The sequence below is a fragment of the Saccharothrix sp. 6-C genome, from assembly GCF_016695385.1.
GTDB classification, from domain to species: domain Bacteria; phylum Actinomycetota; class Actinomycetes; order Mycobacteriales; family Pseudonocardiaceae; genus Actinosynnema; species Actinosynnema texasense.
The window spans coordinates 7,168,004-7,223,387 of record NZ_CP064192.1; the positions used below are offsets into that span (position 1 = coordinate 7,168,004).

At 71.7% G+C, this 55,384-nt stretch carries 62 protein-coding genes and 1 pseudogene (1 of these 63 only partly in view); 20 read left to right on the top strand and 43 right to left on the bottom strand.

Translation table 11 applies throughout. The features are described 5' to 3' along the window. The 3 genes in view from IOD16_RS30540 to IOD16_RS30550 are tightly spaced (at most 46 nt apart) and all read right to left on the bottom strand, a layout consistent with a single transcriptional unit that may run on beyond the window. On the bottom strand, positions 1–238 hold the start of the coding sequence (locus IOD16_RS30540; RefSeq protein ID WP_123745796.1) for a response regulator. The gene continues 410 nt to the left of window position 1, outside the view; only the first 238 of its 648 coding nucleotides appear in the window; it begins with the start codon at positions 236–238; its stop codon lies beyond the left edge, outside the window. Between the two features lie 9 nt (positions 239–247). After that, the gene (locus IOD16_RS30545; RefSeq protein WP_201437144.1) at positions 248–1,828 is read right to left on the bottom strand and encodes a sensor histidine kinase; all 1,581 of its coding nucleotides are present in this window, start codon (positions 1,826–1,828) and stop codon (positions 248–250) included. 46 nt (positions 1,829–1,874) lie between these two features. Continuing rightward, complete coding sequence (locus IOD16_RS30550; protein ID WP_123745794.1) at positions 1,875–2,273, bottom strand: pyridoxamine 5'-phosphate oxidase family protein; 399 nt, start codon at positions 2,271–2,273, stop codon at positions 1,875–1,877. Between the two features lie 115 nt (positions 2,274–2,388). On the opposite strand from IOD16_RS30550, the gene IOD16_RS30555 reads away from it, so the two are divergent. After that, a complete protein-coding gene (locus IOD16_RS30555) occupies positions 2,389–3,261 on the top strand; it encodes an arylamine N-acetyltransferase family protein (RefSeq protein ID WP_201437146.1) in 873 nt (290 codons plus the stop codon). Here the strand turns inward: IOD16_RS30555 and IOD16_RS30560 are convergent. From IOD16_RS30560 to IOD16_RS30575, 4 genes are read right to left on the bottom strand one after another with little or no spacing between them, the layout of a single operon-like run. Beyond that, entirely contained in the window at positions 3,233–3,757 is a 525-nt protein-coding gene (locus IOD16_RS30560) for a hypothetical protein (RefSeq protein ID WP_201437148.1), read from the bottom strand. The two genes, IOD16_RS30555 and IOD16_RS30560, sit on opposite strands and share 29 nt — an antisense overlap. Continuing rightward, positions 3,754–4,338, bottom strand: coding sequence for a hypothetical protein (locus IOD16_RS30565; protein WP_201437150.1), 585 nt, complete (start codon positions 4,336–4,338; stop codon positions 3,754–3,756). Before IOD16_RS30565 ends, IOD16_RS30560 begins: the two co-directional genes overlap by 4 nt. Beyond that, the gene (meaB, locus tag IOD16_RS30570) at positions 4,335–5,300 is read right to left on the bottom strand and encodes a methylmalonyl Co-A mutase-associated GTPase MeaB (protein WP_123745790.1); all 966 of its coding nucleotides are present in this window, start codon (positions 5,298–5,300) and stop codon (positions 4,335–4,337) included. Before meaB ends, IOD16_RS30565 begins: the two co-directional genes overlap by 4 nt. A gap of 4 nt (positions 5,301–5,304) precedes the next feature. Beyond that, positions 5,305–6,492, bottom strand: a complete 1,188-nt coding sequence (locus tag IOD16_RS30575; protein WP_201437152.1) for an acetyl-CoA C-acetyltransferase — start codon at positions 6,490–6,492, stop codon at positions 5,305–5,307. 125 nt (positions 6,493–6,617) lie between these two features. Between IOD16_RS30575 and mce the strand changes: the two genes are divergently transcribed. Next, positions 6,618–7,061, top strand: a complete 444-nt coding sequence (gene mce, locus IOD16_RS30580; protein ID WP_201437154.1) for a methylmalonyl-CoA epimerase — start codon at positions 6,618–6,620, stop codon at positions 7,059–7,061. A 39-nt stretch (positions 7,062–7,100) separates the two neighbouring features. Here mce and IOD16_RS30585 read toward each other — a convergent pair whose 3' ends face one another. After that, positions 7,101–7,658, bottom strand: coding sequence for a TetR/AcrR family transcriptional regulator (locus tag IOD16_RS30585; RefSeq protein ID WP_123745787.1), 558 nt, complete (start codon positions 7,656–7,658; stop codon positions 7,101–7,103). Positions 7,659–7,726: 68 nt separating this feature from the next. Then, positions 7,727–8,089, bottom strand: a complete 363-nt coding sequence (locus IOD16_RS30590) for an SPW repeat protein (protein WP_123745786.1) — start codon at positions 8,087–8,089, stop codon at positions 7,727–7,729. 214 nt (positions 8,090–8,303) lie between these two features. Here IOD16_RS30590 and ccrA point away from each other — a divergent pair, with 214 nt between their 5' ends. Together ccrA and IOD16_RS30600 are read left to right on the top strand one after the other, a co-directional pair. Next, positions 8,304–9,617: a crotonyl-CoA carboxylase/reductase gene (gene ccrA, locus IOD16_RS30595; RefSeq protein ID WP_201437156.1), complete on the top strand. Its 1,314-nt coding sequence runs from the start codon at positions 8,304–8,306 to the stop codon at positions 9,615–9,617. 69 nt (positions 9,618–9,686) lie between these two features. Then, positions 9,687–10,949: a chromosome segregation protein gene (locus tag IOD16_RS30600; protein ID WP_201437158.1), complete on the top strand. Its 1,263-nt coding sequence runs from the start codon at positions 9,687–9,689 to the stop codon at positions 10,947–10,949. 145 nt (positions 10,950–11,094) lie between these two features. Here the strand turns inward: IOD16_RS30600 and IOD16_RS30605 are convergent, their stop codons facing one another. Next, entirely contained in the window at positions 11,095–11,805 is a 711-nt protein-coding gene (locus IOD16_RS30605) for an alpha/beta fold hydrolase (RefSeq protein ID WP_201437160.1), read from the bottom strand. A gap of 37 nt (positions 11,806–11,842) precedes the next feature. Between IOD16_RS30605 and IOD16_RS30610 the strand changes: the two genes are divergently transcribed. Then, positions 11,843–12,379, top strand: a complete 537-nt coding sequence (locus IOD16_RS30610; RefSeq protein WP_201437162.1) for a GNAT family N-acetyltransferase — start codon at positions 11,843–11,845, stop codon at positions 12,377–12,379. Here the strand turns inward: IOD16_RS30610 and IOD16_RS30615 are convergent. Then, positions 12,355–13,110, bottom strand: a complete 756-nt coding sequence (locus IOD16_RS30615) for an alpha/beta hydrolase (protein WP_236594481.1) — start codon at positions 13,108–13,110, stop codon at positions 12,355–12,357. The genes IOD16_RS30610 and IOD16_RS30615 overlap by 25 nt on opposite strands. Before the next feature lie 93 nt (positions 13,111–13,203). Further along, on the bottom strand, positions 13,204–13,497 hold the full coding sequence (locus IOD16_RS30620) for a hypothetical protein (protein WP_201437164.1): 294 nt from the start codon (positions 13,495–13,497) through the stop codon (positions 13,204–13,206). Positions 13,498–13,588: 91 nt separating this feature from the next. Between IOD16_RS30620 and IOD16_RS30625 the strand changes: the two genes are divergently transcribed. Both IOD16_RS30625 and IOD16_RS30630 read left to right on the top strand, forming a co-directional pair. Beyond that, positions 13,589–13,966 carry a hypothetical protein gene (locus IOD16_RS30625; RefSeq protein WP_123745780.1) on the top strand — a complete coding sequence of 126 codons (378 nt, stop codon included), beginning with the start codon at positions 13,589–13,591 and terminating at the stop codon, positions 13,964–13,966. 5 nt (positions 13,967–13,971) lie between these two features. Continuing rightward, positions 13,972–14,175, top strand: coding sequence for an FmdB family zinc ribbon protein (locus tag IOD16_RS30630; RefSeq protein ID WP_201437165.1), 204 nt, complete (start codon positions 13,972–13,974; stop codon positions 14,173–14,175). Positions 14,176–14,431: 256 nt separating this feature from the next. Here IOD16_RS30630 and IOD16_RS30635 read toward each other — a convergent pair whose 3' ends face one another. The 5 genes from IOD16_RS30635 to dhaK all read right to left on the bottom strand — a co-directional run bounded on the left by IOD16_RS30635 (position 14,432) and on the right by dhaK (position 19,282). Continuing rightward, a complete protein-coding gene (locus IOD16_RS30635; protein ID WP_123745779.1) occupies positions 14,432–15,013 on the bottom strand; it encodes a DUF3558 family protein in 582 nt (193 codons plus the stop codon). A 59-nt stretch (positions 15,014–15,072) separates the two neighbouring features. Next, entirely contained in the window at positions 15,073–16,851 is a 1,779-nt protein-coding gene (locus tag IOD16_RS30640; protein ID WP_201437167.1) for a 3-hydroxyacyl-CoA dehydrogenase family protein, read from the bottom strand. Positions 16,852–16,986: 135 nt separating this feature from the next. Then, complete coding sequence (gene dhaM, locus IOD16_RS30645; RefSeq protein ID WP_201437169.1) at positions 16,987–17,658, bottom strand: dihydroxyacetone kinase phosphoryl donor subunit DhaM; 672 nt, start codon at positions 17,656–17,658, stop codon at positions 16,987–16,989. Then, positions 17,655–18,281, bottom strand: a complete 627-nt coding sequence (gene dhaL, locus IOD16_RS30650; RefSeq protein ID WP_201437170.1) for a dihydroxyacetone kinase subunit DhaL — start codon at positions 18,279–18,281, stop codon at positions 17,655–17,657. The genes dhaM and dhaL overlap by 4 nt, the downstream gene beginning before the upstream one ends. Next, positions 18,281–19,282 carry a dihydroxyacetone kinase subunit DhaK gene (gene dhaK, locus IOD16_RS30655; protein WP_201437172.1) on the bottom strand — a complete coding sequence of 334 codons (1,002 nt, stop codon included), beginning with the start codon at positions 19,280–19,282 and terminating at the stop codon, positions 18,281–18,283. Before dhaK ends, dhaL begins: the two co-directional genes overlap by 1 nt. Before the next feature lie 131 nt (positions 19,283–19,413). On the opposite strand from dhaK, the gene IOD16_RS30660 reads away from it, so the two are divergent. Next, on the top strand, positions 19,414–20,418 hold the full coding sequence (locus tag IOD16_RS30660) for an ABC transporter substrate-binding protein (protein WP_201437174.1): 1,005 nt from the start codon (positions 19,414–19,416) through the stop codon (positions 20,416–20,418). Between the two features lie 305 nt (positions 20,419–20,723). On the opposite strand, the gene IOD16_RS30665 is transcribed toward IOD16_RS30660, so the two are convergent. The 5 genes from IOD16_RS30665 to IOD16_RS30685 all read right to left on the bottom strand — a co-directional run bounded on the left by IOD16_RS30665 (position 20,724) and on the right by IOD16_RS30685 (position 26,115). Further along, complete coding sequence (locus IOD16_RS30665) at positions 20,724–22,229, bottom strand: aldehyde dehydrogenase family protein (RefSeq protein WP_201437176.1); 1,506 nt, start codon at positions 22,227–22,229, stop codon at positions 20,724–20,726. 77 nt (positions 22,230–22,306) lie between these two features. Beyond that, positions 22,307–23,305, bottom strand: coding sequence for a DUF3558 family protein (locus IOD16_RS30670; RefSeq protein WP_201437178.1), 999 nt, complete (start codon positions 23,303–23,305; stop codon positions 22,307–22,309). Positions 23,306–23,610: 305 nt separating this feature from the next. Continuing rightward, on the bottom strand, positions 23,611–23,886 hold the full coding sequence (locus IOD16_RS30675; protein WP_123745771.1) for a hypothetical protein: 276 nt from the start codon (positions 23,884–23,886) through the stop codon (positions 23,611–23,613). 11 nt (positions 23,887–23,897) lie between these two features. Continuing rightward, entirely contained in the window at positions 23,898–25,583 is a 1,686-nt protein-coding gene (locus IOD16_RS30680) for a sodium:solute symporter family protein (protein WP_201437180.1), read from the bottom strand. A 163-nt stretch (positions 25,584–25,746) separates the two neighbouring features. Then, positions 25,747–26,115, bottom strand: a complete 369-nt coding sequence (locus tag IOD16_RS30685) for a hypothetical protein (RefSeq protein WP_201437182.1) — start codon at positions 26,113–26,115, stop codon at positions 25,747–25,749. A 386-nt stretch (positions 26,116–26,501) separates the two neighbouring features. On the opposite strand from IOD16_RS30685, the gene IOD16_RS30690 reads away from it, so the two are divergent. Next, positions 26,502–27,005 (top strand): RICIN domain-containing protein, encoded by a 504-nt coding sequence (locus IOD16_RS30690; protein WP_201437184.1) that lies wholly within the window; start codon positions 26,502–26,504, stop codon positions 27,003–27,005. A 61-nt stretch (positions 27,006–27,066) separates the two neighbouring features. Here IOD16_RS30690 and nucS read toward each other — a convergent pair whose 3' ends face one another. Continuing rightward, the gene (gene nucS / locus IOD16_RS30695; RefSeq protein WP_201437186.1) at positions 27,067–27,726 is read right to left on the bottom strand and encodes an endonuclease NucS; all 660 of its coding nucleotides are present in this window, start codon (positions 27,724–27,726) and stop codon (positions 27,067–27,069) included. A 297-nt stretch (positions 27,727–28,023) separates the two neighbouring features. Between nucS and IOD16_RS30700 the strand changes: the two genes are divergently transcribed. The 3 genes from IOD16_RS30700 to IOD16_RS30710 all read left to right on the top strand — a co-directional run bounded on the left by IOD16_RS30700 (position 28,024) and on the right by IOD16_RS30710 (position 29,520). Then, a complete protein-coding gene (locus IOD16_RS30700; RefSeq protein WP_201437188.1) occupies positions 28,024–28,560 on the top strand; it encodes an NUDIX domain-containing protein in 537 nt (178 codons plus the stop codon). Further along, the gene (locus IOD16_RS30705) at positions 28,557–29,087 is read left to right on the top strand and encodes a GNAT family N-acetyltransferase (RefSeq protein ID WP_236594482.1); all 531 of its coding nucleotides are present in this window, start codon (positions 28,557–28,559) and stop codon (positions 29,085–29,087) included. Before IOD16_RS30700 ends, IOD16_RS30705 begins: the two co-directional genes overlap by 4 nt. Before the next feature lie 73 nt (positions 29,088–29,160). Further along, positions 29,161–29,520, top strand: coding sequence for a DoxX family protein (locus IOD16_RS30710; RefSeq protein WP_201437190.1), 360 nt, complete (start codon positions 29,161–29,163; stop codon positions 29,518–29,520). 648 nt (positions 29,521–30,168) lie between these two features. Here the strand turns inward: IOD16_RS30710 and IOD16_RS30715 are convergent. Next, positions 30,169–30,942: an enoyl-CoA hydratase-related protein gene (locus IOD16_RS30715; RefSeq protein ID WP_123745765.1), complete on the bottom strand. Its 774-nt coding sequence runs from the start codon at positions 30,940–30,942 to the stop codon at positions 30,169–30,171. A 56-nt stretch (positions 30,943–30,998) separates the two neighbouring features. On the opposite strand from IOD16_RS30715, the gene IOD16_RS30720 reads away from it, so the two are divergent. Continuing rightward, entirely contained in the window at positions 30,999–31,820 is an 822-nt protein-coding gene (locus IOD16_RS30720; protein ID WP_201437192.1) for a hypothetical protein, read from the top strand. Positions 31,821–31,836: 16 nt separating this feature from the next. Here the strand turns inward: IOD16_RS30720 and IOD16_RS30725 are convergent, their stop codons facing one another. Continuing rightward, the gene (locus IOD16_RS30725; protein ID WP_123745763.1) at positions 31,837–32,784 is read right to left on the bottom strand and encodes a GlxA family transcriptional regulator; all 948 of its coding nucleotides are present in this window, start codon (positions 32,782–32,784) and stop codon (positions 31,837–31,839) included. Positions 32,785–32,856: 72 nt separating this feature from the next. On the opposite strand from IOD16_RS30725, the gene IOD16_RS30730 reads away from it, so the two are divergent. Next, the gene (locus IOD16_RS30730) at positions 32,857–33,408 is read left to right on the top strand and encodes a cysteine hydrolase family protein (RefSeq protein WP_201437194.1); all 552 of its coding nucleotides are present in this window, start codon (positions 32,857–32,859) and stop codon (positions 33,406–33,408) included. Positions 33,409–33,433: 25 nt separating this feature from the next. On the opposite strand, the gene IOD16_RS30735 is transcribed toward IOD16_RS30730, so the two are convergent. Next, positions 33,434–35,425, bottom strand: a complete 1,992-nt coding sequence (locus IOD16_RS30735) for a protein meaA (protein ID WP_201437196.1) — start codon at positions 35,423–35,425, stop codon at positions 33,434–33,436. A 136-nt stretch (positions 35,426–35,561) separates the two neighbouring features. Between IOD16_RS30735 and IOD16_RS30740 the strand changes: the two genes are divergently transcribed. Together IOD16_RS30740 and IOD16_RS30745 are read left to right on the top strand one after the other, a co-directional pair. Further along, positions 35,562–35,867, top strand: a complete 306-nt coding sequence (locus tag IOD16_RS30740) for a hypothetical protein (protein ID WP_201437198.1) — start codon at positions 35,562–35,564, stop codon at positions 35,865–35,867. A 154-nt stretch (positions 35,868–36,021) separates the two neighbouring features. Then, positions 36,022–37,074, top strand: a complete 1,053-nt coding sequence (locus IOD16_RS30745) for a sulfite oxidase (RefSeq protein WP_201437199.1) — start codon at positions 36,022–36,024, stop codon at positions 37,072–37,074. A gap of 60 nt (positions 37,075–37,134) precedes the next feature. Here the strand turns inward: IOD16_RS30745 and murA are convergent, their stop codons facing one another. Continuing rightward, positions 37,135–38,391, bottom strand: coding sequence for a UDP-N-acetylglucosamine 1-carboxyvinyltransferase (gene murA / locus IOD16_RS30750; RefSeq protein WP_123745759.1), 1,257 nt, complete (start codon positions 38,389–38,391; stop codon positions 37,135–37,137). Positions 38,392–38,485: 94 nt separating this feature from the next. Between murA and IOD16_RS30755 the strand changes: the two genes are divergently transcribed. Next, a complete protein-coding gene (locus IOD16_RS30755; protein ID WP_123745758.1) occupies positions 38,486–39,058 on the top strand; it encodes a cob(I)yrinic acid a,c-diamide adenosyltransferase in 573 nt (190 codons plus the stop codon). Between the two features lie 27 nt (positions 39,059–39,085). Here IOD16_RS30755 and IOD16_RS30760 read toward each other — a convergent pair. Next, positions 39,086–39,439 (bottom strand): annotated as a pseudogene (locus IOD16_RS30760) (winged helix-turn-helix transcriptional regulator). 90 nt (positions 39,440–39,529) lie between these two features. Between IOD16_RS30760 and IOD16_RS30765 the strand changes: the two are divergent. Then, the gene (locus IOD16_RS30765; protein WP_201437201.1) at positions 39,530–40,396 is read left to right on the top strand and encodes an NAD(P)-dependent oxidoreductase; all 867 of its coding nucleotides are present in this window, start codon (positions 39,530–39,532) and stop codon (positions 40,394–40,396) included. An 18-nt stretch (positions 40,397–40,414) separates the two neighbouring features. Here IOD16_RS30765 and IOD16_RS30770 read toward each other — a convergent pair whose 3' ends face one another. Further along, complete coding sequence (locus tag IOD16_RS30770) at positions 40,415–40,846, bottom strand: DUF2550 domain-containing protein (RefSeq protein ID WP_201437203.1); 432 nt, start codon at positions 40,844–40,846, stop codon at positions 40,415–40,417. A gap of 19 nt (positions 40,847–40,865) precedes the next feature. After that, positions 40,866–41,231: a F0F1 ATP synthase subunit epsilon gene (locus tag IOD16_RS30775; protein WP_201437205.1), complete on the bottom strand. Its 366-nt coding sequence runs from the start codon at positions 41,229–41,231 to the stop codon at positions 40,866–40,868. Between the two features lie 394 nt (positions 41,232–41,625). Between IOD16_RS30775 and IOD16_RS40700 the strand changes: the two genes are divergently transcribed. Beyond that, on the top strand, positions 41,626–42,372 hold the full coding sequence (locus IOD16_RS40700) for an IclR family transcriptional regulator (RefSeq protein ID WP_236594483.1): 747 nt from the start codon (positions 41,626–41,628) through the stop codon (positions 42,370–42,372). A 67-nt stretch (positions 42,373–42,439) separates the two neighbouring features. On the opposite strand, the gene atpD is transcribed toward IOD16_RS40700, so the two are convergent. From atpD to IOD16_RS30835, 11 genes are all read right to left on the bottom strand, one after another. Beyond that, entirely contained in the window at positions 42,440–43,876 is a 1,437-nt protein-coding gene (atpD, locus tag IOD16_RS30785) for a F0F1 ATP synthase subunit beta (protein WP_201437208.1), read from the bottom strand. Continuing rightward, positions 43,869–44,804, bottom strand: a complete 936-nt coding sequence (locus IOD16_RS30790) for a F0F1 ATP synthase subunit gamma (protein WP_123745753.1) — start codon at positions 44,802–44,804, stop codon at positions 43,869–43,871. The genes atpD and IOD16_RS30790 overlap by 8 nt, the downstream gene beginning before the upstream one ends. 7 nt (positions 44,805–44,811) lie before the next feature. Beyond that, on the bottom strand, positions 44,812–46,458 hold the full coding sequence (atpA, locus tag IOD16_RS30795) for a F0F1 ATP synthase subunit alpha (RefSeq protein ID WP_123745752.1): 1,647 nt from the start codon (positions 46,456–46,458) through the stop codon (positions 44,812–44,814). A 59-nt stretch (positions 46,459–46,517) separates the two neighbouring features. Continuing rightward, complete coding sequence (locus tag IOD16_RS30800) at positions 46,518–47,345, bottom strand: F0F1 ATP synthase subunit delta (protein ID WP_201437210.1); 828 nt, start codon at positions 47,343–47,345, stop codon at positions 46,518–46,520. Positions 47,346–47,355: 10 nt separating this feature from the next. Beyond that, the gene (locus tag IOD16_RS30805) at positions 47,356–47,904 is read right to left on the bottom strand and encodes a F0F1 ATP synthase subunit B (protein ID WP_123745750.1); all 549 of its coding nucleotides are present in this window, start codon (positions 47,902–47,904) and stop codon (positions 47,356–47,358) included. A gap of 31 nt (positions 47,905–47,935) precedes the next feature. Further along, positions 47,936–48,190, bottom strand: coding sequence for an ATP F0F1 synthase subunit C (locus IOD16_RS30810; protein ID WP_123745749.1), 255 nt, complete (start codon positions 48,188–48,190; stop codon positions 47,936–47,938). Between the two features lie 61 nt (positions 48,191–48,251). Further along, positions 48,252–49,031 (bottom strand): F0F1 ATP synthase subunit A, encoded by a 780-nt coding sequence (gene atpB / locus IOD16_RS30815; protein ID WP_201437212.1) that lies wholly within the window; start codon positions 49,029–49,031, stop codon positions 48,252–48,254. A 152-nt stretch (positions 49,032–49,183) separates the two neighbouring features. Further along, a complete protein-coding gene (locus tag IOD16_RS30820; RefSeq protein ID WP_123745747.1) occupies positions 49,184–49,642 on the bottom strand; it encodes an ATP synthase subunit I in 459 nt (152 codons plus the stop codon). 65 nt (positions 49,643–49,707) lie between these two features. Beyond that, positions 49,708–50,868 (bottom strand): glycosyltransferase family 4 protein, encoded by a 1,161-nt coding sequence (locus IOD16_RS30825; RefSeq protein WP_123745746.1) that lies wholly within the window; start codon positions 50,866–50,868, stop codon positions 49,708–49,710. A 110-nt stretch (positions 50,869–50,978) separates the two neighbouring features. Next, complete coding sequence (locus IOD16_RS30830; protein WP_201437214.1) at positions 50,979–51,629, bottom strand: L-threonylcarbamoyladenylate synthase; 651 nt, start codon at positions 51,627–51,629, stop codon at positions 50,979–50,981. A gap of 99 nt (positions 51,630–51,728) precedes the next feature. Further along, a complete protein-coding gene (locus IOD16_RS30835) occupies positions 51,729–52,376 on the bottom strand; it encodes a hypothetical protein (protein ID WP_201437216.1) in 648 nt (215 codons plus the stop codon). Between the two features lie 65 nt (positions 52,377–52,441). Here IOD16_RS30835 and IOD16_RS30840 point away from each other — a divergent pair, with 65 nt between their 5' ends. Next, positions 52,442–53,122, top strand: coding sequence for a hypothetical protein (locus tag IOD16_RS30840; protein ID WP_201437217.1), 681 nt, complete (start codon positions 52,442–52,444; stop codon positions 53,120–53,122). Here the strand turns inward: IOD16_RS30840 and prmC are convergent. Further along, positions 53,119–53,979, bottom strand: coding sequence for a peptide chain release factor N(5)-glutamine methyltransferase (gene prmC, locus IOD16_RS30845; protein ID WP_123745743.1), 861 nt, complete (start codon positions 53,977–53,979; stop codon positions 53,119–53,121). The two genes, IOD16_RS30840 and prmC, sit on opposite strands and share 4 nt — an antisense overlap. Before the next feature lie 18 nt (positions 53,980–53,997). After that, the gene (lpdA, locus tag IOD16_RS30850) at positions 53,998–55,383 is read right to left on the bottom strand and encodes a dihydrolipoyl dehydrogenase (protein ID WP_201437219.1); all 1,386 of its coding nucleotides are present in this window, start codon (positions 55,381–55,383) and stop codon (positions 53,998–54,000) included. Position 55,384: the final 1 nt, after the last annotated feature.

Here is a 55,384-nt window from a genome sequence, read left to right on the forward strand (position 1 = left end):
ACGCGGGCGGCGGCTGGACCGTCGAGCGGATCTCCCGGCACACGGTCACGCCGTCGCCGTCGGGCAGCCGCACGTCGATCACGGCCACGTCAGGCTGGTGGAACGCGGCGGCGGACACGGCGGCGGCGGCGCTCTCCGCCTCGCCGACCACCTCGATGTCCGACTCGACGGCCAGCAGCTGCTGCAACCCGCGTCGGACGATCTCGTGGTCGTCCACCAGTAGCACCGAGATGGACATGGGCCCTCCCTACACCGATACCAACGGCACGGACCACGTCAGCGTTACACCCCGGCCCTCGGCCGACTCGACCTCGCAGGAACCGTCCCACCTCGCCGCGCGCGCCGCCATGTTCACCAGACCGCCGGTGTGCCTGGCGCGGCCGGGCGGCAGGCCGCCGCCGTCGTCGCGCACGACCAGCTTCAGGTTCGTCCCCGCCCGGTCCACCACCACCTCGACCCGGACGTCCGTCGCCGACGCGTGCCGGGCGGCGTTGGCCAGCGCCTCGCGCAACGTGGCCAGCAGGTCCGGCCGCACGGGGTCGGGCACCACCGAGTCGAGCGGGCCGTCCATCGCCAGCGCGGGTTCGAAGCCGAGCAGCCGGGCCGACTCCTGCACCACCTTCATCAGCTGGGCGCGCAGGTCGGCCGCCCCGGCGGGCGGCTCCTGCAGCGAGAAGATGGTGCGCCGGATCTCCCGGATGGTCTGGTCGACCTCGGTGACGAAGTCCGCCAGCCGCTGCGCCACCATCGGCTGCTCCACCAGCCCGTTCATGCTCTGCAACCCGAGCCCGAGCCCGAACAGCCGCTGCACGACCAGGTCGTGCAGGTCGCGGGCGATCCGGTCGCGGTCCTCCAGCACGGCCAGCCGTCGGCCCGCGCCGGTCGCCCTGGTGAACTCCAGGATCAGCGCGGCCTGCCGGGCGAACGACTCGACCAGCGCCACGTCCGACGCGTCGAACGCCCGCTGCTCACGGGCGCGCGCCACCATCAGCACGCCGAGCACCCGCTGCCCGGCGGTCAGCGGCGCGAACACCACCGGGCCGATCCGGGTCTGGCCGGGCAGCCCGACGAGCACCTTGGCCTTGCCGGTGTCGAACACCTCGCGGGCCGGGCCGCCCTCGCCGGACGCGCTGAACCCGCGCACCTCGCCGTCCACCACCCGCACGGCCAGCTCGCCCTGCACGTCGGGCAGCGCCAGCAGCGCGTTCACGCCGTCCGCGGCCAGCCGGGCGCGCACCGCGACCAGGCGCAGCGCGTCCCGGTCCGGGGTGCCGGTGAGCAGCGCGTTCGTCACCTCGTTCGACGCGCGCAGCCACACCTCCCGCTGCCGCGACTGCGCGTAGAGCCGGGCGTTCTCGATCGCGATGCCCGCCGCCGCGGCCACCGCCACCACCAGCTCGCGGTCGGCGCGGGTGAAGTCGGTGCCGTCGGCCTTGTCGCTGAGGTACAGGTTGCCGAACACCGCGCCGCGCACGTGCACCGGCACGCCGAGGAAGCCGGGGCCGGACGGGGCGAACGCCGCCGCCGCCGACCCGGTCTCCTCGACGTCGGTGTCGTGGTGGCCGTCGTCGTGGGTGAACTCCAGCAGCTGCCGGTCCGGGCCCACCACGGCGAGCGCGCCGTACCGGGCGCCGACCAGGTCGCACGAGGACTCGACGACGCGCCGCAGCACGTCGGGCAGCGACAGGTCGCTGGCCAGCGAGACGACCGCGGCCAGCAGCCGGTGCAGCCGCTCCTGCGAGACGACCACCTCGGTGGTGCGGTCGGTCAGCTCGCGCAGCAGGCCGTCCAGCCGCGTCGCGGCGTTCGCGTCCGGGGATCCGGCCACCCGAGACCACCCTCCGGTTCGGAGGTGCCGAGGTTATCGCCTCCGCCTAGGGGATGCGACGGCCCGTCAGCACCTCCAGGTCGACGACCAGGTAGTGGTCGCCGCCGCCGAAGCCGCGCGAGGGCAGCGGCAGCTCCCGCAGCCTGGTCAGCCGCGCCTGCTCGTCGACCTCGGCGACGTGCCCGACCGCCATCACCGACCAGCCGCGGGACAGGTCCGGCGCGACGTCGTCGATCTGGAACGCGACGATGGTGTCCCGGGCGACGAGGGTGGCGCTGCCGTCCGGCACGCGCAGCACGACGCACTCGCCGTCGAGCACGAACACGACGGGGTGCACCACCGGCAGCGCCATGTGGGTGTAGACGAGGCGGCCGACGGCGGCCGTGCCGAGCAGCTTCAGGCATTCCTCGCGGGACAGGACCTGAAGCCCAGCGGAGTCGTACATCGCACCTCTTCGTCACGCCCAGTCGCTGGGATAAACGTTCGGCGCTGTGATCGTCCTTGCCTAGGGTCGGAAGTCCCGGCTTCGACGCGTCCAACCCGGTTGGGGGATTTCCAGGATGGCCTCGCTCGACGTAACCGCGTTCCTGCGCCGCCTCGGCCTGGGCGCGGCCGAGCCACCCGGTGTGGTGGCGCTGACCCGATTGCACCAGGCCTTCGTCGAACGGGTGCCGTACGAAACGGTGGAGATCCAGCTCGGTCGGGTGACGTCGCTGGACCCGCTCGACTCGGCGGCCCGCGTGCTGGCCGGTCGCGGCGGGTACTGCTTCCAGCTCAACGGCGCGTTCGCCGAGCTGCTGCGCGCGCTCGGCTACCACGTGACCAGGCACCCCGGCGGCGTGCAGATGACGGCGGACGCCGAGCCGGTCATCAGCCGCAGCCACCTCGCGCTCACCGTGCACGACCTGCCGGACTCCGACGACGCCTGGTTGGTGGACGCCGGGCTGGGCGACGGGCTGCACTCGCCGTTGCCGCTGCGTGCGGGGGTGCACCGCCAGGGGCCGTTCACGTTCGAGCTGGGGCCGTCCACGGCGGCGGCGGGCGCGTGGCGGCTGGGGCACGACGCGCGCGGCAGCTTCCACGCCATGCACTTCGCGCCGGGCGACGTCGGCCTCGACCACTTCGCCGACCGGCACGTCGAGCTGTCCACGTCGCCCGAGTCGGGGTTCGTGCGCACGTTCGGCGTGCTGCGGGCCGACGGCCGCGGCTGGGACGTGCTGCGCGCGCTGACCCTGTCCCGAGTCGAGGGGACGACCACCAAGACCCTGCTGGACGACCGGGCCGACTGGTTCACCGCCCTGGCCGACGTCTACGGCCTGGTCCTCGCCGAGGAGGACCGCGAACCGCTGTGGCGCAAGGCGGTGTCCCAGCACGAGGCACACCTGGCGGCGACCGCTCAGCCGGTCACAGGGACGCGCCCCGACCGGCCGTGAAGTGGGTCACGTACCCCCGGTAGATCTGCGGCGCGTGCCGCTTGAGCGCGAGGTCCAGCAGCTCGTTGCCGGTGTCGTCGGCGAGCTGGATCCAGTGCCCGTGCGGCGACGTCGGGACGCTGCGGTACGTGGCGGCGAAGGCGCCCGGGTCGTTGGGCGCCAGGTGCAGCCACAGGCCGGGCTTGGGCTTGGCGTCGTAGGACAGCGACACCCCGGCCAGCTCGTACCACGGCACCGCCCACGTCCGGCCCTTCTCCTCCCAGCGCAGGCCCTGCGGCTCGACCACGAGCCGCCGCAGCCTGGCCTTTCCCCGCCAGACGCCGCCGCCGATCAGGCCGCCGAGCGCGACCAGCGGCCCGACGAACATCGCCGCCAGGTGGCCGTCGGCGTAGGACAGGAACATCAGCAAGACGCCGAACAGCGTGAAGCCGAGCTGGACGGCGAGCCCGGCGCGCCGCTCGGCCCGGTTGCCGAAGGGAATCTCGATCTCTCTCACGACAACCCCACAGTGAAGCCCTCGTCCTGCACCCCTCGGTACAGGTGTGGTGCGAATCCGAGCACGGCCCCCTCGACCACCGGGACCAACGCGGCCGCGTCGCCCAGCGGCAGCCGGTAGGCGCCGTCCTCGCGGGCCAGGTGCGCCATGTCGGCGTGCCGGGCCCGGAAATCCCGGTGGTCGGCCGGCAGCAGGTCCAGCCTGACCATGGTCTTGCGCAGCACCGCGTCGGCCGGGTCCACGACCCGTTCCCGCGTCCGCGAGATCCGCACCGCGCCCAGCTCGTGCCACGCCACGGCCCACGGCGCGCCCCGCGGGTCGTCCCACCGCACGCCCGGCGCCTCGAACACGAGCAGGCGCGGCCGGGAGATCTTCTTCCAGCTCAGCACTGCGGCCAGCGCGATGCCCGTGAACGCGAGCCCGACGACCAGCGCGATCGTCCCTCCGACGCCCTCGCCGTCGCCGTACGCGCTCACCGCGCCCACGAGCGCCGGCACGCCGAGCGCCCCGGCCACCAGGCCGCCGATGATCACCCGACGGGTGTCCCGCGTGCCGATGTCCACCACCACCGGCGTCGTCATACCCCCACCCCCTCGACCAGTCGGTCAGCCGCAGCGTAGGGGTCCAGCTCACCCGCCACGACCCGTTTGGCCAGGGTTTCGAGGGCGGACGCGCCGCGCAGCCCGCCGATTCGGGAGCGCAGCCGCTCCAGCGCGATGGCCTCGATCTCGGCCGCGGCCCTGCTCGCGCGGCGTCGTGCCAGCTCACCGCGCTCGACGAGCCAGGCGTGGTGCTCGTCGACGGCGTTCACGACCTCGTCGAGCCCTTCGGCGCGGGACGCGACCGTCTTCACCACGGGGGGCCGCCACCGGCCGCCTTCGCGCTCGCGGCGGCCCAGCGAGATCATGTGCTTGAGGTCGCGCGCGGTCTGGTCGGCGCCCTCGCGGTCGGCCTTGTTGACCACGAACACGTCGGCGATCTCCAGGATGCCCGCCTTGGCCGCCTGGACGCCGTCGCCCATGCCGGGCGCGAGCAGCACCAGCGTGGTGTCGGCCAGCGACACCACCTCGACCTCGGACTGGCCGACGCCGACCGTCTCGACCAGCACCACGTCGCAGCCCGCCGCGTCGAGCACGCGCAGCGCCTGCGGGGTGGCCCAGGACAGCCCGCCCAGGTGGCCGCGCGTGGCCATGGACCGGATGAACACGCCGGGGTCGGTGGCGTGCTCGCCCATCCGCACCCGGTCGCCGAGCAGCGCGCCGCCGGAGAACGGCGACGACGGGTCCACCGCCAGCACCCCGACCCGCTTGCCGCGGCGGCGGTAGGCCGTGACGAGCGCGGACGTCGACGTGGACTTGCCGACGCCCGGCGCGCCCGTCAGGCCGATGACCTGCGCGTTCCCGCAGAACGGGGCCAGTGCGCCCGCCACCTCGCGCAGCTGCGGGCTGGCGTCCTCGACCAGCGAGATCAGCCGCGCGACCGCGCGCGGCTGTCCCTCGCGCGCGCGGTCGACCAGCTCGGCTACGTCAACGGTGCGGGCCACACCGCTAGACCTTAGGCACGCGGACGATCAGGGCGTCGCCCTGACCGCCGCCGCCGCACAGGGCCGCCGCGCCGACGCCGCCGCCGCGCCGCTTCAGCTCCAGCGCCAGGTGCAGCGCGATGCGGGCGCCCGACATCCCGATCGGGTGACCCAGCGCGATCGCGCCGCCGTTGACGTTGACCTTGTCCTCGGCGACGCCCAGTTCGCGGGTGGAGACCACGCCGACCGCGGCGAACGCCTCGTTGATCTCGACGAGGTCCAGGTCGGCCGGGTCGATGCCCTCCTTCGCGCACGCGGCCTTGATCGCGTTCGAGGGCTGCTCGTGCAGGCTCGCGTCCGGGCCGGCCACGACGCCGTGCGCGCCGATCTCGGCCAGCCAGGTCAGGCCCAGCTCCTCGGCCTTGGCCTTGCTCATCACGACCACGGCCGCCGCGCCGTCGGAGATCTGCGACGCCGAGCCCGCGGTGATCGTGCCGTCGGAGGCGAACGCCGGGCGCAGCTTGGCCAGCGTCTCCACCGTGGTGTCGCCGCGCACGCCCTCGTCGGTGGCGAACAGCACCGGGTCGCCCTTGCGCTGCGGGATGGCGACGGGCGCGATCTCCTCGCCGAAGACGCCGTTCGCGGCGGCCTTGGCGGCCAGCTGGTGCGACCGGGCCGAGAACGCGTCCTGCTCCTCGCGGGTCACGCCGTAGCGGGCGTTGAACTTCTCCGTGGAGGCGCCCATCGCGACCTGGTCGAACGCGCAGAACAGGCCGTCGTGCGACATGTGGTCGAGCATCGTGACGTCGCCGTACTTGAACCCGCCGCGCGACTTCTGCAGCAGGTGCGGCGCCTGCGTCATCGACTCCTGGCCGCCCGCCACCACGATGTCGAACTCGCCGGCGCGGATGAGCTGGTCGGCCAGCGCGATCGCGTCGATGCCCGACAGGCACACCTTGTTGATGGTCAGGGCGGGCACGGTCATCGGGATGCCCGCGTTCACCGCGGCCTGGCGCGCCGGGATCTGGCCCGCGCCGGCGGTCAGCACCTGGCCCATGATGACGTACTGCACCTGCTCGGGCGCGACACCGGCCCGTTCCAGGGCCGCCTTGATCGCGACGCCGCCGAGCTGGGCGCCGGAGAAGTCCTTCAACGATCCGAGCAGTCGCCCCATCGGGGTTCGGGCCCCGGCGACGATGACGGAACCGGACACAGCAGCCTCCACAGCGGGTGTAAGCGGTTGTTAACTCGCCACGATACCTACGGTTACCGCAGAGTAGCCGTGTGAGGCCTCACACAGGGCGACCTGCACCGATTCGGCTACTAGCCTTCGCTGCCATGGAAGAACTCCGGGGTTTCGTCACCGCCATCGACCACGTCGGCATCGCCGTGCCCGACCTCGACGCCGCGATCGCGTTCCACCGCGAGCACTTCGGCCTGGAGGTCGCCCACCAGGAGGTCAACGAGGAGCAGGGCGTGCGCGAGGCGATGCTGCGCGCGCCGGGCGACGACGGCACGGGCGCCGCCGTGCAGCTGCTCGCGCCGCTGACGCCGGAGTCGACCATCGCGAAGTTCATCGGCCGGTCCGGGCCGGGGTTGCAGCAGCTCGCCTACCGGGTGTCCGATGTGGACGCGGCGGCGGCGGCGCTGCGCGCCAAGGGCCTGCGCATGCTGTACGAGCAGGCGCGGCGCGGGACGTCCGACAGCCGGGTCAACTTCGTGCACCCCAAGGACGCGGGCGGCGTGCTCGTGGAGCTGGTCGAGCCCGCCGCCGACCACTAGCGACCACCCGGACTGGTGACCACCGCCACACGGTGGTCGCTAAGGCCGTTCCAGGGCGGCGGCCACGAAGGTCAGCTCCAGGTCGAGCCGGTCGTCGTCCGGCGCGTGCCTGGCCACCGAGTGCCGGTAGCTCACCGCGTGCGCGAGCAGCGCGGAGGCGCTGTCGACGTCCTTCGCGGCCACCACCGCGCCGCCGGCGGCGACGATGACGTCGCGGATCTGCCGCACGACCGACCGGTAGCGCTCGTGCAGCGCGTCGCGGACCGCCTTGTGCGTGTCCGCCTCGCGCCACAGCAGGTGGCTGAGCAGCGGCGACGAGTCGAGCCGGGCGTCCAGCGCGGCGACCAGCCTGCGCAGGCTCTCCGCGATGTCGCCGACGACCACGACCCGGCGCGCGTCGACGTCGCCGTCCGGCAGGCGCTGCACGAGCGCCGCCAGCAGGTCGGCCTTGCGGCGGAAGTAGTAGTGCACGAGCCCTTTGGGCACGGCGGCCCGTTCGGCGACGCGCGAGGTCGGCGTCGCGTCGAACCCCGACTCGGCGAACAGCTCCTCGGCCGCTCGCAGAATACGTTCCCTGGCCGACGAGTCCTCTGCCAACGCCGCACCCCTCCTCGTCGGTCAGGGCCCGCGGCGAGCAGCCGCGGGCCCGGGTTCCGCGGTCGCCTTCAGGCGGTGCCGGCGATCCGGCCGCCGTGCGCCGCGTTCGCCAGCGGAACCGCCGTGGCGCCGGCCGCGACGGTCAGCACACCGCCGACCCACGAGACCCACGACGCCCCTGTCAGGTCGCTGTAGCCCATCACCCACGGCGAGATGAACAGCAGCGCGCCGAGGACCATCTGGAACCACTCGCCGTACACCATCCCGGGCATCGCGAGCGACGCGAGGCCGTCGATGGCGATCAGCGCGCCGAGCACGATCATCGTCCACATGGCCGCGGTGGTCGTCTCCACCACCAAGGGCGAGAGCAGCACGAGGGCGCCGATGACGACCTCGGCCCAGTCCTGCCACCTGGTCCACGCCTTTGTCATGACTCGTACCTCCGTCCCGTCGATCGGACGACTTCGATGCTCCGCTTGGTTGGCCGCCCGGTCAAGACCGACCGATCGGGGGAAATGCCAGTGCGGTGGCTCACAGCCCGCGTTCTGAATCGGTTACCCGTGGGTAACCTCCGGCCACTCGCGTGGACCTCTAGAGCCCGCCACACACCCGACCATCCCGAAGCCCCCATTGGGAGGGAACGCCGTGCAGAAGATCCTCGACGCGATCCTCGCGGACGAACTGGACGCGATCGGATCACTCGACGTGCCGGAGAGCTACCGGGGCGTGACGGTGCACGCCGACGAGGTCAAGATGTTCGAGGGCTTGGCCACCAAGGACAAGGACCCGCGCAGGTCGCTGCACGTCGACGAGGTCGCCACCCCGGAGCTCGGCCCCGGCGAGGCGCTGGTGGCCGTGATGGCGAGCGCCATCAACTACAACACGGTCTGGACCTCGATCTTCGAGCCGCTGTCCACGTTCGCGTTCCTCAAGAAGTACGGCGGCCGGCACGACCAGCCGTTCCACGTGGTCGGCTCCGACCTGGCGGGCGTGGTGCTGCGCACCGGCCCCGGCGTGAACGCCTGGAAGCCCGGCGACCGGGTCGTCGCGCACTGCCTCGACGTGCAGCTGGAGCACCACGACGGGCACGGCGACACCATGCTCGACCCCGAGCAGCGCATCTGGGGCTTCGAGACCAACTACGGCGGCCTCGCCGAGATCGCGCTGGTCAAGGCCAACCAGCTGATGCCGATGCCCGCCCACCTGACGTGGGAGGAGGCGGCGTCACCCGGTCTGGTGAACTCCACCGCCTACCGGCAGCTCGTGTCCGCCAACGGCGCGAACATGAAGCAAGGCGACACCGTGCTGATCTGGGGCGCGTCCGGCGGCCTCGGCTCCTACGCGACCCAGTTCGCGCTCAACGGCGGCGCCACCCCGGTGTGCGTCGTGTCGTCACCGGAGAAGGCCGAGATCTGCCGCCGGATGGGCGCGGAGCTGATCATCGACCGCAGCGCCGAGGGCTACCGGTTCTGGAAGGACGAGCACGAGCAGGACCCGCGCGAGTGGAAGCGGCTCGGCGCGAAGATCCGCGAGCTGACCGGCGGCGACGACCCGGACATCGTGTTCGAGCACCCCGGCCGGGAGACGTTCGGCGCGTCGGTCTTCGTGGCGCGCAAGGGCGGCACGATCGTGACGTGCGCGTCCACCAGCGGGTACATGCACCAGTACGACAACCGGTACCTGTGGATGAACCTGAAGCGGATCATCGGCTCGCACTTCGCGAACTACCGCGAGGCGTGGGAGGCCAACCGGTTGGTCGCCAAGGGGAAGATCCACCCCACACTGTCCAAGGTGTACTCCATGGAGGAGACCGGGCAGGCTGCGCACGACGTGCACCGCAACGCCCACCAGGGCAAGGTCGGCGTGCTGACGCTGGCCCCGGAGGAGGGCCTCGGCGTGCGCGACCACGAGCTGCGCGCGGCGCACCTGGCCGGGATCAACCGTTTCCGGGGCGTCTAAAGCGAAACCACTCCCGATGTGCGGCGCTCGGGTGACCGTCGCGCATCGGGAGCGGGTAGCGTGAGCGCCATGGGCCTCGCCGACGACCGTGACCTCGTCCCCCTGGGATCCGGCTTCGACATCGTCAAGCGCGGGTACGACCGCGCCCAGGTCGAGGACCACCTGGAACGCCTCGACTCCGACCTGCGCCTGCTCGCGGCCGACCGGGACGCGGCGGTGTCGCAGACCAACGACCTGGCCCGCCAGCTCGAGGCGGCCCGGTCGGAGATCGCGGAGCTGCGCGGCCAGGTGGAGCGGCTGTCGCTGCCGCCGACCACCCTGGAGGGCCTGAGCGAGCGGTTGCAGCGGATGCTGCGGCTCGCGCAGGACGAGGCGAACGAGATCAAGGCGCGGGCCGAGGCCGAGGGCGGCCACATCCGCGCCAAGGCCGAGACCGACGCGGGCGTGCTGCGCACCCGGTACGAGAAGCTGATCGCCGAGCTGGACCAGCGGCGCGCCGACATGGAGGCCGAGCACCGGGGCGTGCTGGAGACGGCGCGGGCCGAGGCCGACCGGATCGTGGGCGAGGCGCGGGCCGAGGCGACCCGGTTGGACGAGGAGTCGCTGCAGCGCCGGACCACGGTCGAGGAGGACTTCGAGATCGCGATGGCCGCCCGGCGGGTCGAGTCGATGAAGACGCTGGCCGAGCAGGAGGCGTCGTCGAAGGGCGAGGCCGAGCGGCGGTTGCGCGAGGCGGCGGAGGAGGCCGCGCGCGTGCGCGCCCAGATCTCCCAGGAGCAGGCCGCGTCGAACGCCGAGGCGCAGCGCCTGGTGCGCGAGGCGACCGAGGAGGCCAACCGGCGGCGGCACGACTCCGTCAGCGAGGCCACGGCCCGCGTGCAGGAGGCGACGGACGAGGCGAACCGCCGGGTGCGCGAGGCGACCGAGGAAGCCAACCGGCGCGTCACGCAGGCGACCCAGAAGGTGGACGCCCTGCGCCAGCTGCGCAACCGGCTGTCCCAGCAACTGCACGCCGTCAGCTCCGCCCTGCACGACGTCACCCCCCTGCTGGACCCGCTGGAGGAGGAGCGCCCCGCTCCCCCCACCTCCACCCCAGCCGCTCCGGCTCCCACCCCCGCCGCCACCTCGGCTCCCAGCACCCCGGCTCCCAGCACTCCCGCTCCCACCACCTCCGGCGGCGGCGCCACCCCGGCCGCCGCTCCCACCTCCGCCGCCGCTGCTGCTCCCACCGCCTCCACCCCGGCTGCGGCCTCCGCTCCGGCTCAAACCCCCGACGGCGCCACCCAGAAAATCGCGCGCCCCACCCCGAAGCCGCAGACCACCAAGCGCTGACCCGCCGAGAGTCCTACCTTCCACCTCGCGCGAGTCCTACGTTCAGAACGCGTGTGTCCTACGTTCAGAACGCGTGTGTCCTACGTTCAGAACGCGTGTGTCCTACGTTCAGGACACCCGAGTTGAACGCTCAGACGACGCCGGGTCACACGCCGACCCGCCGTCGCCAGTCGAGGACCGCGGCGGCGAACGCGTCCGGCGCCTCCAGCGGCGTCAGGTGGCCGACGCCGGGCAGCTCCACGTACTCGCCCTGCCGCAGCACCCCCGCCAGCTCGCGCGCCGACGTGGGCGGTGTGAGCGCGTCGTGCTCCCCGACCAGCACCAGCGCGGGCACGTCCACCTCCGCCAGCACCCCCGCCGAGTCCGGTCGCACGGCCATCGCCCGCTGCGCCCACACCACCTCCGCCGGGTCCTGGTCGAGGATCAGCTCACGCACCCGCCCGACCACGGCCTCGTCCGGTGCGGGTCCGAGCAGCCCGCCCAGGACGGAGTCCGGCACCCAGCCGAGGCCTTCCGCCTCGACCCGTGCCGCCATCGCCAGCCGGTTCGCCCGTGCTTCCTCCGCGTCGGCGCCGGCCCGGGTGTCGGCCAGCACGAGCCCGGCCACCCGGGACGGGTCGCGCCGCAGCACGGCCATCGCCACGTACCCGCCCATGGAGCACCCGCCGAGGACCGCCCGCTCGATCCGGCGCTCGTCGAGCAACCGCAGCACGTCGTCCGCCACAGCCACCAGATCGGGTGAACGATCGCCGCCTCGCTGGTCCGGCGTGATCGGTTTCAGCAGGTCACCTACCCCGTCCCACATCCGTGAGTCGAACGGGAAGGCGTGCAGGAGGACGAGCGGAGCGGTTTCCATACCCGGAATTGTCGGACCCCCTGGCTAGCTTCGTCCCATGACCTCCACCGCCGAACCGGACGAGCTGCGCACCGACCGCCTCCTGCTCAGACGCGTCACCCCCGGTGACGTGCGTGCGGCGATCGCGGTGCTGTCGGACCCGGAGACGAACCGCTTCAACCCGTCGGGGCCGCCGTCGGCGGAGCAGGCGGCGAAGATGCTGGCCGAGTGGCAGCTCCACTGGGCGCGCGACGGCATCGGGTACTGGGCCGTGGAGCTGCCGGGGGCCGGCGAGGTCATCGGTTTCGGCGGCCTGCGGCACCACGAGCTGGACGGCGAGCCGACGTTCAACCTGTTCTACCGGTTCCGCCCCCGGCACTGGGGGCGCGGCTACGCACCGGAGATGGCGCGCGCGGCCATCGACTGGGCGGGCCGGGTGCGTCCGGACCGGCCGGTCACGATCATCACCGACCCGGGCAACACGCCTTCCCAGCGCGTCGCGGAGAAGCTGGGCTTCGCGCACGTGGGCGACAGCGACACCGCTTCGGGTCCGGTGCTGGTCTGGCGGCGTCAGGAGGCCACGATGGCTGCCTGATGCTGCTCGTGGGGGCCGGACCAGGTGCGCGGCAACGGCGTGGGCACCTCGGGCACGGCCGCGGACACGATCGCGTCCAGCACCTCTTCGGTGTGCCCGACCATGAGGTGCTTGGCGCCGGGGAAGTCGATGACGTCCGCGGTCGGGAGCTCCGCGCCGAACCGCCGCCTGGCTTCGGCCGGTGGCAGGTAGGTGTCGAACTCGGGCACCAGGCACACCACCGGCTTGCCCGCGCGTGACCACGTCCGCAAGTGCTCGGCCCTGCTCCACCGCAGAGGAGGTGAGATCAACACGGCGCCTTCGACCACCGGCTCGCACCCGTGCATGAGCGCGAGGTCGGTGCCGAACGACCAGCCGACCAGCCACACGGAGGGCAACCCGCGCTCGGCCGCGAACGCCAGGGCGGCGGCGACATCCAGCCGTTCGCCCACGGCGTGGTCGAACACGCCCTCGCTGCACCCGGCCGCACTGGCCGTGCCCCGCGTGTTGAACCGCAACACCGCCAGGCCGGCCAGCGCGGGCAGCCGCCAAGCCGCCTTGCGGTAGAGGTGGGAGTCCATCATCCCGCCGTGCGTCGGCAGCGGGTGCAACAGCACCACCGTGGCCGACGGCTCCCGGTCGACCGGCAACGCCAGCTCGCCGACCAAGGCGAGCCCGTCCGAGGTCCGCAACGTCACCGGTTCCCGGCGGGCCGGGAGCACGGTGTTGGCCTTGATCGGAACCTCACCCACACCGACATCGTGCCACCGACAGACCCTTCGCCGGGCGGCCGGACCTGCAGGCCGTGCAGGTGCCGTTTACGTGCCGCCGGTCAGCACGGAGAGTCACCAGCGGCGAGTGGTGGGACCTCGGCGGCTCCGGGAGGACCAGCAGTTCTGGTGCCAGTGGCGGCGGTCGTCCACCGAGCCGTAGTCGCCGGCGGGCCAGGCGACGACGTGCGGGGTGCCCGGCCGGATCTCGTGGTCGCACCCCGGGCAGCGGTAGGTCTTGGTGGTGGCGCTGCCGGAGACGGTGCGCACCAGCCACTCGCCGTCCGAGGCGCTTTCGGCGCGCGCCCAACCGTGCCCACCGATGGGTGAGGGCTCGTTCGGGCGTTGCGGGCGGTTACGACGTGGCACGAGAAACGAGGGTATCCGGGCTCGCCCTGGGTGATCGCCTACGGTCCACTGGATGAGCAAGTGGCAACGGGTCGTATTAACCCTGCTTCTGATGACCGAAGTGGCCGTGACCCTGGTGCCGGTGGTGCGCGGTCTGCTCTTCGAACCGTCGCTGCCGGAGGTCGTGGCTGGTGGCGAGGTCCGGCGGGTCTTCCAGGAGGCGGACGTGCCGGTCGGCCAGCCTCCCGGCCTGAGGCAGGGCGTGTTGCTGGGCACGACGATGTTGATGCTGGTCACAGCACTGTCGGCGTTGGCCCCGGTGTGGTTGCGGCCCGGTTCGCGGATGTGGTTGGCGACGTTCACCGGCACCCACCTGGCCGCCGTCGGCCTGGGCTGGGTGCACAACCTGCCGCTGATGACGCTGCTCGCCGCGGTGTCGGCTGTTGGGGTGCCCTTGCTGGTGCTCGCACCGCCGCGCCGGGGACAATGAGCGACGTGCCAACCTACGAATTCCGCTGCAAGGCGTGTGGCTCGACCTTCGACGTCAAGCGGTCGATGGACGAGGCCTCCGCGCCCGCGCCGTGCCCGAACGGCCACGACGACACCGTGAAGCTGCTCTCCATGGCCGGCCTGGGCGGTCAAGCCAACGCACCCGCCGGTGGTGGGGGCGGCTGCTGCGGCGGAGGCTGCTGCAGCTGACCCGGACCGGACGCACGCCGGCGACCTGGACCGCGGTCGAAGACCCCGAGGTCAACGCGGTCGTCGACGGCCCAGGTGCGGTCGGTCGAACGCGCCGGACACCACGCGGCCGAGGCATCCGCCTCGGCCGGTCCGGCACCGTGCCGGAAGCTGCGAACCTGCGAACCTGAGGTCGACCCGGAGCGGGTCTGCCTGCGCCGGGCCTGTTCCGCCCGGCCTGTTCCGGCCGGCCTGCTCGGTGCTCGGCCGGCCGGGCTCAGCTGGTCGGTTCCTTCTCCAGCAGCACCTCGGCCACCTTCTTGCCCTGGTCGCAGATCGCGCCGAAGCGGGCCGAGCCGTCGATCACGATGATCCCGAGCCCGCCGCCGGCGTAGTCCATCACCAGCACGCACGACGGCTGCACGGACGTGTCGGTCGTCCGGTCGAAGTAGGTCACCTTCCGGTCACCCAGGTCGAACTCGCCGTTGTTCTGCTCCAACGTGATCGACCGTCCCTCGCGGAACCGCAGGGTCACGCCCACGTCCAGCGACCCGACCGACGTCTGCCACTTGCACGACTGGTCGAACGCCGAGTCGTAGCCGGTCTCCGTCGGCTCGGCGTTCTTGTCCGCGACCTCGTAGGGCAGGTCCTTCCACCCGATCAACGCGCAGATGTCGCCGACGTCCCCGGTGGGCTCGCCGGACGGGTCAGCGGACCCGGTCGGCGTGCTCGGGGCCGACGTGAACGGCGGGTCGACGTCGAGCACCTGCTCCGCCACCGGGGTGCCGTTGACCGTGTACGCGCAGGCGCTCGTCAGACCGAACGCCGCCACCAGGAGCGAGATCACCACACGCCGCATGGGGACCACGATGCCAAACGCCGAAACCCGGCACGCCATCAGCCCGCGAAACGGGCCCCTCAGGACACGTAGTCGCGGAAACCCTTGCCCGTCTTGCGCCCCAGCCGCCCGGCTTTCACCAAGTGCTCCAGCAGCGGCGCGGGAGCGAAGCCGGCCTCGCGGAACTCCAGGTACAGGCTCCGCTCGATGGCCAGCGACACGTCCAGCCCGACCACGTCCAGCAGCTCGAACGGCCCCATCGGCAACGAGCAGCCGACCTTCATCGCGTTGTCGATGTCGTCGGCCACCGCGTAGTGCGCCTCCAGCATCTTCACCGCGTCGTTCAGGTACGGGAACAGCAGCGCGTTCACGATGAACCCGGCGCGGTCGCCGCAGTGCACCGGCGCCTTGCCCAGGTCGAGGCACACCCGGCGGGCCGTGGCCACCACGTCGGCGGACGTCGAGATCGTCTCCACGACCTCCACGAGCTTCATGACCTGCGCCGGGTTGAAGAAGTGCAGCCCGACCACGTCACCGGGGCGCGAGGTCGCCGCCGCGCACTCGATCACCGGCAGGGAGGACGTCGTGGTGGCCAGCACCGCGCCCGGCTTGCACACCTCGTCCAGCGCCTCGAACACCGCCTTCTTGACCGACAGCTCCTCGGCCACCGCCTCGACCACCAGGTCGCAGTCGGCGAGGCCCGCGAAGTCGACGACCGGCGTCACCCGGGCCAGGGCGGCGTCGCAGTCCTCCGCCGTCAACCGGCCCCGCGTGACGGCCTTCTCCAACGACTTGCGCACCTTGCCCACCGCCGCGTCGGCCTTCTCCTCCGAACGCGCCCGCAGCACCACGTCGTACCCGCGCTTGGCGAACACCTCGACGATCCCCGTGGCCATCGTCCCGGTGCCGATCACGCCGACCCGCTGCACTTCGCGCGCTGCGGAGTCCTCCGCCGAGGCGACCGGCGTGAGCACGTCCGGCACGACGACCGGCGAGTCCGGCCCGTCGTAGGTGTAGAAGCCGCGCCCGCTCTTGCGCCCCAGCAGCCCCGCCGTGATCATCTGCTTGAGCAGCGGCGCCGGCGCGTGCAGCCGGTTGCGCGACTGGTGGTACATCGTGTCGAGGATCTCGTACGCCGTGTCCAGCCCGATGAGGTCGAGCACCGCCAGCGGCCCCATCGGGTAACCGCACCCGTACCGCATGGCCGCGTCGAGGTCTTCCCTTGTCGCGTAACGGGATTCGTACATGCGCACCGCGTGGTTGAGGTACCCGAACAGCAGCGCGTTGGCGATGAACCCGGCCCGGTCCCCGATGACGACCGGCGTCTTGCCCAGCCCTTCGGCGAACGCGACCACGTCGGTCACCACGTCCGGCTCGGTGACGACCGTGCGGATCACCTCGACCAGCTTCAGCACCGGCGCGGGGTTGAAGAAGTGCATCCCGACGACCTTGCCCGGCCGGCCGGTGTGGACACCGATCTCGGTGATCGACAACGACGACGTGTTCGACGCGAAAACGGTGTCCGGGCCGCAGATCCGGTCCAGTTCCGCGAACACGGCGGCCTTCAGCTCCATCCGCTCCGGCACCGCTTCGACCACCAGGTCGACGCCGGCCAGCGCGTCCAGCGACGTGGCGTAGGAGATGCGGGCCAACGTCGCGTCACGCTCGTCCGACGTGAGCTTGCCGCCGGCCACCGCGCGGTCCGTCGAGTGGTCCAGGTGGCCGCGGCCGCGGGCGAGGCCCGCCTCGTCCACGTCGACCGCCACCACAGTGAGGCCGGTCCGGGCGAGGACTTCGGCGATACCGGCGCCCATCGTGCCGAGACCGACGACACCGACCGTGTTGAACTGGCGCGTCACTGTTGACCTCCCACTCACCGGAGTGGCTACCGGACGGTAACTTGACCGCGACTATCCCACGGTCGTCACGCATCGTTCGCGTGAGCTTCACCATCCGTATCGAGCAAGTAATCGGTCCAGGCGCGCCTCACCAGCTCACTCGTCGAACCCCCGCGCGGCCAGCTCCCGGACCCTGCGCACGGCTTCCGCCGCGTCCGCGCCCGAAGCCACGACCTCCACCCGCGCACCACCCGGAGCGCCCAACCCCATCAACGCCAGCACGCTCTTGGCGTCCGCTGACTCGGCTCCGAACCGCACCACCACCGAGGCGTCCAACGGGGCCAACGCCCGCGCCACCAACGCGGCCGGCCGCGCGTGCAACCCCACCGAATTCGTCAGCTCCACGTCCGCCCGCACCGCCTCGCCGTCCACCGCCTCGCCGTCCACCACCGACGCCGACGACACGGACCCGGCGCCGACCGCGGCCGCCGCCACCTCAGCCAACCCGGCGCCGCCCTGCGCCCGCACCGCCGCCGCCACCGCGCCCTCGACCAGCGGCGCGTCCACCACGACGACCGAGCCCTCCGCCTCCTCGGCAGCCATGTCGGCCACCATCTTCGCGCTGCCCAGGTCGAACAGGACGACGACGCCGGACCCGGAGTCGGCCCGCGTGATGGCCTCCCCGACGGCCACGTAGTCCGTGCCCAGGCCTCCCTGCCCGTCACCCCCGGACGGCACGATCGCCACCGACGGAGCCATCTGCCCCGCCAGCTCCGCGACCCCGGCGGCCAGCCGGCGGCTGTGCGACACCACCACCAGCCCGATCACCGCGCCCTGCCCGCCAACGTCCGCAACACGAGCGCCGTCGACCGCGCGCCGGGGTCCAGGTGCCCCTCACTGCGCTCACCCAGGTACGACGCACGTCCCTTCCGCGCCACCATCCGCACCGTCGAGTCGGCGCCCATCTCCGCCGCCTCGGCAGCCGCCGCCAACACCTCCGCCACCCCGCCGCCGGTGACGGCCACGGACTCCGCGGCGGCCACGGCGGGTGTCAACGCGTCCACCATCGTCTTGTCGCCCAACGCCGCCTTACCCCGGGCCACCACACCGTCCAACGCCGCCCGCAACGCCGCCGCCACCGCCTCGCCGTCCACCGAAGCGACATCGCCCACCGACGTGGCCGCGCGCAGGAACGCCGTCCCGTACAGCGGCCCCGCGGCGCCGCCCACCGTCGAGATCAACGTCGTGGCCGCCAACCGCAGCACCCCGCCGGGCGACGACGGCACCTCGTCCAGTTTGGACTCCAACGCCCTCAGGCCCCTGGCCAGGTTCTCGCCGTGGTCGCCGTCACCGATCTCGCGGTCCAGCCGGTTCAACTCCTCGCGGTGCTCGACCACGACCGCGGCCACCGCCCGCATCGCCTCCGCGATCGACTCCGCCGTGCACTCCATCAGACGCCCCACCGCAACGCCGGGGTGTGCACGGGCGCGTCCCACAGCTCGACCAGCTCGTCGTCCAGCTTCAACAACGTCACGCTCATCCCCTGCATCTCCAGACTGGTGATGTACGGCCCGACCAACCGGCGCTCCACGACGATCCCCCGCTCCGCCAACAACCGCTCCGCGATCCCGTGCGCCAAGTACAGCTCGATCAACGGCGTCCCGCCCATCGAGTTGGTGAACAGCAGCACCCGGTCGCCCTCGCCGAACGGCAGGTCCTCCAGCACCGGCTCGAGCAGTGCCCGCACCATCTCGTCCGCCGTGCCCACCGCCACCCGCCGGCGGCCCGGCTCACCGTGGATGCCGATCCCCAGCTCCATCTCGTCGTCGGCCAGCGTGAACGACGGCTCCCCCGCGTGCGGCACCGTGCAGGCCGTCAACGCCAAGCCCATCGACCTGACCTGCCCGACGACCCGCCGCGCCAACGCCTCGCAACCGTCCAGGTCGACCCCGCGTTCAGCCGCCGCGCCGACGATCTTCTCCAGCAGGACGGTCCCGCCCACACCACGCCGACCGGCCGTGTACAGCGAGTCCTTCACCGCGACGTCGTCATCGATGACCACGGTCCGCACGTCCACGCCGTCGGCCGCCGCCAACTCGCCGGCGGTCTCGAAGTTCAGCACGTCACCCGTGTAGTTCTTCACGATCAACAACGCGCCCGCCCCACCGTCCGTGCGCGCGACCGCCGCCGCCACCTGATCGGGGGTCGGCGACGTGAACACCGGACCGGGACAAGCCGCGTCGAGCATCCCCCGCCCGACGAACCCGCCGTGCAACGGCTCGTGCCCGGACCCACCGCCGGAGATGACGGCCACCTTCCGCGACACCGGCGCGTCCGCCCGCAGCACCACCGCCGGGTCGTACTGGACCTCCAGCAGGTCGGCGTGCGCGAGGGCCATCCCGCGCAACGCGTCGACCACCACGGTCGCCGGATCGTTGATGATCTTCTTCACGGGTGGACCTCCCGATCGACGCTGATCACCCCATTACTACTCCACCGTGAGCGGCCCCGAAAGCGGAAGCTACGGTGAGGCAACCCTAAGAACAGCAGGTCAGTGACCTGGAGTAGTGGAGGAACCCCGGAGTGTCGAACACCAGGATCGCGGCCGTGCTCGCCGTCGCCCTCGCCCTCGCGGCGTGCGGCCAGACCGAGACGCCCACCGACAAGCCCGCCGTGGCCCAGGGCGGCTCGGAGTTCGGCCAGGCGGGCGAGAAGAGCGCCGGTTTCGGCACCGACGCCCAACCCGGCCAGTTCCCCCGCACCGTCAAGCACGCCATGGGCGAGACCGTGATCGAGAAGCGCCCGGAACGCGTCGTCGTCCTCGACGGCGGCGAGCTGGACAACGTCGTCGCACTGGGCATCAAGCCGGTCGGCGTCGCCTACCCGGACGGCGCGCCCACCATGCCCGGCTACATCGGCGACCAGGCCGGCGCCCCGGAGAACGTGGGCGGCATCACCAGCCTCAACCTGGAGACGATCGCGAAGCTCCAGCCCGATCTCATCATCGGCTCCCAGCTGCGCGCCGAGCAGCAGTACCCGAAGCTGTCGGCCATCGCCCCGACCGTCTTCGCCGCCCGCCCCGGCTACACGTGGAAGGAGAACTTCCGCCTGAACGCCGCCGCCCTCGACCGTTCCGCCGAGGCCGAGAAGCTCATCGGCGACTACGAGACCCACGCCAAGGAGGTCGGCGAGCGCATCGAGGCCAAGGCGGGCAAGCGCCCGACCGTCACCATGCTCCGCTTCATGCCGGGCAAGATCAGGCTCTACGCCAAGAAGAGCTTCATCGGCACCATCCTGATCGACGCGGGCATCCCCCAACCGCAAGCCAGCCAGGCCGACGACCTGGCCGTCGAGGTGAGCACGGAGCAGATCGCCCAAGCCGACGGCGACTGGATCCTGATCGGCACCTACGGCGACCAGTCGAAGACCGCCCAGGGCCAAGTCCTCGGCGGCCCGCTGTGGCAAACCCTGAACGCCGTCAAGACCAACCACGCCAAGCCGGTCGCCGACGAAACGTGGTTCCTGGGCCTGGGCGTCCTCGCCGCCGAAGAAGTCCTCACCGACCTGGAACAAACCCTCACCAACTGACCCCACCGCCGCATCCCCCACCAGGCCCGATTTGACATGGGTTCGGGTGCCTTAGGCTGGTCGAAGCCGGCAGGCCTGGCGGGACGCTCTTCCCCGCCGGGCCTGCCGGCTTTGGCCTGCCTGGGGTGCCCGTAAGGGCCCCATGTCAAATCGAGCCGGACGCAACCCCGACGTCCTGAACGTTCAATTCACCCATCCTGAACGTAGGACTCACGCGTCCTGAACGTAGGACTCACGCCTTCCGAACGTAGGACACGCGCATCCTGAACGTAGGACTCGCGCGCCGTGAACGTAGGACTCTCGCGTCAGCGGCCGTAGAGCACGCGCACCAGCCGCACCACGTGCCGGATCGTCCGGGACCCGCGGTCGTACGTCATCGGGTTCAGCAGGGCGCCGAACCGCTTCCGGGTCACCGCGTGGGCGTAGGCGAACTCCCGCAGCCCGTCCTCACCGTGGATCCGCCCGAACCCCGAGTCGCCGACCCCGCCGAACGGCAGCCCGGGCACCGACGCGAACGCCAACACCGAGTTGATCGACACCATGCCGCACCGCAGCTTGTCCGCCAGCTCCTCGCCCCGGTTCCGCGAGTACACCGACGCGCCCAGCCCGTACGCCAGCGAGTTCGCCCGCCGGACCGCCTCGTCGGCGTCGGCCACCCGGGTCACCACCAGCGTGGGCCCGAACGTCTCCTCGGTCACCGCCGTCGAGTCGTCGGGCACGTCCACCAACACCACCGGTTCGACGTACGGCGGCCGGATCGACTCCAGCCCCCCGACCACCGCCCGCCCGCCGCGCGCCAACGCGTCGGCCACGTGCGACTGGATGACGTCGACCTGCTTGGGCATGGTGATCGGCCCGAAGTGCGCGTCGGCTTCGCCACCGGGACGCAGCTTCTTCGCCTTCTCCACGACCAGCCCGATGAACTCGTCGTACACCGCGTCGGCCACGTAGACGCGCTCGACCCCGGCGCACGTCTGCCCGGAGTTGAAGATCCCGCCCCACACCGCGCCTTCGGCCGCCGCCCGGACGTCCGCGTCCTCGGCCACGATCAGCGGGTCCTTGCCACCGCACTCCACCAGCACCGGCGTCAACGACGTCGCGCACGCCGCCATCACCTTCTTGCCCGTCGCCGTCGACCCGGTGAACGCCAGCTTGTCCACGCCGGCCGCGCACAACGCCGCGCCGGTCTCGCCGAACCCCGTCACCACCTGGAGCACCGGGAACTCGGGCACGACCTCGGCGAACGTCGACGCGAGGAACACCCCGACGCCCGGTGTGAACTCGGACGGCTTGAACACCACCGCGTTCCCCGCCGCCATCGCGTACGCGATGGAACCCATCGGCGTGAACGCCGGGTAGTTCCACGGCCCGATCACGCCGACCACGCCGAGCGGCCGGTACTCCAACGTCGCCGCGTGGTTGTACATCAACATGCCGGGCGCGACCTTGCGCTTGCCCAGCACCTTGGGCGCGTGCTTCGCAGCCCAGTGCAGGTGGTCGATCACCAGCGCCAGCTCGGTCCGCGCGTCGTCGGCGGACTTCCCGGTCTCCGCGCTGATCAGCACCTGGAACTCGTCCAACCGTTTGAGCAGCAGCTTGCGCCACGCGTCCAACCGCGCCCGCCTGCCGTCGTACCCCAGCTCGGCCCAGAACACCGAGGCTTCCCGGGCCACCCGCACGGCCTCGCGGACGTCGTCCTCCGAGGCCACCACGTGGTGGTCGACGACCTCTCCGGTGCGGGGGTCGAGCGAGGCGAACCGCCGCTGCCCGTCGTCGACCCGCGCCGGAGTGGTGGGAACGGTCTGCGTCATCGGACCCTCCTAGCGCAAGCACGAGCACGGGTGTTACTCGACAGTAACGGGTAACAGGGGGTGATGTCAGCCCCCGTTCAGCCCTTCGGGATCTTGCCGATGATCGCCTTGGCGAACGTCACGGCCGTCGCGCAGCGGTCGAACTCGGCCGCCTTGGGTCCGGCCGACTTGACCTGGACCAACTCGCCCTCGTTGTCCGAGCCGACCAGCTGCACCCACTTGACCTCGCACGACGGGAACGCCGTGCTGCTGGACACCTGGTAGCCGGTCACGCCGCCGCCCAAGTCGACCTCGGTCTGCTTGTCGTCGAACTTGCGGTCGTCGGGAATGTACGCCTCGCGGAACGCCAGCGTCAGCTCGCGATCGTCGCCGACCCACGCGCAGTTGTGCAGCCCGTACGGGTACAGACGGTAATCGTCGCCCGCTGCCGCGTCGACCGCCGCCTTGTCCGGCAGGACGCACGGGTCGAGCGTGATCAGCGAGCCCTTGGCGGGTGTCCGGGTCGCCGAGCGCTCCTTGATCTGCCGGACCACCGACTCGGCCATCTCGCGCCCCGGCGCGCACGCGTCGCCGTCCTCGTACCCGATCTGCACGGTGAGGCCGAGGCCCGGCTCGTCCTGCGTGATCACCGAGACGAAGCACGCGCTGTTCTCCAGCACCTGCTCGTAGCTGCGCAGGCCGGCGAGCTGCTTGTCCGCGTTCTTCAGCTCGGTGGTCATGGTCTGGCCGACCTCGACCGTGACGGCCAGGTCCTTGCCACCCTTGTCCTTCATGAAGTTCGAGCACCGGCTGAACCCGCTGCGCGACCGGTCGCCGGGCGTGCCGAACCGCTTCAGCACGTCCTCGTCCAGCAGCTCGCACGGGTCGACCAGCCGCAGCTTGTCCGCGGCGAACGCCGGGTCGACCGGCTCGCCGTCCGCGGGCGGCGGCGACTTCTGGCTCGTCCCGCTCGGGTCGGACACGTTCTCGGCGTTGGCCGGGATCGTGGTGCGCGGGAAGGTCTGCTTGGCCAGATCCGCCCCGGCACAGCCGGCCAGCAGCAGGATCGAGCTCAACACGGCGACGAGACGGGGCACGAGGTGCACGGTAGCGACCGTGTGCTCCATTCGTGGCACGAACCCTGTGTCCGTCCTCACGACAGCCTTCGGGAACGATTCAGAAGATCGACGCGCTGAACTGGGTGGCTCCCCGCTGGGCCACCCCGACCGCATCACGAGAGGACCACTGCATGCGCACCCGCATCCGCCCCGGCATCCGCCGCGCCGTCCGCTGGATCGACACCTGGACGGTGGAGGCCTTCAACCCGGTCTACCCGAGGCGCTGACCGGGCCCACCCCCCGTCCCGAGGTGTCGACCCGCCGACAGGTCGGTCGCACCGGCCCTACCCCTCCGTGCCCGACGGCCGCCCGGCCGACAGATCGGCCGCACCGGGCTCCTCGGGCACGATGACCGGCCGCAAGGTCGCCCAGGCCGCGAACACCGCCGCCAGCACGACCATGCCGATGCCGCTCCACAGGTTGATGTTGAGCCCATCGGCCTTGGCCAGGTCGGCCTCGTCGGTGAAGCCGAGTCCGACCACCACCAGCACCACGCCGTACACCGCGAACAGGACCGCGATCACCAGTCGCAGGTCGAACAGACCGGCCTTGCGCGCCACGACGACCTCCCTCAGCCGAAGATGATGTTGAGCACGGCGGTCAGCAGCAGCACGCCGATGCCGAGCAGCAGCGGCGAGCGGTACCACCCGGCGTCGTCACCCGTGGTGGAGTGCATGCGGTCCGCCTTGGGCGTGAGGCTGTAGACCAGCCCGACCAGCCGCTCCTGCGGCACCGGCCGGGTGAACATCGTCACCACCACGCTGACCACGATGTCCACCGCGAACGCCACGCCCGCGCCGACGAAGCTCGCGCCCTGACCCGGCAGGTCGATCGCCCCGGTCTCGGCGAGCACGAACACCGCCACCGCGCCGAGCGTGCCCGCGACCAGGCCGGCCCAGCCCGCCGCCGCCGACATCCGCTTCCAGAACATGGCCAGGATGAACGTGGCGAACAGCGGCGCGTTGAAGAACGAGAACAGCGCCTGGATGTAGTCCATGATGTTGCCGTAGCCGGCGGCGAGGAACGCCGTCCCGATGGCGACCACCGTGCCGCCGATCGTGGCCAGCCGCCCGACCCGCAGGTAGTACTCGTCCGGGCGGTCCTTCTTCACGTAGTCCTGCCACAGGTCGTACGTGAACACCGTGTTGAACGACGACACGTTCGCCGCGACACCGGCCATGAACGACGCCAGCAGACCCGTGATCGCGATGCCCAGCATGCCGTTGGGCAGCAGTTCGCCGATCAGCGCGGGCAGCGCGTTGTTGTAGACGACGCCGCCGCTGTCCTCGCCGGCCTTGAGCGCGACCATCTCCGGCACCACCAGCGCGGCGATGATGCCCGGGATGATGATCACGAACGGGATCAGCATCTTCGGGTACGCGCCGATGATCGGCGTGCGCCGCGCGGCCGACATGCTCTTGGCCGACAGCGCGCGCTGCACCTCGGCGAAGTTCGTCGTCCAGTACCCGAACGACAGCACGAAGCCGAGGCCGAACACGATGCCGATCACGCTGAGCACCGGGTTCTCGATGCCGGTCAGCTCCGTCGCGGGCCACGCCGACAGCTGCTCGGCCCCACCGGGACCGCCGGTGACCTTCTCGACCAGCCCGTCCCAGCCGCCGACCTTGTGCAGGCCGACGATCGTCAGCGGCAGCAGCGCGGCCACGATCACGAAGAACTGGAGCACCTCGTTGTAGATGGCCGCGGACAGGCCGCCCAGCGCCGTGTACGTCAGCACGATCGCCGCCGCGATGACCACCGACAGCGGGATCGGCCAGCCGAGCATCAGGTTCAGCAGGAACGCCAGCGCGTACAGGTTCACGCCCGCGATCAGCACCTGGGCGACGGCGAAGCTGATCGCGTTGACCAGGTGGGCGCCCTTGCCGAAGCGGCGGCGCAGGAACTCGGGGACGCTGCGCACCTTCGAGCCGTAGTAGAACGGCATCATCACCAGGCCGAGGAACACCATGGCCGGGATCGCGCCGATCCAGTAGTAGTGCACGGTCGCCATGCCGTACTGGGCGCCGTTGGCCGCCATGCCGAGCAGCTCGATCGCGCCGAGGTTGGCGGAGATGAACGCCAGACCGGTCACCCACGCGGGCAGCGAACGGCCGGAGAGCAGGAAGTCCAGGCTGGACGAGACCGCTCTGCGGGCCAGGAAGCCGATCCCGAGGACGAACACGAAGTAGACCGCCAGCAAGGTGTAGTCCAACGGACCGGCATCCAGCCTGAGGTCCACCTGGGCCAGTACGGGCACCTCCGCCCACCTCCCCTGATCCGAACAAACCGAACACCATCGCGCAGCACCACGCATGACCAGCCACTACCGCACAACCGATCAAGCCGACGGTAGTGCACCCCGGCGCGCTTCGCCGGTTTGAACTACCCGGGGCTAAACCTCAGGTGGGCGCGCCGCGGCGTCAGCGGGTGAGGACGAACAGCGTCTCGGCGTAGACGGGTCCGGACGTGGCGCCGATGGTGAACTGCGTGCCGGGGGCGGAATCGCCGAACGAGTCGGGCACCCGCACCGGGACACCGGTGAACCGGCCGACCGCGTCGGCGGTGACATCACCGATCCGGTGGCCGTGGAAGGTGAACACCACTCGACCGTGTGCCGGATATCCCTCGCCGCTGAGCCGGACCTCACCACCGGCCTGACCGGCGGGGGGCTGCGCCGCGAGGTGCGCGGTGGAAGGGGAGGCGGCGGTGGAGCTCAACGCCCCGACGACGGGTGGCGGCGGCACGGACGCCTGCGACACGCAGGCCGCCACCGCCGGCAGTGCGGACACGAGAACCGACAGGACCAGAACGGTCGAACCGGATCTTCGTCTTCGTGGTCTTCGCACGCGCGCCTCCCGGCCCGTTGAAGGGGAAGTCAGCGTATATCGCGAAAACCGCCCTGCCACGCACCCGAACGGCTTACCGCCGAACCCGCGAAACTGCGGTCCGCACGTCCGGCCGTCGTGGCGGCCACCCCGCCGCAGCGGGATCATCCGGGAGCCTGGTCGGTCGGGCCGCCGAACGTGAGCCGACCACGACCCGGCCGTGGCGCCCGAAGTGCGACCGGACTATTCCATGATCTTTCTCGGGGAATTGTCGAGCGGGTGCCGAAGAACTCCGATTGCTGCTTTGCTGGAATGCCGGACGACGACACCACGCAAAGGAGCGGAATCCGATGAACGCGACGTTACGACCGATCAAGGCAGCCGTCGCCGCCCTGCTGATGGCGGCCGCGACTCTCCTGTCACCCGCCGCGCCGGCGATCGCCGCGGCACCGGTGACGATTCAGAACATCGGCACCGCAGACTGCCTGGATCAGCACTACGACACGGCTGCTCAGCCGACCACCACCGTGTACGTCTGGCCCGATCCCTGCCACTTCGTCGGCAACCAGCAGTGGACGTTCGAGTTCGTCGGCGGGGGCAACGACTACCGGGTGATCAACGCCCGCAGCGGCTGGTGCCTGTCCGCGCCGAACGGCACGGGCAGCCGGGTCTTCACCGAGTTCTGCGTCAGTCCCCTGCCGAACAAGCAGAAGTGGACGCCGGTGCTCAACTCGTTCGGGTCCAACCTGCTGGTCAACGCGCTGTCCGGGCAGTGCCTGCGGCAGAGCGGCGCGGACGCGTACGTGGCCGCCTGCAACGAGAACACCACGACCCAGCGCTGGTCGTGGAGCTGACCGCTCAGCGGGCGAGGTCGACGCGACCGACGCGCTCAGCGAACGCGAGCCGCTCGATCGGTCAGAACAGGCGGAACTCGTCGGATTCGATGCCGCGCAGCGCGTCGTAGTCCAGCACGACGCAGCGGATCCCCCGGTCCTCGGCGAGGGTGCGCGCCTGGGGCTTGATCTGCTGGGCGGCGAACACGCCGCGGACCGGGGCCAGCAGCGGGTCGCGGTTGAGCAGTTCCAGGTAGCGGGTCAGCTGTTCGACCCCGTCGATCTCGCCGCGGCGCTTGATCTCGACCGCCACCGAGCCACCCTTGGCGTCGCGGCACATCAGGTCGACCGGACCGATCGGGGTCGGGAACTCCCGCCGCACCAGGGACCAGCCGTCGCCGAGCGTGGTGACGTGCTCGGCCAGCAGCTTCTGCAGGTCCGCCTCGACACCGTCCTTGACCAGGCCGGGCTCCGGGCCGAGCTCGTGCTTGGAGTCGTGCAGCACCTCGGCCAGGGTGATGATCAGCTTCTCGCCGGCCTTGTTCTGCACGACCCACATGTCCGGGTCCTCGATCAGCCAGCACGGCGGGCTCATCCAGTTCAGCGGCTTGTACGCGCGGTCGTCGGAGTGGATCGACACCGAACCGTCCGCCTTGATCAGCAGCAGTCTCTGCGCCATCGGCAGATGAGCGGTGAGGCGTCCGACGTAGTCGACCTGGCAGCGAGCGATGACGAGGCGCACGGCCGACAGGCTACGGGGTGCGGGGCCCGGCCCGGCGGCAGGTACCGTCGGCCGACGTGTCACCGCCGCGCCCGCTCCCGCGCGCCACGCCCGTCGGCTCGATCGGCGGTTCGACCGTCGACGAGAGCGCGCACACGCCGCCACGTGGCGTTCCGGCCGCCCGTGACGCCGGCCGCGATCGGCCTTCGGAGTCCGGTCGGCCGCGCGTGTGGTGGTGTACTTCGCGTACGGCAGCGCGCGATCGGAACTGGCCCGATCGCGCGCCGACCCGGAGCCTTCGGCACAGGGAGAGTGATCGTGGAAACCCTCGGATCGCGTGAGGTGTACGCGAACCAGTGGATGGTGGTCCGGGAGGACGCCATCGGGCGCGCGGACGGCACCACCGGCATCTACGGCGTGGTCGACAAGCCCGACTTCGCGCTGGTGATCCCCATGGACGGCGAGCGGCTGCGGCTGGTCGAGCAGTTCCGCTACCCGATCGGCCTGCGGCGCTGGGAGTTCCCGCAGGGCACCGCGCCCGAACGGGCGGACGAGGACCCGATGGTGCTGGCCGAGCGCGAGCTGCGGGAGGAGACGGGGCTGCGGGCGGGCAAGCTGGTGCAGCTCGGCCTGCTGGACGTCGCGCCGGGCATGTCCAGCCAGCGCGGCCGGGTGTTCCTGGCCACCGACCTGCGGGAGGGCTTCCACGAGCGGGAGCACGAGGAGCAGGACATGCGCTCGGCGTGGTTCCCGCGCGGCGAGTTCGAGGCGATGATCGCGCGGGGCGACATCACCGACGCCCAGTCGATCGCCGCCTACACGCTGCTCCTGCTGCACGAGCACGCACAGCCGTGACCGGTGGCATCACCGGGATCGCGGAGCTGACCGCCGACGAGGTGCGGGCGTGCGCGGAGGCGTTGGCCGACGTGCTGGTCGACGCGGTGGAAGGCGGCGCGTCCGTCGGCTTCGTCAAGCCGCTGCCGCGCGAGCAGGCGCTCGCGTGGTGGCAGTCCAGGGCCGCGCCGGTCGCGGACGGCGTGCTGGCGCTGTGGGTGGCGCGGGCCGGTGCGCACGTGCTCGGCACGGTCCAGGTGCGGTTCTCCGACACGGCCAACGGCACGCACCGCGCCGAGGTGGCCAAGCTGCTCGTGCGCCGCGACGCCCGCGGCTCCGGCCTCGGCCGGGCGCTGCTGGACGTGGCCGAACGGGGCGCCGCCGAGCGCGGCGCGACCCTGCTCGTGCTGGACACGCAGACGGGTTCGGCCGCCGAACGGCTCTACCGGCGGGCCGGCTGGACGGAGGCGGGCGTCATCCCCGACTACGCCGCCGACCCGGACGGCGTGCTGCGGCCGACCACGTTGTTCTACAAGCGGATCGGGTGACCCGGTCACCTCCCGCCCCCTCCGTACGTCAGGTGAGTAGGCGCTCCTGCTCACCGCACGTCCGGAGGGGTTCATGTCCACCGCACACGTCGTCGTCACGGTCCTCGCGATCCTGGCCAACGCCGCCGTCGCCATCGCCGATCTCGCGAGGGCGGACTTCGTCCTGGCGAACTCGGCCGAGGTCCACGTGCCGCTCTCGTGGGTGCCCGCCCTGAGCGCGCTGAAGGCGGCGGGCGCGGTCGGCCTGCTCCTCGGCCTGGTCGGAGCACCTGCCGTCGGGACCGCGGCCGCGGCCGGGCTGGTGGTGTTCTTCGTGGGCGCGGTCGGCGTCCACGTGCGGCACCGGGTGTGGCACAACATCGCCGCACCCGGCACGTTCCTCGCCCTCTCCGTAGCCTGCCTCGTGCTCGGGTTAGCCGGTCAGCCGGCTTAGCCGGACCAACCCACGCCAGCCCAGGCCAACCGAACCAGCCGCATCAGCCGGGCCAACCGGACCAGCCGGGCACCCAGGCCAGCCGAGCGTGGTCGGGCCAGCCAGATCAGTCGGGCAGTCGGGCAGTGGGGCAGTGGGGCAGTGGGGCAGTCGGGCAGTCGGGCAGTCGGGCAGTCGGGCAGTCGGGCAGTCGGGCAGTCGGGCAGTCGGGCAGTCGGGCAGTCGGGCAGTCGGGCAGTCGGGCAGTCGGGCAGTCGGGCAGTCGGGCAGTCGGATCAACCCATCAGCCGGGACAACCAGCAACCGGGCCAGCCAAGCAACCTGACCAACTCAGGCCAACCCGGGCCAGCCAGGCCAACCGGATAAGCCGGGCAACCGGGCAACCGGGCAACCGGGCAACCGGGCAACCGGGCAACCGGGCAAGTCTGAGCAGCCGAGCCAGCCGCGCAACCGGGCCAGCCGCGCAACCGGTCAGTCGGCAGCCGGGCTAGCCCCGCAACCGGATCAGCAGAGCCAGCCGGGTCAACCCGGGCAGTCGGGCTAGCTGGATCAGTCGAGTTCGGTCGGGGCGAGTCGGGCCAACAGAGCCCGACCCGGCCGGGTTGCCCGGCTGCCGGGCAGCCGAGTCAGCCGAGCAACCGGGCCGTGTCAGTCGGTCCAGACAGGAGGGCGCTTCTCCAGGAAGGACGACATGCCTTCCTTGGCCGCCGGGGTCTGCGATGCCGCCGCCATCACCTCCACCGCGATGCCGTAGGCGTCGGCTTCGGGCCGGTCGAGTTGGGCGTAGATCGTCTGCTTGCCCAGAGCCTTGCCGGCCCGGCTGCCCCGGGTGGCCCGGCGCATCAGCTCGTCCACGGCGTCGTCCAGCTCGGCGAGCGGCACGACGCGGTTCACCAAGCCCCACTGCTCGGCGGTGCGCGCGTCCACCGCGTCACCGGTCAGCGCCATCTCCATCAGCCGCTTGCGGCCGATGGCGCGGGCCACCGGGACCGCCGGGGTGTGGCAGAACCAGCCGCCCTTGCCGCCGGGCAGGGCGAACGCGGCCTCCTCGGCGGCCACGGCCAGGTCGCACGACGCCATCAGCTGGCAGCCCGCCGCCGTGGCGAGGCCGTGCACGCGCGCGATCACGACCTGCGGCACGGACTCGATCGTGCGCATCAGATCCGTGCACAGCGTCAGCAGGTCACGCACGCCCTCCAGGTCGCGGGCCGCCACGTCGGCGAAGTCGTGCCCGGCGGAGAACACCGGACCTTCACCCGCGAGCACCACACCCACCGCGTCCGACGCGGCGACTTCGCGGAACGCGGTCAGCAGCTCCGCCAGGTGCTCGGCGGACAGCGAGTTGCGCCGGGCGGCGCGGTCCATGGTGATCCGCACGACGTCATCCGTGCGGTCGACGCGGATGTGCTGGTATTCGGCCATGTTGCGACGGTAACCGGCCGTGCAACCGCCCGCCGGTGGAGTTCCGTCCCGGTGGCATGAGACTTCGCCCGTCAGTCGTGGTCCTCGGTTCGATCCTGGCGGTCGCGGGCTGCGCCGGCGTCGACCGGGCGGCGACACCGACCCTGCCGATCGGGTCCGACCTCCCCGCCTCGGTCGCGCCCGTCGCGGTCGACTTCCCGGCGACCGCGGCACCCCGCCCGATCGTGCTGTTCCAGCCGAAGCTGGTGACCGTGGAGTGGCAGGGCCTGGAGGAGGAGAAGCTGGCCGCCGGCTACCGGTTCACCGGTGTCGAACCGCCGACACCCGGAGCGACCTCGGTGGTGCTGCCCGACGGCCCGGCGACGTTACCGCTGATCAGCGTGCGCGACGCGGTGGCCGCGCTGCCCGGCGGAGGTCGTGACGGCGAGGTGGAGCTGGTGAGCGCCGAGCTGGGCACGGCGGCGTTCACCACCGACCGCGGCCGGCTCGAACTGCCGGCGTGGCGGTTCCGGTCCTCGTTCGGCAGCGTGTACGCGTGGCCCGCGGTCACGCCCGAGGCGTTCTGGAAGCGGGGCGAGGAGATCATCGGGAGCCACCACGCGAGGACGACGGACGGGGTGCGGCTGGAGGTGGAGCTGGGCGCGCCTCCGACGCCGTGCCGGGGTGACGCGCCGGCCGTCAAGGAGCCCGTGGTGACCGAGACCGAGACGTCGGTGGTGATCGGCGTGCGGACGACCGGGCCGGTCGGCGAGTGCGCGCGGACCGCGATCTACCTGCCCCGGTACTACCCGGTGACGCTGGCGAAGCCGCTGGGTTCACGGGTGCTGGTGTTCGAGGAGGACGGCGGCATCATCCCCGTGACGCCGCCGTCGCCGTGACGCCGCGCCGGTCGGGTCAGGAGGCGGCGGGCACGCGGAAGGTGCGGCGGTAGGCGTCGGGGGTCACGCCGAGTTCCGCGCGCAGGCGACGGCGGAGGTTGGCCGGGGTGCCCAGGCCGGCCCGTTCGGCCACGCGGTGCACCGGCAGGTCGGTGGTCTCCAGCAGGCGCCGGGCCAGCCGGACCCGCTGCACCTGCAACCAGCGGCCGGGTGTGTCGCCGGTCGCGGCCAGGAACGCCCGGTGGAAGGTGCGTTCGCTCATCCCCGCGTGCGCGGCCATGTCGGACACGCCGACAGTCGACGCGAGGCGGTCCACCGTCCAGTCCACTGTGGACGCGATGCCGACGCGGTCGGGCCGGGACGGCAGGGGCGGGTCGACGTACTGGCGCTGGCCCCCCTCACGGGTCGGCGGCATCACCAGGCGTCGGGCCAGGGCAGCGGCCACGTCGGCGCCGTGCGCCCGGCGCACCAGGTGCAGGCACAGGTCCAGGCCGCCGACCACGCCGGCCGACGTCAGCACCTCGCCGTCGGTGAACAACACGTCCCGGACGACGCGGGCCCGGGGCGCGGCGGTTTCCAGGGCGTCCAGCAGCCGCCAGTGCGTGGTCGCCTCACGGCCGTCGAGCATCCCCGCCGCCGCCACCGTGAACGCACCCGAGCACAACGCCGCGACCGTCCCGGAGAACGACCGCAGCGCGCGCACCGCGGCGTCCGGCACCGGCGCGAGCGGGTCCACCCGACCGGGCACCACGACCAGGTCGCAGTCACGCAGCCCGGACAGGCCGTGGGTCGCCGGGATGACACCCACCGGCGCCACGGCCGTCGCGACCCGACCCGGTGCGCACAGCCGCAGCTCGAACGGGCCGACGCCGGCGTCGGAGCGGTCCACGCCCCACACCTCGCTCACCACCGAGACGTCGAACATCCGACTGCCCGGCAGCAGGAGCACACCCACCGTCCGCATGGCAGGAAAGTACCCCAACGTGCCGGTTCCGCCACTCACACCCAGCCTGGCGACGACCGCAGACTCGACGTCATGACCGACACCGTCCTGATCCTGATCGACGTGCAGCGCGGCTTCGACGACCCGTCCTGGGGCAGGCGGAACAACCCCGGGGCGGAGGCCAACATCGCCCGCCTCGTCGACTCCTGGACCGGCCCGCTGGTGCTCGTCCGGCACGACTCGACCGAGCCGGGCTCGCCGCTGCGGCCCGGTCAGGACGGCAACCGGTTCAAGCCCGAGCTCGACCGCGCCGACGCCGACCTGGTCTTCGCCAAGGAGGTCAACTCCGCGTTCCACGGCGAGATCGACCTGGACGTGTGGTTGCGGGCGCGCGGCGTCACCCACATCGTGCTCGCCGGCATCCAGACGAACATGTGCGTCGAGACGACCGCCCGGGTCGGCGGCAACCTCGGCTACCGGGTCGAGGTCGTGCTCGACGCGACGTTCACGTTCGACCTGGAGGACCTGACCGCCGACGAGCTGACCCGGGCCACCGCCACGAACCTGCGCGGCGGCGGGTTCGCCGAGATCGTGTCCACCCGTGACGTCCTCCAGCGCGGACGCGTGCTCGCCGCCGACCGCTAGAAGGTCGGGAGGCAGGGACCGGGCGCTAGAGGCCGTTCGCGTCCCGGACGACCGCCACGATCTCGTCCATGATCTGGGTGAGCTCGTAGTCCTTGGGCGTGAACACCCGGGCCACACCGCGTTCGCGCAGCTCGTCGGCGTCGTCGGGCGGGACGATCCCCCCGACGATGACCGGCACGTCACCGGCGCCGGCCGCGCGCAGGCCGTCGACCACCGCGGGCACGACCTCCAGGTGCGAGCCGGACAGGATCGACAGGCCGACCACGTGCACGTCCTCCTGCACGGCGGCGGCCACGATCTGCGCGGGCGTGAGCCGGATGCCCTGGTAGACGACCTCGAAACCGACGTCCCGGGCCCGCACGGCGACCTGCTCGGCGCCGTTGGAGTGACCGTCGAGGCCCGGCTTGCCGACCAGGATCCGCAGCCGCTCGCCCAGCTCCTCGCCGGTCGCCCGCACGCGTTCGCGCACCCGCGCGATCTCCGCGCCCGCCTCGCCGGACGCCGAGGCCGCCGAGACCCCGGTCGGCGCGCGGTACTCGCCGAACGCCTCGCGCAACGCCTGCGACCACTCGCCGGTCGTCACGCCGGCCTTCGCGCACGCGATCGTGGCCTCGACCAGGTTCCGGTCCGTCTTCGCCAGCGCCCGCAGGTCGTCCAGGGCGGACTTGGCCGACACGTCGTCGCGGGACGCCTTCCACGCCCGGATCGCCTCGACCGCGTGCCGCTCGACGACCGGGTCGATCTGCTCGATGGCCTTCGCGCCCTCGGCCTGCAACGGCGACGGCTCGGTGGTGGCGAACTTGTTCACGCCGACCACGACGTCCTCACCGGACTCCACCCGCCGGCGCCGGTCCGCCAACGACGACACCAGCGCCGACTTCATGTACCCGGACTCGACCGCCGCGACCGCGCCGCCCATCGCCTGCACGCGGTCGATCTCGGCCCGCGCGCCCTCGACGAGCTCGTCCACCTTGGCCTCGACGACGTGCGAGCCGTCGAAGATGTCCTGGTACTCCAGCAGGTCCGTCTCGTAGGCCAGCACCTGCTGCATCCGCAGCGCCCACTGCTGGTCCCACGGCCGGGGCAGGCCGAGCGCCTCGTTCCACGCGGGCAGCTGGACGGCGCGGGCCCGTGCGTCCCTCGACAGGGTCACGGCCAGCATCTCCAGCACGATCCGCTGCACGTTGTTCTCCGGCTGCGCCTCGGTCAGCCCGAGCGAGTTCACCTGCACGCCGTAGCGGAACCGGCGGTGCTTGGGGTCGGCGATGCCGTACCGGTCGCGGGTGATCTCGTCCCACAGCCGGACGAACGCCCGCATCTTGCACATCTCCTCGACGAACCGCACGCCCGCGTTGACGAAGAAGGAGATGCGGGCGACGACCTCGCCGCGCCGTTCCTCGGGCACCTGGCCGGAGTCGAACACCGAGTCCAGCACCGCGATCGCGGTGGACAGCGAGTAGGCGATCTCCTGCACGGGCGTCGCGCCCGCCTCCTGCAGGTGGTAGGAGCAGATGTTGATCGGGTTCCACTTGGGCACGTTCGACACGGTCCACGCGACCATGTCGGTGATCAGCCGCAGGCTCGGCCCGGGCGGGAACACGTACGTGCCGCGGGACAGGTACTCCTTGATGATGTCGTTCTGCGTGGTGCCCGCGAGGGTGGCGCGGTCCGCGCCGTGCTCCTCGGCCACGCTCACGTACAGCGCGAGCAGCCACATGGCCGTCGCGTTGATGGTCATGGAGGTGTTCGCCTCGCCCAGCGGGATGCCGTCGAACAGCTGCCGCATGTCGCCGATGTGGCCGACGGGCACGCCGACCTTGCCGACCTCGCCCTTGGCCAGCTCGTCGTCCGGGTCGTAGCCGGTCTGCGTGGGCAGGTCGAACGCCACGGACAGACCCGTCTGGCCCTTGGCGAGGTTGCGCCGGTACAGCGCGTTGGAGGCGGTGGCGCTGGAGTGACCCGCGTAGGTCCGCATGACCCACGGACGGTCGCGCTCTCGGTCGGCCGGGTACGGCACGGCAACCTCCTGTGTCTCATTGCCGCTGGTCCGCGGGCGACGGCTCGGCCGCCTCGGAGTCACGGTTCCCCGTAGCGTACTGACGAGTAACACAGCCCGCGCGTGCCGTTGCTCACTGAATCGAAGCTGCGGGAGGATGGGTGGCGTGACCGCGCTCACCACGTTCCTGCTGCTGGTCATCGTGTTCGGGCTGCTCGCCCTGGTGCTGTTCTGGGCGTTCGGCATCGACCGCCGGGCCGTGCCCGACTACACCGGCGACGACTTCGGCCTGCTGACCGAAGTGACCGCCGTGCCCACCTCGGAAGCCGCCGTCGTCCTGGCCGCCCGGCTGCGGACGGCACGCATCAAGGTGACCGTGGTCCGCCGCGGCGGCCTGCACCGCCTGATGGTCTTCCCGGCCGACGCGCCCGACGCCAAACTGCTCCTGCGCGACCCCGGGTGAGCACCGGCCGCCGAGAGGTGACCCGTGCGGTCGGCCGGTTGGTCGACGGTCACGCGAGCGCTTGCGCGCCGCACCCGTCCAGGTGACAGTGGTGCGCGCGGCGGCTCACGGGTCCAGGCCGGCGCACCCGACGCCGAACCCCGCGGAGCGCCCCATGACCATCGGTCTGTCCCGGATCGCCCAGGACGACGAAGACATCTCGATCGACGAGCTGAGGCTCGCCGCGCGCAACCACGGGATGCCGCTGGAAGCGCTGCGCTACGACGAGACGCCGGCGGGCCTGCACTACCTGCTGATCCACTACGACATCCCGGACGTGACCGGCTGGTCGCTGGACGTGCTCGGGCGGACGTGGACGTTGGACGAGCTGCGCGCGCTGCCCGCCGTGAGCCGGCAGGTGACGTTGGAGTGCGCGGGCAACGGGCGGGCGAAGCTGCACCCCCGGCCGGTCAGCCAGCCGTGGTTGGACGAGGCGGTCGGCTGCGCGACGTGGACCGGCACGCCGTTGGCGCCCCTGCTCGCCGACCTGCCGCCGGACGCGGTGGACGTGGTGTTCACCGGGCTCGACCACGGGCTGGACCGGGGCGTCGAGCAGGACTACGAACGCGCGCTGCCGGTGGCCGAGGCGTTGCGGTCGGACGTGGTGCTGGCCTACGAGATGAACGGCCAACCGCTGCTGCCCCAGCACGGCGCGCCGCTGCGGCTGGTCGTGCCCGGCTGGTACGGCATGGCGCACGTGAAGTGGCTGCGCTCGATCACCGCGCTGGACCGGCCGTTCGACGGGTTCCAGCAGGCCGTCGCCTACCGGATCGCGCAGGGGCCGGACGACGAGGGCACGCCGGTGACCCGCATCCTGCCCAAGGCCCTGATGGTCCCGCCGGGCTTCCCCGACTTCATGACCCGCCGGCGGTTCGTCGACGCCGGCCGCGTGCTGCTCACCGGCCGCGCGTGGAGCGGCCACGCGCCCGTGGCGAAGGTCGAGGTCGAGCTGGACGGCACGTGGGTGACGGCCGACCTCGGCCCCGCCGGCGACCAGTACGCGTGGCGGCGCTGGGAGTGCGCGTGGGACGCGACGCCCGGTGAGCACGTGCTGCGGGTGCGGGCGACCGACGCGGACGGCCTCACCCAGCCCGTCGACCAGCCGTGGAACCGCCAGGGCATGGCCAACAACACCGCCCAGCGGGTCCCGGTGACCGTGCGGCCCTGAACCGGCGGCCGCCGACGTCGGGGCCGACAACGCGCCGGCGGCCGCTCCCACTGCCGCGGGTCAGGCGCTGACGCGCTCCACGACCGCGCCGAGCTTGCGCAGGTTCTCCACGAAGCCCGGGTAGCCGCGCTCGATGTGGAAGATCTCGTACACCTCGGTCGCGCCGTCCGCGCACAGCCCGGCCAGCACCAGCCCCGCGCCCGCCCGGATGTCCGACGCCCACACCGGCGCGCTGGACAACCGGTCCACCCCGCGCACCACCGCGTGGTGGCCGTCGGTGCGGGCGTCCGCGCCCAGCCGCACCATCTCCTCGATGAACCGGAACCGCGCCTCGAACAGGTTCTCGGTGATCATCGACGTGCCGTCGGACACGCTCGACAGCGCGATCGCGAACGGCTGGAGGTCGGTGGCGAAACCGGGGTACGGCAGCGTCACGAAGTCCACCGACCGCGGCCGGTCGGTCTGCACCACGCGGAAACCGTCGTCGAGCGTGGTCACGGCCGCGCCCGCCATCCGCAGCTTCTCCAGCACCAGGTCCAGGTGGTGCGGGTCGACGCCGCGCACGGTGATGTCGCCGCGGGTCATGACGGCGGCGAACGCCCAGGTGGCGCCGACGATCCGGTCGCCGATCACCCGGTGCTCGGTCGGCTGGAGCGACTCGACCCCGTGCACGGTGAGCGTGGACGTGCCCGCGCCCTCGATCTTCGCGCCCATCTGCTGGAGCATCACGCAGATGTCCACGATCTCCGGCTCGCGGGCGGCGTTGTCGATGACCGTGGTGCCGTCGGCCAGCACCGCCGCCATCAGGATGTTCTCCGTCGCGCCCACGCTGGGGAAGTCGAGCCAGATCTGCGCGCCGTGCAGGCCCTCGGCCTCGGCGATCACGCAGCCGTGCTCGATCTCGCTGTGCGCGCCGAGCTTGCGCAGCCCGCTCTGGTGCATGTCCAGCGGCCGGTTGCCGATCGCGTCGCCACCCGGCAGCGCGACGACGGCCCGCTTGCACCGGCCCACCAGCGGACCGAGCACGCACACGGACGCGCGCAGCTTGCCCATCGCCTCGGAGTCGGCGCGGTGGTTGAGCTCCTTCGGGGTGGTGATCGTGACGACCCGGCCCTCGATCGCCACCTCGCAGCCGAGGCTGCGCAGGACGTCCGCCATCAGCGGCACGTCCAGGATCTCCGGGCAGTTGGTGATGGTGGTGGTGCCCTCGGCCAGCAGCGCCGCCGCCATCAGCTTGAGCACGCTGTTCTTCGCCCCCACGACGGCGACCTCGCCGACGAGCCGGCCACCGCCATGAACCCGGAAGTGCTCACTCACGTAAGGAACTCCTTGCTCGTTGTGCCGCAATCCTACGTACGGTCTGAATCGTGCCCGTCCGTGGTGGGTCTGCGCGGTGTCTACAGTGCTTCCCATGGCCGTGCACCTGACGAAGATCTACACCCGTGTCGGCGACGACGGGACCACCGGCCTCGGCGACTTCTCCCGGGTGCCCAAGACCTCACCCCGCATCACGGCGTACGCCGACGTGGACGAGACGAACGCCGCGCTCGGCGTGGCCCTGGCGCTCGGCGCGCTGGAACCGGACGTCGCCGAGGTGGTGCGGCAGGTCCAGAACGACCTGTTCGACGTCGGCGCCGACCTCTGCACGCCCGTCGTGCCGGACCCCGAGCACCCGCCGCTGCGGGTCACCCAGGCCTACGTGGACCGGCTCGAGTCGTGGTGCGATGCGTTCAACTCCCGGTTGGGCAAGTTGGAGTCGTTCATCCTCAACGGTGGCACACCCGGCGCGGCGCTGCTGCACCAGGCCCGCACGATCGCCCGGCGGGCCGAGCGGGGCGCGTGGGCGTTGATCGAGGTCGAGGCCGATCGGACGAACGCGCTGACCGCGAAGTACCTGAACCGGCTGTCCGACCTGCTGTTCATCCTGGCCAGGGTCGCCAACCCGGACGGCGACGTGCTCTGGCGGCCGGGCGCCAACGCCTGACCGAAGCGGGTGGCGCCGGGCGCCCGATCAGGGCGTGTGGACGACCTTCTCCGCACCGATGCGCCGCATCCGCTCGACGCCCCACACGCCCAGCGCGGCGAGCGCCTCGTTGAGCGACACCCCGTGCCCGGTCAGCTCGTACTCCACCCTCGGCGGCACCTCGGGGAACACCTCGCGGCGCACGAGACCGTCCTCCTCCAGCTCGCGCAGCTGCTGCACCAGCATCTTCTCGCTCACGCCCGGCAGGCCGCGGCGCAGCTAGGCGAACCGCCGCACGCCGTGCTCGGCCAGCTCCCACAGGATCAGCGACTTCCACTTCCCCGACACCACGTCCATCGCGGCGTCGATGCCGCAGAAGTAGGGGCCACGTCGAGCCGCCATCGCCCCTCCCAAGGGTGCTCACCGAAAGGTGGGTACCGCACAAAATAGTCCGTACTGGTCAGCTCCGACGGTACGGGTGACGATCGCGGCATGACGAACACGAAGGCGACCGTCCTCGGGCTCGGCGCGATGGGCGCCGCCCTCGCCACCGCCCTGGTGCGCGCCGGGCACGCCACGACGGTCTGGAACCGCACCCCCGGCAAGGCCGACGCCCTCGTCGACCTCGGCGCCACCGCCGCCGCCACCGCCCGCGACGCCGTGGCCGCCGCCGACGTGGTGATCGCCTGCCTGCTCGACGCCGACTCGGTCCACGAGGTGCTCGACCCGGTGGCCGACGTGCTCACCGGCCGCACGCTGGTCAACGTCACCACGACCACGCCCGACCAGGCGAAGGAGATCGCCGGGTGGGCGGCGGCGCACGGCGCGGTGCACCTCGACGGCGGCATCATGGCCGTGCCGGACATGATCGGGCTCCCCGGCGCGTCCGTCCTCTACAGCGGGTCGGCCACCGCGTTCGAGCGGCTACGCCCCCTGCTGGACCTGTGGGGTGAGAGCGCGTACCTCGGCGAGGACGCGGGCCTGGCGTCGCTGTACGACCTGGCCCTGCTCGCCGGCATGTACGTGATGTTCGCGGGTTTCCTGCACGGCGCGGCGATGGTCGCGGACGCGGGCGTGACGGCGACCGAGTTCGCCCGGCGGTCGGCGCCGTGGCTGGCCGCGATGACCGGCGGGTTCGCCGGGTTCGCGGCCGTGGTCGACGGCGGCGACTACACCGTGCCGGGGCAGCAGAGCCTGGTGTTCTCCGACCTCGGCGACCTGCTCGGCGCGAGCGCCGCGCAGGGCATCTCCACGGAGGTGGTCGGGGTGGTGCAGGACCTGATCCGGCGGCAGGTCGACGCCGGTCACGGCGAGGAGGGCTTCGCCCGCATCTACGAGAGCATCAGGCAACCCGCCTGACCCTCCCGGGGCGCCGGGCTAGGAGGCCCAGGGAATGGACCGGCCCGGAGGCGCCGACTCCAACCAGGACAGGAATCCGGTCAGCGCGTCCGGGCCCATCGCGATCTCGACCTCGCCCTTGTCGCCCCGGCACCGGAGCACCACCGCGTTCGCGGGCATCGCGTACGCCTCCGGCGGGGTGGGCTCGCGGCGGTCGTCGATCTCGAAGCCCTCGCGGGAGATGACCATGTCCGGGCCGGCGCTCAGGCTCAGCACGCGGAACCACGTGAACTCGTCACCGCGGTAGTGCCCGACACCCAGGTGCCAGCCCCGGCCGGAACCGGCGATGCGCGACCTCAACGCGACGTGCACGCCACCGGCGCGCAGCAGTCGGACGCGGCGCCACGCCAGGTACGCGAGGACGACCACCGCGCCGAACAGGACCACCCCCACCAGTTCGGCGATCCCCACGGCGCTCGTCCCGTCCGCGTCAGGCCGAGTGTCCCGCGGCGCGCAGCCGCGCGATGGCCCGGGCCCGCTGCACGTCGTCCGAGTTCTGCGCGTCCGAGCGGGCTCGTTCGACGTCGATCTCCTCGGAGAGCTCCGCGTCCTCGGCGAGGATGCTCACCCCGTCGCCGGTCACGGAGAGGAACCCGCCGTGCACGGCCGCCGTCACGAGCTCGTTGTCCGTGGTGCGGATCCGGACCACGCCGCCCTCGACCAACTGGCCGAGCACCGGCTCGTGGCCGGGCAGGATGCCGATCTCCCCTTCGAGCGTCTGCGCGACCACCGAGGTGGCCGTGCCGGACCACAGGCGGCGTTCCACCGCGACCAACTGGACGGTCATCTCGGCCACGCGCATCTCCCTGAGTCGACTGGAGTCGAGCCCCAGTCTAAACGGTGACCGGAACACCCCGCCGTGCCGGCCACCCCCAGGCGCTGCCCCGGCCCGCCGCGACCCTCCCGGCGACCGCTCCGGCGGCGTCCTCCGCGACCACCCGCAAGGCCGCTACCAAGGCGAACGGGGAGGAACTCCGTCGGGTGCGGCGAGCGGCACGCGCCCGGCACGGGCCGCAGACGACCCTGATTACGTGCAGAAGCCTCGGTCCACCGGCACGGTCACGGACCACGGGCGCTGTCTGCGGGCAGACCGCGGCGCGGGTCGCCCAGCAGCGGGGTGGCGGCGCGGCAGCGCACCGGGTACGCCGCCGCTCGGGCCGGCGCGGGCGCGCCGCTGGGAGACTGGGCCGGTGCCCACCCCGAAGTCGCTGCTGGAGCGCGCGTTCTCGCTGTTGTCCGTGTTCACCGTGGACCGGTCGGCGGTGACGCTGTCCGAGCTGAGCCGCCACTCCGGCCTGCCGCTGAGCACCACGCACCGGCTGGTGGCGTCGCTGGTGGAGCTGCGCGCCCTGGACCGGACGGCAGATGGGCGCTACTGCGTGGGCCTGAGGCTGCTGGAGCTGGGCGCGTTGTCCCCCGGCAGCCTGGACCTGCGGGACCGGGCCCTGCCGTTCCTGGAGGACCTGTGCGAGGTCACGCGGCACAACGTGCAGCTGGCCGTCCGCGACGGCACGGAGGTCGTGTACGTGGAGCGGATCTCGGCGCGGGACGCGGTGAACGTGCTGACGCGGGTCGGCAGCCGGATGCCGACGCACTGCACGGGCGTCGGCCTGGTGCTGCTGGCCGCCGCGCCGGTCGCCGTGCAGGAGGCCGTGCTGGCCGCGCCGCTCAAGCGGTTCACGCCCCGGACGATCGTGTCGCCGCCGGAGCTGCGGGAGACCCTGGCCCGGGTGCGCCGCGACGGCTACGCCATCAGCGACCGCCAGCTCGAGATGATCACCTACTCGGTCGCCGCCCCCGTGCGCGGCCAGGACGGCGAAGTGGTGGCCGCGGTGTCCGTCGTCGTGCCGACCGACACCCGCACCGACACCGTCGTGCCCGCCGTGCGCACGTGCGGCCTGGCGATCTCCCGCGCGCTGGGCTGGGCCTCCCCCTGACGACCCGGCCCGGTGACGCCCGAAGGGCCGCTCCCCGACGGGGAACGGCCCTTCGACGAAGCCCGACTCAGTTGCCGGCCAGCTTCTTGGCGTTGGCCTCGACGTCGTCCAACCCGCCGCAGGAGAAGAACGCCTGCTCCGGGTAGTGGTCGAACTCGCCCTTGCAGACGCGGTCGAACGCCTCGATGGTGTCCTTGATGGACACGAACGAACCCGGCTGACCGGTGAACTTCTCGGCCACGATGAAGTTCTGGCCGAGGAAGCGCTCCAGGCGACGGGCGCGGCCGACGAGGACCTTGTCCTCCTCGGACAGCTCGTCCATGCCGAGGATGGCGATGATGTCCTGCAGCTCCTTGTACTTCTGCAGGATCCGCTTGACCTCCTGCGCCACCCGGTAGTGCTCCTCGCCGACGATCGACGGCTCGAGGATCCGGGAGGACGAGGACAGCGGGTCCACCGCCGGGTAGATGCCCTTCTGGGAGATCGGACGGGAGAGCTCCGTCGTCGCGTCCAGGTGGGCGAACGTGGTGGCCGGCGCGGGGTCGGTGTAGTCGTCCGCGGGCACGTAGATGGCCTGCAGCGAGGTGATCGACTTGCCGCGCGTCGAGGTGATGCGCTCCTGGAGCTCACCCATCTCGTCCGCCAGCGTCGGCTGGTAACCCACGGCGGACGGCATGCGGCCCAGCAGGGTCGACACCTCGGAACCCGCCTGGGTGAACCGGAAGATGTTGTCGATGAACAGCAGCACGTCCTGGCCCTGCACGTCGCGGAAGTACTCCGCCATCGTCAGCGCGGACAGCGCGACGCGCATGCGCGTGCCGGGCGGCTCGTCCATCTGACCGAACACCAGGGCGGTGTCGCTGAGCACGCCCATCTCCTCCATCTCGAGGAGGAGGTCGGTGCCCTCACGGGTGCGCTCGCCGACGCCGGCGAACACCGACGTGCCGGAGAACTCGCGGGCGATACGGGTGATCATCTCCTGGATGAGCACCGTCTTGCCCACGCCCGCGCCGCCGAACAGGCCGATCTTGCCGCCCTTGACGTACGGGGTCAGCAGGTCGATGACCTTGATGCCCGTTTCCAGGATCTCGGTCTTGCCCTCGAGCTGGTCGAACGACGGCGCCTTGCGGTGGATGCCCCACTGCTCGCCGTCGCGGCCGAGGCCGGGCTCGTCGAGGCAGTCGCCCAGCGCGTTGAAGACGTGGCCCTTGACGACGTCGCCGACCGGCACGCTGATCGCCTTGCCGGTGTCGGTCACCGCCGCGCCGCGGACCAGGCCGTCGGTCGGCTGCATCGAGATGGTGCGGACCAGGTTGTCACCCAGGTGCTGGGCGACCTCCAGGGTCAGCGTCTTGGCGACCGCCTCGTAGGTGATCTCCACGTGCAGCGCGTTGAACAGCTCCGGCACCGCGCCGCGCGGGAACTCCACGTCGACGACGGCACCGATCACCCGGACCACACGGCCGGTGCGGGTGGTGGTGGCAGTAGCACTCATGTCACTCATCACTTCCTGCGCCCCCGGTAAGCGCGGAGGCGCCACCGACGATCTCGCTGATCTCCTGGGTGATCTGGGCCTGGCGGGCCGCGTTCGCCTGGCGGCTCAGGTTGCGGACCAGCTCGGTGGCGTTGTCCGTCGCCGCCTTCATCGCGGTCCGCCGCGCCGCCGACTCCGAGGCCGCCGCGTCCAGCAGCGCCGAGAAGAGCCGGGTCTTGACGTACTTGGGCAGCAACGCGCCCAGCAACGTCTCCGCGCTCGGCTCGAACGAGTACACCGACTGGAGCTTCTGCGGCTCCGGGTCGAAGTCCACGACCATCGGCGCGATCCGCTTGGCGACCGGCGTCTGGCTCAGCATCGACTTGAACTCGGTGTAGACCACGTGCAGCTCGTCCACGCCGAGCACGCCGTCCGGGCCGGGCTGGTCGCCCTCGTCGTCGCTGCCCGCGACGAACGCCTTGACCAGCGCGTCACCGGCCTCGACCGCGTTCACGTAGTGCGGGAGCTGCGAGAAACCGGTCCACTCGCCCGCGATGGCGCGGCGGCGGAACTTGTAGTAGCCCACGCCCTTGCGGCCGATGACGTAGAGCACGGGCTCCTTGCCCTCGGACCGCAGCAGCGAGAGCAGCTCCTCGGCGGCACGCAGCACGTTGGCGTTGTAGCCACCGCACATGCCCTTGTCGCTGGTCACGACCAGGACGGCGGCACGGCGGGGGTTCTTGCGCTCGGTCAGCAGCGGGTGGTCGAGGTTCGCGGACGCGGTCGCCAGGGAGGAGAGCACCGAGGTGATCTCCTCCGCGTACGGACGCGACGCCGCGACCCTCGTCTGCGCCTTGGCCAGACGGGACGTGGCGATGAGCTCGTACGCCTTGGTGATCTTCTTGGTCGAGTTGACCGAGCGGATCCGCTGGCGCAGCTCTCGGATCTGTGCCGCCATGGCTACGTCACTTCTCGGTCGGAGCGGGCCGGTTGACCTTCACCGACTCCTGCCCGACCTTGTCGGCGTCCATCGCGTCGGCGGGCGCGTCGTTGACCACGGACGCGCCACCGGATGCGGTGAACTGCTGCTTGAACGCGGTGACGGCGTTCACGATGCCCTTCTCCGTGTCGTCCGACAGCTTCTTGGACTCGCGGATGTCGGACAGGATCACGTCGTGGCCGCGCCGGACGTGGTCCAGGAACTCCGACTCGAAGCGGCGGACGTCGCCGACCGGGATGTCGTCGTAGTGGCCGTTGGTGCCGAGGTAGATGGAGACGACCTGCTCCTCGACGGGGACCGGCGAGTACTGGCCCTGCTTGAGCAGCTCGACCAGGCGGGCGCCGCGGTCCAGCTGGGCGCGGGAGGCCGCGTCGAGGTCCGAGGCGAAGGCGGAGAACGCCTCCAGCTCGCGGAACTGCGACAGGTCGAGGCGCAGCGAGCCGGAGACCGTCTTCATCGCCTTGGTCTGCGCGGCGCCACCGACGCGGGACACCGAGATGCCCACGTTGACGGCCGGGCGCACGCCGGCGTTGAACAGGTCCGACTCCAGGAAGCACTGGCCGTCGGTGATCGAGATGACGTTGGTCGGGATGTACGCCGACACGTCGTTGGCCTTGGTCTCGATGATCGGCAGGCCGGTCATCGAGCCGCCGCCCATGTCGTCGGACAGCTTCGCGCAGCGCTCGAGCAGGCGCGAGTGCAAGTAGAAGACGTCGCCGGGGTAGGCCTCGCGGCCCGGCGGGCGACGCAGCAGCAGCGAGATGGCGCGGTACGCCTCCGCCTGCTTGGTCAGGTCGTCGAAGATGATCAGGACGTGCTTGCCCTGGTACATCCAGTGCTGGCCGATGGCCGAGCCGGTGTAGGGCGCGAGCCACTTGAAGCCGGCCGAGTCGGACGCGGGGGCGGCGACGATGGTGGTGTACTCCAGCGCGCCCGCCTCCTCCAGCGCGGCCTTGACGCCCGCGATGGTGGAGCCCTTCTGGCCGACGGCCACGTACACGCAGCGGACCTGCTGCTGCGGGTCGCCCGAGTCCCAGGCCTTCTTCTGGTTGATGATCGTGTCGATGCAGACCGCGGTCTTGCCGGTCTTGCGGTCGCCGATGATCAGCTGGCGCTGGCCGCGGCCGATCGGCGTCATGGCGTCGATGGCCTTGATGCCCGTCTGCATCGGCTCGCTCACCGGCTGCCGCTGCAGCACGGACGCCGCCTGCAGCTCCAGCGCGCGGTTGTCGTCGGCCACGATGTCGCCGAGGCCGTCGATCGGCTGGCCGAGCGGGTTCACCACGCGGCCGAGGAAGCCGTCGCCGACCGGCACGGAGAGCACCTGGCCGGTCCGCTTGACCTCCTGGCCCTCTTCGATCTTGTCGAAGTCACCGAGGATGACCGCGCCGATGGTGCGGACCTCCAGGCTCAGGGCCACGCCGAGCACGCCGCCGGGGAACTCCAGCAGCTCGTTGGTCATGGTGCCGGGCAGACCCTCGACGATGGCGATGCCGTCGTAGGTCTCCGCGACGACGCCGACCTCTTCCCGGCTCACTTCCGGGGAGTAGGCCGAGACGTACTTCTCGATCGCACTGCGGATCTCGTCCGACGAGATCGTCAGCTCCGCCATGTCGTTCCTGCTCTCACTTCGTTCTGGGAAAGGGGCTTGTGGGCCGCGGTTCCGGTCGGTCAGCCGGCGAGGTCGCGGCGCAGTGACGCCAGCCGACCGGCCACGCTCCCGTCGATGACCTCGTCGCCGATCTTGATCAGCAGGCCACCGCGCAGCGTGGGGTCGACCTCGACGTGCAGCGCGATCGGCCGGGAGTAGATCCGGGTCAACGTGGCCTCGAGGCGGTCCTGCTGAGCCGCGTCGAGCTCGACGGCGGAACGGACGTAGGCGACGGAACGTTCCCGGCGCTTGGCCGCGAGCGACGCGAGGTCGCCGAGGCCGTTGACGACTCCCTGGCCGCGCGGCTCGCGGACGAGCTGGTCCACCAGGGTCTTGGTGGTCGCGTCCACCTTGCCCGCCACGAGGCTGTCGACCAGCGCGACCTTGCCCGCGGCCTCGACCGCCGGGTCGGAGAGCGCCAGCTCGAGCGCGTGGTTGCCCGCGACGATCCGGCCGAGCCGGAACAGCTCGTCCTCGACCGCGTCGAGCTTGCCGTCCCGCTCCGCCCGCACCAGCAGCGTGGTGCGGGCCAGCGACTCGACGCCGTCGACCAGCTCGCGAGGGCTGGACCAGCGCGCGGTGACGACCGTGGCCAGCACCTGTGCGGTCACGTCGGCGACCTTGCCGTCGAGCAGGCCGCGCAGCAGCTGCTCCCGGGACTCGGGCTCCGAGGAGTTGTCGGCCAGCGCGCGGCGCAGCGCGGGCTGCGCCGACAGCAGGCTCACGACCGCGAACAGCTCGCTGCCCAGCTCGCCCAGGGCGGAGCTGTCCAACGTGGCATCCACGGCCTCGAGCAACCGCAGTTCGGCGGCGGCCAGGGCGTCACGGCTGGCGGCGTGCAGCGTCATCGGCGTTCCCTCACTTGACGGCCGGAGCCGACGTGCCGTCGAGCTCGGAGAGGAACCGGTCGACGGTGCCCCGGCGGCGCACCTCGTCCTCGAGCGACTCGCCGACGACCCGGTCCGCCAGGTCGATGGCCAGCCGGCCCAACTCGCCACGCAGCTCGGCGACGATCTGCGCGCGCTGCGTCTCGAGCTGGGTCTGCCCCTGCGCGATGATCCGCGAGGACTCCTCCTGCGCCTTGGCGCGCAGCTCGCTGATGATCTGCTCGCCTTCGATGCGGGCGTCGTCGCGGATGCGGGCCGCTTCGGCGCGAGCCTCGGCCAGCTGCGCCTTGTACTGGTCCAGCGCCTGCTGGGCCTGCGCCTGCGCCTGCTCTGCCTTCTCGATCCCGCCCTCGATCTTGGCGGCACGTTCCGCGTACAACGTCTCGAAGCGCGGCGACACGAACTTCTTGATGACGAAGAACAGCAGCAGGAACGAGATCAGGCCGAGGATGATCTCCGACGTGTGCGGCAGGACGGGGTTGATGGCCCCTTCCTCCGCCGCCAAGATGAGGGTATTCATCACAAACCTCTCTGATGCGATGAACCGGTGCTCAGGCCGCCGTCGCGAGGAAGTACACGACGAAGCCGAGCAGGGCGAGCACCTCGACGATGGCGAACGTGGTCCAGGCCAGGCTCAGCAGCACGCCGCGAGCCTCGGGCTGACGGGCGGTGCCGTTGATGACCGAGGAGAAGATCAGACCCACGCCGATGCCGGGGCCGATGGCCGCGAGGCCGTAGCCGATGGCAGCGAGGCCCTGGTTCAGGTTGACGTTCGCGGCTTCCTGAGCAAGAACGATAGCGCTCACTTGTGCTGTTCCCTTTCCAACTCGGTCCGCGAACGCTCGCGGATCGGAGGCTTGTGATTTCTCAGTGCTCTTCGGCCAGCGCCGCGCCGATGTAGTTGGCGGACAGCAGCGCGAAGATGTAGGCCTGAAGAACCATGATCAACGCTTCGAGGAACGTCAGCGCGATGGCGAAGACGAACGCGACGGGCGCGACCACGACGGTGATGCCGCCGGCGAAGAGCAGGTACTCACCGGCCAAGGTGAACACCAGCAAGAGCAGGTGACCCGCGAACATGGCCGCGAAAACTCGGATCGCGAGCGTGAGCGGGTTCAGGAAGAACTTCTGGAAGAACTCGATCGGGATCAGCAGGATGAGCACGAACCACGGCGCGCCGGGCGGCATGGTCTGGTGCTTCAGGTATCCGACGAAACCGTGCCGCTTGAACCCGACGAAGTGGTACACCGGGTAGATCACGAGCACCGAGACGGCCAGCGGGAAGCCGATGTGCGACATCGTGGGGAACTGCACGAACGGGATGAGCCCGAACAGGTTGTTCACCAGGATGAAGGTGAAGACCGTGAGGATCAGCGGGACGAAGGGCTTGAAGTCCTTGGCGCCGATCTGCTCACGCGCGATCGTGTTGCGGCCGACGTCGTAGAGCGACTCGGCGGCGAACTGGAACTTGCCGGGAACGAGCTTGAGGTTGCGGGTCGCCGCGATGAAGAACGCACCGATGATCAAGATCGAGAGCACCAGAAGCACCATGGGCTTGGTGACCTCACCGAAGATCGGTGGGAGGAAGAAGTCCTTCACGCCGGGTGCGACGAACTCATCACCCGCAGCCAGCACCATCGTGGTCACTGTGTTCCTTCCGGTTCTCCCGGCCGGCGTTCACTCCGCCGGGGGAATCGTCACGATCGGGACTTAACGTACCTTACGGACCGCAAGCGCCCGCGAGAGGCACCCCACCTACCTGGGTGTCCCGTCCTGCGCGCACCGTACCAGCCGGTAGATCAGGTGTTGCCAGGGGTCGGGATGACGATCTGACTGCGACTGCGCTTGGAGGCGCGCACCTCCATGGCGGTGGCGACCAGGATCGTCGCGGCCATGGTCAACGCCAGGGCGTTGGTGTGCAGCACCGGGAACTGGCGCAGCAGCAGCATCACCGCGAACAGCAGGATCAGCTTGCCCATGAACCCGGCGAACGCCGCGACCATGATCACCTGGAGCGGCATCGCGGCGGTGCGGTGCATCAGGAGCAGCGTCGCGGCCGACGACAGGCACGCGATCGCGCCACCGATCAGCGCCGCGACCAGGCCGGGGACACCGGCCAGCACGGTCCAGAGGATCACGCCGACGGCCACGGTCCCCAAGGCCGCCCACAGCGCGCTGCGGTACATCTCGCCCGCGAGTCGCCGGACGACGGCTTCGTGGGTCCACTCCGTCTTGCCCTCAGAGCTGTCCTGGCTCATGTCACCTCTTCTCACTGGTCGAGACCGAGTGTAAAGAGGGCTTGGTGCTCACCCCACCATCGGGGTCAGGTGCGGCGTACTTCGCGAAGTCTCGGTATCGCGGAGACCAACAGCGCGAGAACGAGTCCGATGGCCAGGCACCACACCACGACGACCACGTCGAACAGCGTCAACGCCACCGCGCCGAACGCCAGCACGCCCGCCCACAAGTAGATCAGCAGCACCGCGCGGCGCTGGGAGTGGCCGATCTCCAGCAGCCGGTGGTGCAGGTGCATCTTGTCCGCGGAGAACGGGCTCTCGCCCCGCCGGGTGCGCCGGACCACGGCCATGAGCAGGTCCAGCAACGGCACGAACAGCACCGCGGCCACCACGACCAGCGGCGACAGCAGGCCGAGGACGTCGGTGGCGCGCACCGACCCGTAGTTGATCTTCCCCGACGCGGAGATCGTCGCCGCCGCGAGCATCAGCCCGATCAGCATCGACCCGGAGTCGCCCATGAAGATCCGCGCGGGGTTGAAGTTGTGCGGCAGGAAGCCGAGGCACGCGCCGGCGAGCGTGGCCGCGATCAGGGCGGGCGGGTACGCGCCGACGTCACCGCCGTTGTTGGCCAGCAGGCCGATGGAGAACACGCAGGTGGCGGCGGCGGCGATGAGCCCGATGCCCGCCGCGAGGCCGTCCAGGCCGTCCACGAAGTTCATCGCGTTGACCATGGTCACGGCCAGCAGCACGCTCAGGATCGCGCCCTGGTTCTGGTCGAGCGAGAGCAGCGAGCCGGTGCCCTCGCCGTCGTCGCCCCACGGCACCCAGAACAGCAGCCACTGCAGGCCGAACAGCACGAGGATGCCCGCCGCGGTGACCTGCCCGGCGAGCTTCGTCAGGGAGTCGAGCTCGAACCGGTCGTCCAGCACGCCGACGAGGACGATCACGCCGCCGCCCACGATCACCGCGTACGGGTCGTAGGAGAAGTCGAACGCCGAGCGCAGCACCGGCAGCTGGTGCGCCAGGAGCATGCCGCCCAGCACCCCGCCGTACATGGCGAGGCCGCCCATGCGCGGCATGGGCTGGACGTGCACGTCCCGCTGGCGGGGGTAGGCGACCGCGCCGATCCGGAACGCCAGCGCGCGGACCAGGCCGACGAGCAGGAACGTCACGACCGCGGCGGTCAGCGCGACGAGAAGGTACTCCCGGACGGGGAGGACGTTGGACACGGCAGGCAACTGGCCCACGGCAGGCTAGCCCCTCGGCGATGGGGTGTCGGGTGGATCTTGCTGCATCGGATCCCGTTGGGGTGGTTCGTGCGGGAGGAGCACCACGCTACTCCGATCGGGAAGATCCACTAGCGGGCGACCTCGACTTCGACGCCGAGGGCCTTGGACACCTCGCCGACGGGCACCGCGCCCTCCCGCAGCACCACGGGGTCCGGGCCGGTCAGGTCGACGATGGTGGAGGCGATGTTCTCGGCGGCCGGTCCGCCGTCCAGGTAGACGCCGACCTCCTCGCCGAGCTGGTCCCAGGCCTCCTGGGCGGTGCCCGCGGGCGGGAAGCCGGACTTGTTGGCGCTGGAGACGGCCATCGGGCCGACGTCGCGCAGCAGCTCCAGCGCGACCGGGTGCAACGGCATCCGCAGCATCACGGTGCCGCGGGTGTGACCGAGATCCCACGCCAGCGAGGGCGCGTGCGGCAGCACCAGCGACAGCCCGCCGGGCCAGAACGCCTCGATCAACGCGCGGGCCTGCCGGGGCACCCCGAGGACCAACCCGTCGATCGTGGTCCACGAACCGACCAGGACGGGGACCGGCATGTCGGGTCCGCGGCCCTTGGCCTCCAGGAGGGCACGGACGGCGGCCGCGTCGAAGGCGTCGCACCCGATGCCGTACACGGTGTCCGTGGGCAGGACGACCAGCCGGCCACCCCGCACCGCTCCCGCCGCGGCCTCGAGGCCCGCGGCGCGGTCGGCCTGGACACCACAGTCGTAGATCGTGCTCACCCTGCTGATCCAAGCACAGCGCGTCCGGCGCCAGCGGCCGAGGTCACACCCGGACGGCGAGCGGCGGGTGCGGCGCGGCAGGCGTCACGGCGGACCCGGTCACCGACCACCGCGACCGAACGCCGCGTCCGCGTCGACCGCCCACCGGCGCTTCCGGTGCGCCACCACGAACCCGAACACGAGCGCCCCGCCGACCAGCACGCCCGCCACCGTCACGACCGGGTCGCCGATCGCCGCGCCCACGAACGGCAGCACCAGGACGGCCAAGCCGACGACGGCCGCCGTCCACACGTCCGGCTCCACCCACCGCCACGCCCGCGCCTCGTCCAGCCGCCGGAGCAGGTCGGTCGCGAAGGCGATCAGCTCCGGGTGCGGGCTGAGCGCCAGCACCTCCTCGGCCAGCACGCGGCACTCCGCCGCCTGGCGCGCGTCCGCCACGACCAGCGCGCCGCCGGGCGTCACGCCCCGCACCTCCGCGGTCCGGGCCGCCAGCGCGATGGCCAGGTGGGTGCGCAGCACGTCGTCCGCCCGCGGCGCGCCGCCGCGGGCCAGCTCGCCGCGCACCACGGCGGCGGCGAGGTGGCTCTCGTCATCGTGGCCCTCGCCCAGCGCCGACGTCAGCGCGGTCAGCGCCCGGGACAGGCGGAGCCGGTCGGGGTCGGCGAATTCGGTGAGGTCGACGCGGATGACGCGCGCCGACAGCCATTCCCGCAGTTCGCTCCACTCGTTCGGGCCATTGACAGCCATCGCGGGTTCTCCGATTTACTCGGCGGAGCGTTGACCTCCAGATTATCCCGATGGCGAGGCGTCCGGTGACTGCGAGAAACCCGATCGGCGCCCTGCCCCTGGCGTTGTCCGCCGCCGCCGTGTACGTCGTCCTGGCGGGCGCCGCGGGCTACCTGGCGCTGGACCGGCAGCCGGCCGCGCCCCCGCCCGCCGCCGCGGCCCCCGCCCTGCCCGCCATCACCACCGACACCCCGGCGAGCACCACCGCGGCGGCCGCCACCACCCCGCCGGCCACCGCCGGCACCACCGCTTCGACCACCCCGTCCCCACCGCCGGACCTGCGGCGGATCGACGCGCCGGGCGGTCTCAGCACGGTGGTCCCGGTCGGCTGGGAGGTCACCACCGGCACGGTCGCCACCACGCTCGTCGTCACCGACCCGACGTCGCCGCGCCGCGAGCTCCGGCTCGGCGGCGCACCGGTCACCGACCCGTCGACCACGCTCCTGGACCGCATCACCCGGGCCGCCGCGGACCGCGAGCGCGAACCCGGCCACCGCCGCGTGACGCTCGTCCCGACGACGATCCGCGACCACCCGGCCGTCAGCTGGGAATTCGACGAGAACACGCCGGCGGGCCCGAACCGGGTCGCCACCGCGTTCTGGGAAGCCGGCGGCGTCGAGTACGTCCTCTACTCCGCCGGGCCGGCCGAGGAGTGGGACCGGACCCGGTCGCGACTGGCCGGCATGGTCGAGCGGGCCGCCCCTTAGACCCGGCGCGCGGTCGCGAAGCGCGGTCGCCACGCCAGGTCGCGGTGGTCCGCGACGTCGGTGAGCACCCGGCGCGCGGAGAGCAGCGCGGGCACGGTCGTGCCGTGGCTGTCGTCGTGCTCGATCGCCACGTGCCCACCGGGCTTGAGCAGCCGCGCGGCCACGCCCACGACGTGCCGGATCACGTCGAGCCCGTCCGACCCGCCGAACACCGCGTGCCGCGGGTCGTGGTCGGCGACCTCGGGCTGCACCTCGGTGCCGTCCGGCACGTACGGCGGGTTGCACAGCACCAGGTCGACCTGCCCGTCCAGGTCGGACAGCACGCCCGGCTCGGTCACGTCGCCGGCGTGCAGCGTGATGGGCGTGTCGCCCGCGGCGGCGCGGGCCTCCGCGTTGCGCCGCGCCCAGGCCAGCGCCGAGGGGTCGCGCTCGACCGCGTGCACGGACGCGGCGGGCAGCCGGTGCGCCGCCGCCAGCGCCAACGCGCCGGAACCCGTGCACAGGTCGACCACCACGGGGTCCTCGGACTCCACAGTGGACAGCGCCCACTCCAGCATCAGCTCGGTCTCCGGGCGCGGGATGAACACGCCCGGACCGACCTCCAGGTCCACCCCGCCCAGGTACGCCCGGCCGGTGATGTGCTGCAGCGGCACGCGGGTCGCGCGCAGCCGCACGGCCTTGTGCAGCGCGTCCACCACCGGCGGGTCGACCAGCGGGACCAGCGGCAGCCGCGAGCGCTCGACGCCGAGCACGTGGGCCGCCAGCAGCTCGGCGTCCACCCTGGGGCTGTCGACACCCGCCGCGGCCAGCAGGCGTTCCGCTTCGTTGATGGCCAGCCGCAACGGGTGTCGGGTCATGGTCCCAGGGTAGGGCGATCAGAAGTTGATCATGTGGCCGGCCAGCCCGTGCACCGCTTCCTTGACCGCCTCGCCCAACGTCGGGTGCGCGTGCACGTTGCGCGCCACCTCGTGCACGGTGAGGTCCCACTGCTGGGCCAGGGTCAGCTCCGGCAGCAGCTCGGTCACGTCCGGCCCGATCAGGTGGCCGCCGAGCAGCTCGCCGTGCTCCGCGTCGCTGATCAGCTTCACGAACCCGGCCGAGTCGCCGATGCCGTGCGCCTTGCCGTTGGCGGTGAACGGGAACTTCGCCACCTTCACGTCGAACCCGCGCTCGCGCGCCTGCGCCTCGGTCCACCCGAACGAGGCGATCTGCGGCTGGCAGTACGTCGCGCGCGGGATCATCACGAAGTCCAGCTCCATGGTCTCCGCGCCCGCGATGGTCTCGGCGGCGATGACGCCCATCGACTCGGCGGCGTGCGCGAGCATCAGCTTCGCCGTCACGTCGCCGATCGCGAAGATGTTCTCCACGTTCGTGCGCCCGCGCCCGTCGACCTCGATGGCGCCGCGCTCGGTCAGCCGCACGCCGGTGTTCTCCAGCCCGTAGCCCTCGACCCGGGGCTGGAAGCCGATGGCCTGCATGACCTTGTCGGCCTCCAGGACCTCCTCGGCGCCGTCCTTCGACACGGTCACCCGCACGCGCGGGCCGGAGTCGTCGATGGACTCGACCCTCGTGGACGTCCGCACGTCGATCCCGAGCCGCTTGTACCGCTTGGCCAGCTCCGCCGACACCTCGGCGTCCTCCAGCGGCACCACCCGGTCGAGGAACTCGACGATGGTGACCTTCACGCCGTAGTTGTGCAGCACGTACGCGAACTCGACGCCGATAGCGCCCGCGCCGGCGATGACGATGCTCTCGGGCAGGTCCTGCGACAGGATCTGCTCCTCGTAGGTCACCACCCGTTCGGACAGCTCCGTCCCCGGCAGGAGCCGGGTGGTCGCGCCCGCCGCGATGATCGCGTGGTCGAACGTGACCCGCTCGTCACCCACCTGGATGGTGTTCGCGTCGAGGAACGTGCCCCGGCCGTCGTACTCGGTGATGCCGTTCTTCTTCATGAGGAAGTGCACGCCCTTGACGCGCCCGTCCGCGACCTTGCGGCTGCGGTCGAAGGCGGCGCCGTAGTCGAACCTCACCGTGCCGTCGACCTGGATGCCGTAGGTCTTCTGCTCGTGGGTGAACAGGTGCGCGAGCTCCGCGTTGCGCAGCAGCGCCTTCGACGGGATGCAGCCCACGTTCAGGCACACCCCGCCCCAGTAACGCTCCTCGATGACCGCCGTCTTCAGCCCCAGCTGGGCCGCCCGGATCGCGGCGACGTACCCGCCTGGCCCCGCACCGAGGACCACGACGTCAAAGTGTGCGCTCATG

Coding starts and splice junctions, on each gene's coding strand:
- IOD16_RS30550 (WP_123745794.1), bottom strand. CDS start 2,273: ATGTACGACTCCGCTGGGCTTCAGGTCCTGTCCCGCGAGGAATGCCTG.
- IOD16_RS30555 (WP_201437146.1), top strand. CDS start 2,389: ATGGCCTCGCTCGACGTAACCGCGTTCCTGCGCCGCCTCGGCCTGGGC.
- IOD16_RS30565 (WP_201437150.1), bottom strand. CDS start 4,338: ATGACGACGCCGGTGGTGGTGGACATCGGCACGCGGGACACCCGTCGG.
- mce (WP_201437154.1), top strand. CDS start 6,618: ATGGAAGAACTCCGGGGTTTCGTCACCGCCATCGACCACGTCGGCATC.
- IOD16_RS30590 (WP_123745786.1), bottom strand. CDS start 8,089: ATGACAAAGGCGTGGACCAGGTGGCAGGACTGGGCCGAGGTCGTCATC.
- IOD16_RS30600 (WP_201437158.1), top strand. CDS start 9,687: ATGGGCCTCGCCGACGACCGTGACCTCGTCCCCCTGGGATCCGGCTTC.
- IOD16_RS30605 (WP_201437160.1), bottom strand. CDS start 11,805: ATGGAAACCGCTCCGCTCGTCCTCCTGCACGCCTTCCCGTTCGACTCA.
- IOD16_RS30610 (WP_201437162.1), top strand. CDS start 11,843: ATGACCTCCACCGCCGAACCGGACGAGCTGCGCACCGACCGCCTCCTG.
- IOD16_RS30625 (WP_123745780.1), top strand. CDS start 13,589: ATGACCGAAGTGGCCGTGACCCTGGTGCCGGTGGTGCGCGGTCTGCTC.
- IOD16_RS30635 (WP_123745779.1), bottom strand. CDS start 15,013: ATGCGGCGTGTGGTGATCTCGCTCCTGGTGGCGGCGTTCGGTCTGACG.
- dhaL (WP_201437170.1), bottom strand. CDS start 18,281: ATGGAGTGCACGGCGGAGTCGATCGCGGAGGCGATGCGGGCGGTGGCC.
- IOD16_RS30665 (WP_201437176.1), bottom strand. CDS start 22,229: ATGACGCAGACCGTTCCCACCACTCCGGCGCGGGTCGACGACGGGCAG.
- IOD16_RS30690 (WP_201437184.1), top strand. CDS start 26,502: ATGAACGCGACGTTACGACCGATCAAGGCAGCCGTCGCCGCCCTGCTG.
- IOD16_RS30710 (WP_201437190.1), top strand. CDS start 29,161: ATGTCCACCGCACACGTCGTCGTCACGGTCCTCGCGATCCTGGCCAAC.
- IOD16_RS30715 (WP_123745765.1), bottom strand. CDS start 30,942: ATGGCCGAATACCAGCACATCCGCGTCGACCGCACGGATGACGTCGTG.
- IOD16_RS30720 (WP_201437192.1), top strand. CDS start 30,999: ATGAGACTTCGCCCGTCAGTCGTGGTCCTCGGTTCGATCCTGGCGGTC.
- IOD16_RS30725 (WP_123745763.1), bottom strand. CDS start 32,784: ATGCGGACGGTGGGTGTGCTCCTGCTGCCGGGCAGTCGGATGTTCGAC.
- IOD16_RS30730 (WP_201437194.1), top strand. CDS start 32,857: ATGACCGACACCGTCCTGATCCTGATCGACGTGCAGCGCGGCTTCGAC.
- IOD16_RS30740 (WP_201437198.1), top strand. CDS start 35,562: ATGGGTGGCGTGACCGCGCTCACCACGTTCCTGCTGCTGGTCATCGTG.
- IOD16_RS30745 (WP_201437199.1), top strand. CDS start 36,022: ATGACCATCGGTCTGTCCCGGATCGCCCAGGACGACGAAGACATCTCG.
- IOD16_RS30755 (WP_123745758.1), top strand. CDS start 38,486: ATGGCCGTGCACCTGACGAAGATCTACACCCGTGTCGGCGACGACGGG.
- IOD16_RS30765 (WP_201437201.1), top strand. CDS start 39,530: ATGACGAACACGAAGGCGACCGTCCTCGGGCTCGGCGCGATGGGCGCC.
- atpD (WP_201437208.1), bottom strand. CDS start 43,876: ATGAGTGACATGAGTGCTACTGCCACCACCACCCGCACCGGCCGTGTG.
- IOD16_RS30790 (WP_123745753.1), bottom strand. CDS start 44,804: ATGGCGGCACAGATCCGAGAGCTGCGCCAGCGGATCCGCTCGGTCAAC.
- atpA (WP_123745752.1), bottom strand. CDS start 46,458: ATGGCGGAGCTGACGATCTCGTCGGACGAGATCCGCAGTGCGATCGAG.
- IOD16_RS30800 (WP_201437210.1), bottom strand. CDS start 47,345: ATGACGCTGCACGCCGCCAGCCGTGACGCCCTGGCCGCCGCCGAACTG.
- IOD16_RS30805 (WP_123745750.1), bottom strand. CDS start 47,904: ATGAATACCCTCATCTTGGCGGCGGAGGAAGGGGCCATCAACCCCGTC.
- IOD16_RS30820 (WP_123745747.1), bottom strand. CDS start 49,642: ATGAGCCAGGACAGCTCTGAGGGCAAGACGGAGTGGACCCACGAAGCC.
- IOD16_RS30835 (WP_201437216.1), bottom strand. CDS start 52,376: ATGGCTGTCAATGGCCCGAACGAGTGGAGCGAACTGCGGGAATGGCTG.
- prmC (WP_123745743.1), bottom strand. CDS start 53,979: ATGACCCGACACCCGTTGCGGCTGGCCATCAACGAAGCGGAACGCCTG.
- lpdA (WP_201437219.1), bottom strand. CDS start 55,383: ATGAGCGCACACTTTGACGTCGTGGTCCTCGGTGCGGGGCCAGGCGGG.